Source organism: Cohnella mopanensis (genome assembly GCF_022352055.1).
GTDB classification, from domain to species: domain Bacteria; phylum Bacillota; class Bacilli; order Paenibacillales; family Paenibacillaceae; genus Cohnella; species Cohnella mopanensis.
In genome coordinates, this window is the sequence record NZ_JAKRWM010000014.1 from 1 (window position 1) to 57671 (window position 57671).

The following is a 57671-nucleotide window of genomic DNA, read 5'->3' on the forward strand; positions in this document are numbered from 1 at the left end:
CGCCGAATACGGCGACGCGCACGATCAGCTTCACCGTAAATGACGGCTCGGATGACAGTAACACGGCCACCAAGATCGTCACCGTAGCCGATACGAATCAGTCGCCTATTGTGACTACAAGCTGGGGAAATAGTACCTTTACGGCAAGCAGTAATGCGACCTCTACGCCTGTCGTCATTGATTCGGGAATTACGGTATCCGATCTGGACAATACCACCTTAGCTAGCGCGACGGTTGCTATTACCGGCAACTTTCATTCAGGCGAAGATGTGCTGGCCTTCAGCAACACCAGCGCAGTGACATATGGCAATATCACGGCAAGCTACAACAGCGCTACCGGCGTGATGACGCTGACTTCTTCAGGTGCTACCGCAACCTTGGCGCGGTGGCAGTCGGCATTAAGTGCAGTAACTTATACCGATACGGCGATTACGCCGAATTCGGTGACGCGCACGATCAGCTTCACCGTAAATGACGGCTCGGATTACAGTAACACGGCCACCAAGAACGTCACAGTTACGGTGCTGAATCAGTCGCCTATTGTGACTACAAGCGGCGGTTCGAGCGCATTTGTGTCAGGCAATAATTCGACCTCTACGCCTGTCGCCGTTGATTCCGGAATTACGGTATCCGATCTGGACAATACCACCTTAGCCAGCGCGACGGTTGCTATTACCGGGAACTTTCATTCAGGCGAAGATGTGCTGGCCTTCAGCAACACCAGCGCAGTGACATATGGCAATATCACGGCAAGCTACAACAGCGCTACCGGCGTGATGACGCTGACTTCTTCAGGTGCTACCGCAACCTTGGCGCGGTGGCAGTCGGCATTAAGTGCAGTAACTTATACCGATACGGCGATTACGCCGAATTCGGTGACGCGCACGATCAGCTTCACCGTAAATGACGGCTCGGATTACAGTAACACGGCCACCAAGAACGTCACAGTTACGGTGCTGAATCAGTCGCCTATTGTGACTACAAGCGGCGGTTCGAGCGCATTTGTGTCAGGCAATAATTCGACCTCTACGCCTGTCGCCGTTGATTCCGGAATTACGGTATCCGATCTGGACAATACCACCTTAGCCAGCGCGACGGTTGCTATTACCGGGAACTTTCATTCAGGCGAAGATGTGCTGGCCTTCAGCAACACCAGCGCAGTGACATATGGCAATATCACGGCAAGCTACAACAGCGCTACCGGCGTGATGACGCTGACTTCTTCAGGTGCTACCGCAACCTTGGCGCGGTGGCAGTCGGCATTGCGTGCCGTAACTTATACCGATACGGCGATTACGCCGAATTCGGTGACGCGCACGATCAGCTTCACCGTGAGTGACGGCTCGGCTAATAGCAACACGGCCACCAAGAACGTCACCGTAGCCGCGACGAATCACTCGCCTATTGTGACAACAAGCGGCGGGAATAGTGCCTTTACGGCAAGCAATAATGTAACCTCTACGCCTATCGCCGTTGATTCCGGGATTACGGTATCCGATCTGGATAGTTCCACCTTAGCCAGCGCGACGGTTGCTATTACCGGCAACTTTCAAGCGGGCGAAGATGTGCTGGGCTTCATCAACGACGGTGCGACAAATGGAAATATCACAGCAAGCTACAACAGCGCTACCGGCGCGATGACGCTGACTTCTTTAGGCGCTAGCGCAACCTTGGTACAGTGGCAGTCGGCATTAAGTGCCGTAACTTATACCGACTCGGCGATTACGCCGAATACGGCGACGCGCACGATCAGCATCACCGTAAATGACGGCTCGGCTAATAGCAACACGGCCACCAAGAACGTCAATGTAACGGCGGTAGTAAGACTGAGCGCTAACCCTCAGACGATCACTGTTCAAAGAGGAAATACCGCTTCGACGGCAATAACAGCCGATTATTCGAATCAATCTCAACTGGATGTAACGCCATTCACAGCTTGGACTGTTCAATCTCCTGCTGTCGCAACTGTTGCTGGCGGCATAATAACCGGTAATGCGACAGGTAGCACTGTGATAACCGCCACGTACGGCGGCCAATCTGTGAGTATCAACCTGACGGTAACTTCTCCGAGCTATACCGGAGGCGGAAGCTTTGACTCTCTTCCAAATTCAACGGGGAAGGATCCAATAGAGCCTGCGAAAGAGCCTCCAATCCAGAAAAACAATACGTTCAAAGATATCGTTAATCACAATCAATTGGTAACTGCTGTCAGTAACGCCTTGACAGCCAATAAATCCGCGATATTTAATGATACAAAATCTCATTGGGCGACCAACAATATAAGTCTTGCCGCTAAGCTAGGCATAATCAGCGGCTATCCGGACGGAAGCTTTCAACCAGACGCAGAGATTACCCGTGCCGAGTTCAGCGCAATGATCGTAAAAGCGTTTAACCTGGCATTGGGAGACGGCAACATTTCGTTTCCAGACATACAAAACAACTGGGCTCGAACGTCTATTGAGATTCTAGCTTCCAATGGCGTTATTAGCGGCTATCCGGATGGGACATTTAAGGCGGATCAAACCATTTCTCGCGCTGAAATGGTTAAGATTATCTCGAAAATCGTAAACCTTATAGAACTAAAATCTAGCGCACCAAAATCATTTGCCGATGTTGGCCCCCAATACTGGGCAAAGAACGTAATCGATGATGCCGCAACCGCCGGAATCATATCAGGCAGGGATGCCACCCATTTCTTTCCGAACGACAAAGTTATGCGCTCAGAAGCAGTAACCGTGATTATCAACTCGTTAAAAGCCGATCCGGCGATCAGCGCGATGCTGAAACAATAATAGAATAAGTAGAAGGATTTGGAATACATCGTTCCGTGGGTTAATCCCTGGCACGATGTATTTTTTTATGCCTCGAACTCAGGTCGTAATGTATAATGAACTGGTAATTTATCCGGCCTTGTATTGATTTGCTTCAATGTTGATCAGTTCTTTGAATGAATACAAATGTATGTCCGTGGAGGATAATCTTGATGATCAAAATAGCTAGTGACGGAGAAGCTTATTGGAGCGAGTCGATTGATTTGGGCGCGATGGGCAAGTTTGATACTGTCATCATCGATCTCGACGGATGCGAGGCGGCAGGAGCTAGCGACGACATGTCCCGGGCAGGGATGCTTGAGAAGGCGGCGGTTTATTATGGTGCCAGATTTAAAGATTTGGAAACAAATGCGGATAGGATCAGCGAGCAGTTTCTGATGTGGATTATTACGCACTTATGCGATATTGAATATCCTTTTTGGCAGTTTGACGATAATACGGTCGATATTGGCGAGTACCCGGATTATATCGTAAAGGAAGAAATAATAAAATTTGAAGACGAATCCGGGCGATTGAACCGCGACCCACACCTCTCGAGTCCGATTTATAAGCAACTCCGGGAATACGATCCGTATACGAATCGGGATAAACTAACGAGTTATGAGATTGTAGATAAATATTTACCGGTACTAGACTTTAAAAAGCTTATCGTAACCATTAATCCGGATAGCTTGGATACCTTTGAAGAAAACGTCCATTTTCAAGTGAGCAGCGAGGTTTGCGGCGGCATGCTGTTATGCGCCACGTACGGTACGATATACGACGACAATAAATTGGAAGTTACGAATAATTGTTAGTTAACGAAAATAATCTTGAATGTTAAAAAATGTCAGAGTAAGGTAATGAGGAGTATACCTATTTGGGGAGTGAACAAGGTGGGAAAATGGGGAAATTGGAAGGCAGGAACGGTCGGTTTCGTATGCGGCGCAATATTTTTCTCCGGGATAACCTTTGCTGCCACAAGTACGATCAAAGTTGATTTTCGAGATATTCACTATTATTTTGACGGAACGAACAAGCAGCCTCCGAAAGATCTGAAGGGTTTTATGTATAAGAATACGACGTATGTCCCTTTGCGATTCGCAGCCGAATCGTTGGGAAAAACGGTAAAATGGGTGGATTCCACAAGCTCTATCTATATTGGCGCGAAACCGGAGGAGACGGCTAATCCGTCTGGTTTGCAAGTGTTTCCGAAGGACAATGCATGGAATACGGATATATCCAAGTATCCCGTTCATGCGAATTCGAAAAACTTTATCGCCTCCATCGGTTCTGGTCTGGGGGTACACGCAGACTTCGGAAAAGTATGGGACAACTCGCCATTCGGAATTCCGTATACGGTTGTAAATGGCGACCAAGCGAAAGTGGAAGTGAAGTTTACGGATTACGGGGATGAAAGCGATCCGGGCCCTTATCCGATTCCGATGAACGCGCCAATCGAGGGAGGGTCCGATAGCTCCGGCGACCGACATGTCATTGTCGTCGATAAGGACAACTTAATGCTTTACGAGTTGTACAATGCGCGCCCATCGGGCGAAGGCTGGACAGCTTCTAGCGGAGCCAAGTGGAACCTGAAGTCCAACGCGCAGCGGCCGAGAAATTGGACCTCGGCGGATGCCGCGGGATTGCCTATTTTTCCGGGACTTGTCCGTTACGACGAAGCTTCCTCGGGAGAAATTAACCATGCGCTCCGATTTACCGTCAGTAAAACGCAGGCAGGCTTCGTTTTTCCCGCAAGCCACTATGCCTCTAGCAGCACGGACCCCAACCTTCCGCCGATGGGGCTGAGATTGCGGTTGCGCCAGGATTTTGACGTATCCGGCTATTCCCGAACGAACCAAGCTATTCTCAATGCCTTGAAAAAATACGGAATGATCGTCGCCGATAACGGCAGCAGCCTATATCTTAGCGGAGCGCCTGATCCGCGTTGGGACGATGACGACTTGCGCAATCTCGGCAAGATCAAAGGCGCCGATTTCGAAGTGGTGGATACGGGCAAAATCGAAAAATAATCGCACCAGCCTCGTCTGAAGCACGAAGGCCAAAAAAGTGCCTTGATCGAGCCGAAACAACCTGGCTTGAAGCATGAAGGCCGAAAAAGTACCTTGATCGAGCCGCAACTTGCGTGCCTTTTTGCGGTTCGTGGGGGGATAAACTTATCGCGTCCCGTTTAACGTTAATTCGTGGGCCAGATGACATGCGACGTAGTGATTCTCGCCGACCTCCCTCAGCTCCGGCGACGACATGCTGCACACCTCCTGTGCGTAAGGGCAGCGTGGGTGAAAATGGCAGCCAGCGGGAGGGGAGGCCGGGTTCGCGACTTCGCCTTGCAGCAACTGCCGTTTCGCGCGAAGCCGTGGATCCGTCACGGGTCTGGATGCAAGTAGCGCTTCCGTATAAGGATGGCGCGGATGCTCGAACAGGTCATCCGTTGGGCCGCTCTCGACCATTCGACCGACGTACATGACGCCGACGCGGTCGGAGATATGACGAATGACACCGAGATCGTGAGAAATGAACAGGTAGCTCAGATTCATCTCTTCCTGCAAATCTTGGAGTAGGTTGAGAATTTGCGCCTGTACGGATACGTCAAGCGCCGACACCGGCTCGTCGCACACGATAAACGTCGGGTCGGTCGCTAATGCTCGAGCTATACCTATGCGCTGACGCTGGCCTCCGCTAAACGCATGAGGGTATCGCTCTAGATGGCGTGCGTCCAGCCCTACCTTTTCGACGAGTTCAACGACTCGTTTTCGTAGAGCCGCTCCCTGATAGAGCCCATTGCAAATAAGCGGTTCGGCGACGATCTGAAAGACGGTCATACGCGGATTCAGCGATGCATACGGGTCCTGAAAAATAAGCTGCATGTCGCGTCGAATCGCCCTTAATTGCTTCGCATTCAATTCGGTTACTTCTACGCGAGTTCCATTGCGCTCCCGGAACTGAATGGACCCCTCCGTAGGTTCGATCGCCCGTAATAGGCACCGTCCGAACGTCGACTTTCCGCAGCCGGATTCGCCGACGAGCCCGAAAGTTTCGCCTTGACGAATGAGGAGATCGATACCGTCAACCGCCTTGACATGACCGACTATCCGTTTCAGTAACCCTTTGCGAATCGGAAAATATTTGCGAATAGCCTTCGTGTCCACTATGGTTTCCGCTTCATGTTGCATAAATGCTCCTCCTTTATTTAAGCATCGACCAGCAGACACCTTACCGAATGTCCTTTCCGCACTTCAACGAGCGGAATATCAGCTAAATTGCATACACCGTCCTGCGCTTTAGGACAGCGGGAGTAAAACCCGCACCCCTGCGGCAAATTCATCGGAACCGGCACTCTGCCCTCAATGGCATCGAGTCGCGTTTTTCTCTCCCGCCTCGAAACCGAGGGGATAGAGGCTAGTAATGCCTTCGTGTACGGATGAATAGCACCGTGAAATAACGTATCGACATCGGTATACTCTACGACCTTCCCCAAATACATAACCGCCACTTCATCGGAAATCTCCGCGATGACGCCTAGATCGTGTGTAATGAACACGACCGATGTCCCGGTCGATTGTTTAAGCCCGTCGATCAGATCCAGTACTTGCGCCTGTACGGTCACGTCAAGCGCTGTCGTTGGCTCATCCGCAATGAGTATCGCCGGTTGGCAGGATACGGCCATGGCGATCATCGCCCGTTGCCGCATACCTCCTGAAAGCTGGTGCGGATACTCATTCATTCGCTGCTCCGGATTGGACATTCCGACCTCAACGAGCGTGTCCACCGCAAGCCGGTATGCTTCCTTACGGTCCTCCGTTCGATGCAGCAAGATAGCCTCCATAATCTGGTCGCCTACCGTATGAATAGGCGAGAATGCCTTCATCGGCTCCTGAAAAATCATCGCGATTTCTCCGCCGCGGATCTCTCGAATTTCTTTCTTTTTATCCGGTAGCTTGACGATATCGACGACTTCTCCTTGTTTATCTCCCTTTGAGCGACGTAGCCATATTTCTCCCTGAATTCGCCCCGGCTTCGGCACAATACGCAGCAGCGCCTGCGATGTCACGCTTTTGCCGCAGCCGGATTCGCCGACGATTCCGAGCGTACGCCCTTTTTTTAACCTTAAGTCTACGCCATCTACCGCCTTGAGCACGCCTTCATCCAGGTGAAAATGAGTTGTCAGTCCTTTCACTTCCAATACGACGGTATCTTCTGCGACCGTATTCATGACGCTCCCCCTCACTTGTACGGATCTGCCGCATCGCGGAGCCCGTCACCGACAAAATTGAACATCAGAACGCTGACAACGATGAACGCCGCCGGCCAGAGTAACCAAGGTTCATGTGCCACCGTCTGCAAGTTTTGCGCATCCTGCAGCAGAACGCCCCAGCTCACTGCCGGCGCTTGCATTCCTAGACCGAGAAAGCTTAGCGCTGTTTCCCCCAGAATGGTCGACGGGATAGCCATTGTCGCAATGACGATAATGTAACTGGAGAACGACGGGAGCATGTGCTTGCGGATAATGCGCAGGTTGCTTGCTCCGCCAAGGCGAGCAGCGAGAGTGAAATCTTCCTCGCGCAGAGAGAGCATTTTACCGCGCACGACACGAGCCAGATCCGTCCAGTTAATCGCCGAGAAAATAATGATCATGCCGAAGTAGAGCTGCACCGATGTCCAGTCTTGCGGCAGAGCGGCAGCGAGCGCCATCCATAACGGTATCGTAGGAATACAAATAAGCAAATCAATGAGTCGCTGGATAACCACATCCACGAATCCGCCGAAATAACCGGATAGTCCTCCCAGCAGCAATCCGAGCGCCAGCGTCAACAGAACCCCGACGATTCCGAACGACAGAGAAATACGCGCACCGTACAATATCCGCGTTAGCAGGTCGCGCCCGAGCGAGTCGGTACCCATCAGGAAAAAAGGTGCGTCCGGATTCCCGGTTCCGATCAGATGCGTCGTTGTCGGGAACAGTCCGAGAAAGGAATAGGGATCCCCCTTTACGAACAGGTGAAGCGGATATTTCTTGGACTTATCGGTTGTGAACTGGCGACGGAAAGTCTCCTTGTTCATCTCCATCTTCATGCCGTATACGAAGGGTCTCAGGCTAAACCCAGATTCCTTGTCGTAGAAGTGAATCCCTTGCGGCGGCGCGTTCTTGTAATCGGCAAAGCGCGAGGTCGGTAAGGTAGGGCTCAGAAAATCGCAAAAAATCGCCGACAAATACAGCAGCAGCAGTACGGGAACCGCAATCATCGCGAGTTTGTGCTTGCGGAATTTCCACCACATAAGCCGCCATTGGGAGGCGAATTCAAACCCCTGCCTAAGGTCCTGCGTGTGCTCCGGCGACGAAACCGTCTTGGAGCGATCTAAGCGCAGCCATGTGCGACTTTTTTTCACAATAACCTTCCTAATCATGATCGGGTTCCTCCGAATCGAATGCGCGGGTCGACGACGGCAAGTAAAATGTCCGAGAGTAGTGTTCCGAATACGGTCAATACGCTCAATATTAGCAAGAAGCTTCCCGCCAAATACATATCTTGAACCATTAGCGCTTTGAGTAGAATCGGCCCTGTAGTAGGTAAGTTAAGAACGATCGAGATAATGGCCTCGCCGGAAATGAGCGCCGGAATGGTCCACCCGATCGTGCTGACGAGAGGATGAATAGCGAGTCGCACCGGATATTTGAACAGCAACCTTCGCTCGCTCACCCCTTTGGCGCGAGCCGTTATGACGTACTGCTTAGATAGCTCGTCGAGCATCATCCCCCGCGTAATGCGAATAAGCGCCGCCGTCCCGGAGAGTCCAACGATGATGACCGGAACGATCATATGCGGCAGCAAATCGAGCAGCTTGCCCCAGCTCCATGGGGCCCCTTCGTATTCCGGCGAGAATAACCCCGTCACCGATAAGCCCGTCAGATTAAATACGAAGTAGACAAGCAGCAGCGCAATAAGGAATCCCGGAATCGCAAGCCCGATAAAGCCGACAAACGAGAACGCGTAATCCAGCCATGAATATTGGTGGGTGGCGGAGTAAATGCCGATCGGGATAGCGATAATCCAAATTAAGATAAGGGAGATGACCGAAATAAGCAGCGTGAGTAGCAACCGATCGCCGATCACTTCAGACACGGGCAGATTCCACTGAATCGACATGCCTAAGTCGCCATGGAGGATGATATTTTTAATCCAAACCCAATACTGGCCGTACAACGGCAAATCCAGCCCGTACTGAGCCTTCAGTTGAATGATCGTACTCGCATCCACATCCGAACCGGACAGTCGGAGCTGCTCTACATACGTCGTAAGAAAATCGCCTGGCGGCAACTGAATGATCACAAAAACAATAACGCTAATGACAAATAGCAGCGGAATCATTTGCAGCAGCCGGTAACTAATATAGGTCAGCATTGAAGATCCCCCTTCTTCCGCAATAGAGACGCAAAACAAGAGCCCAGGCGGGGCTTGTATCCGTCCTGGGCTCCCTTAACGCTAACGTTTTCCGTTATTTACGGAAAAACCACTGTTCTCCGGCAAAGTTTTGCGCAATCCCCCACCCTTTGTCGGAGAAGTTGCCGATTTTGGCGTTCACCGCAACCGGAGCGGCGATATTCTCGCTGTGGATGAAGTACCAGACCTTGTCGGCGAAGTTTTTCTTAATTTCCTCGCGTTTTTGTTTTGCTTGCTCGATTGGAAGCTCACGTAAGCTGAAGATGGACTGGAACAAATCCTTAACGTCCTGCGGAGGCTCCTCGCCTTGAGCGCCGGCGCTGTTCCACCATTGATCCCATAGCGGCGCCCATATGTTCTGCCCCCACTCCGACCGCGCCCATTGCACTGGCCCCGGCGTGAACATAATCGTCGCTTTCAGCTGATTCGCTTTATTGCGGGTCGTCCACAGCGTGTTATCGATTTGCTTGAGCGACACGTCCAGGCCTAATTGCTTCCACTGCTCCACGACGAGTTGACCGAGTGTCGCAAAGTCTGCCATCTGCGTCGACACTTCAAGCGGAATGGTGAACGTTTTGCCGTCCGGTCCTTTACGCAGGCCGTCTTCGCCTTTCTTCAGTCCGATCTCGTCAAGCAGTTTGTTGGCCTTGTCGAGGTCGCGCTCCGCTCCCTGGAACGCTGCCGGATTCGCGAATCCGTAGAACACGGTGTCGTCGATTTCTTGTTTGTCGAGAGCAAGATTGAGCGCTTGGCGGAATCGCGCGTCGCCGACGACTTGACGCCATACCGGGTCATCGAATGTCTGGTTCAGTTCAATATCGTTTGCGGTCCGGTGCAGGTTATTAACGTACACCTTATAGCCGCCTTCTTGCTCATGCTCCTTCAGTAAGGAGACATCCGGAATGGATACGTACTCGTACGAGTGATCGATCTCTCCCGCCATGATTTTCAATTTTACGACTTCCAGGTTTTGTACGAAATTGCTCTCGAGCTTGTCGATGTACGGGAGCTGATTGCCTTTAGCATCGACTTTAAAGTAATAAGGATTGCGTTCGTATAAGGCTTTGTCGCCCGATTTCACTTGAATGTAAGGCGTCAGCACCGGGAAACCGACCGCCTTCGGATAGGAGAACTCGGTGTTCAGCAAGTCTTTGGAGATGAATAGCTTCGCCCATTCTCCGGTGCCGAAGTTCGCGGCTTTAATTTCCGGTTCGAGTTGTTCGAGCGGCGTATACTTCGTATGGTATTTTTGTAGAAAATGTTTCGGCTTGATCAGTTCCGTATATCCCCGCCATCCTTGTACGGCAAGCTGCATCAGGAATCCGCCGTAAGGCTTATCGAAAATGATTTTGAACGTATAGTCATCGACAACCTGGAACGTGAACGGTTTACCGTCCGGCCCCGCCGACGATTTCAGCCATAAAGGGAACACGGGGGTTAGCTCTGGGTTGAATAGTACATCCTCCACGGTGAATTTTACGTCCTCGACCGTCAGCGGAACGCCGTCCGACCATTTTTGGCCTTCGCGCAACGTGAACGTAAATTCCTTCTGGTCGTCGCTTACTTTGAAGTCCTTCACGACATTAGGAGTCACCTCTTCGCCGAGCAAGCCGGGCGTGTTGACGAGAGGTTCGTTGTTAATGATGAATACGTCATTGTCGATCACGACGTCTGTACGCGCAGTGCGCAACGTACCGCCGTACGTTCCGATTTCAAGGTTCAAATAGTCGGCGGGCAGCTCATTTGTCAGCTTCGGCTCAAGCGGGAGTCGGTCAAGGACAGGAGGTAAGTTTTTACCGCTAAAGAAAGGCGATTCACCGTACTTCGAGCTAGATGAGGAAGAGGGAGACGATGATGGAGTGGAAGAGTTGTTGACGTCGGCGGTAGCGGGGGCTGCGGCGTCTTTCGAATCGGACGATTGGCAGCCTGCCAGCGTTAGGCTGGAAATAAGTAGTATAGATAATAAAGCTTGCGTTATTTTTTTCATAGGTATCGTGCTCCTTTAAGTTAAGATTTTGCGATTCTCGGTTAATTGGCTTTTAAGCCATAAGTCAAACTTCAGGAACGGATCTCCCGCGTCCTTCAGTCCCTTGTACAGTCGGGCGCGCAGCTCGGAAAGAGCCTCGGTATGCGCGGAATCTCCTATAACATTGCGTAATTCGCCCGGATCGTTATGAAGGTCGTACAGTTCGTCGATATCGGTCATGTTCCAGACGTATTTGTAGCGCTCCGTGCGGATCGCCCGCTGGATGTACAAGCCGAATTGCTGACCGTTGTAAGTCGAGATAATGTCTTTGCGCCAATCATCCGGCGTCTGTCCCTGAAGAAGCGGCTGTAACGAACGACCTTGGAAGAAGCTCTGCACCGGCAAGCCTGCCAGCTCCAACAGCGTTGGCGGAAGGTCGAGCAAATTGTATACGAACTCCTCGCTACGCTGCCCGGCGGCGATAGCGGCGGGATACTTCACGATAAGGGGGACTCGAATAACATCGTCATACAGGATGTAATGTTTATCCATCATGCGATGGCCCCCGCACATGTCGCCATGGTCGGTGGAATAGACGACGATCGTGTCGTCCTCCAGCCCGAGCGATTTCAGCTTCTCAAGCACAAGACCGATGGCAGCGTCCATCTGGCTTATTATCGCGTAGTATCGGCGGACTACCGGCTCCCAGTCGTCCCACGTGTAATCCTCGACCCGCCAGTTCAACAATTGCTGTTTTTGGATGTACGGCTTATTCTCGAAAGTATCGGGAAAGCTTCTCCATTGCGGGATATTCTCCCCGTCATACAGATCGAGAAAACTTTGATGCGGTTGGCATGGCAAATGCGGCTCGGGGAAATCCAGTCTCAGGTGCCACGGCTCATCGCTCTTGCTATATTTCTCGATAAGCTCGATAGCCTGATCGGCAAGCCAATGCGTGCGCGTATCTTCAAGCGCTACCGGATCGACTCCGCCGAAAAACCATTTTACGAGGTCCGTTGGCGGCTGCTCGTCCGGTAATTTCGATTTGCGATATTCACGATAATCCCGTTCGCTTCTATAATCGCCGAAACCGAATGCGTCCGGCTGATGATTCTGATGCACGTGCCATTTGCCGACATAGCCGGTTTGGTATCCATTGTTCTGCAGTTCCTTCGTCCACGTGTACCCGTTCGGGTCAATCTCGCCGTTCGGTACGAGGTCCGCATTCCAGAATGCGTTGAACGTCTCCGGACGGACGCCCGCAAGCAAAGCTTGTCTTGCCGGACAGCAGAGCGGAATCGGAGTATATGCGTTCGTGAATGCGATTCCTTCCTCCGCTAGCCTGTCGAGATTCGGAGTCTTGACCGGATAATCGCGACTGTAGCCGATGCTGTCGTAACGGTGTTGATCAGATAAAATGAATAATATGTTCGGTTTGCGCGACATGCACTCACTCTCCTCTACTGGTATACATCTTCATAGGTCCGCCGCGCAGCGGAAGCCGATGTTGCCCGTCGAGCTGTCCGGCGTATTCGAGCTTCGCGCGGCCACGCGGTATCGGTTGCAATACGAGCGGTGACAGAGATACGATCCTCCTCGCATGGATTTGGCGCCGGCAGCGCCGCGATCGAAGGAGTCGGCGCACCACTCCCAGACATTGCCGACCATGTTATATAGCCCGTAGCCGTTCGGCTCATATGTATCCACGGGAGCCGTTCCCTCATACCCGTCGCTCGCGTGATTTTTGACCGGGAACTTGCCCTGCCAGATGTTGCAACGATGCACCCCGTCAGGCGTTAGCAAATCCCCCCATGGATATCGCTTCTGGACGAGTCCGCCGCGCGCGGCATATTCCCATTCGGCTTCCGTTAGAAGTCGTTTGCCTGCCCATTGGCAATAGGCCTGAGCATCGTTCCACGATACATGTACGACCGGATGGTTAAGTCGGTCATCGATCGACGAGTAGGGGCCTTCCGGATGGCGCCAGCTTGCCCCATTAACCTGCCACCACCACGGCGTTTGTTGGACGACCTGCATGACGTGAGCACCCGTATGCTCAGGGACGAGTAGATGAAACACGAACGACCAGCCGTACCGTTCAGCATCCGTTCTATACTCCGTATCGCGCACGAATGTCCTGAATTGCTCGTTGGATACGGCACACTGATCAATAGCGAAAGGCGCAACGGCCACTTCGCGCACGGGACCTTCTCCATCCTGCGGAAACCCTTCCGGGTCGTTGGTTCCCATTAGGAACTTTCCTCCGGTCAGCCGTACCATGCCTGTACGATCCTGAACCGACGGTAAGGTAGATATCCTCTTCGCGCCGCTAGTCCCTGTCAACGCGATTCCCCTCGAAGCGGAGCAGCAATTGCCCGTGCGTGTCATGCCAACCAGCTCCTTTCCGACTCTCAGACGCAAAAAAAGACCATTCTTCCTTCTCGTAAGAAGGACAATGATCTCCAGTGGTCTGGTTGACTATTATTCCTAGAGGATAACTATGAATTATTTAGTAAATATTACACTCGCTGCATTGAAGTGTCAATAGTTTATCCGTTACGTCTACAATTGTCCCGTCAAGCGCACCAGCCTCGTCTGAAGAACGAAGGCCAAAAAAGTGCCTTGATCGAGCCGCACCGGCCTTCTTTCCCCTTACAACAGAGAAACCTAATAGTATCTCCAGTATGTAAATTCAGAATACATCGCACTGTGGGGCAATACCCTATGGCGATGTATTTTTTATGCATAGAAGTCGACAAGAAGCCGAAGTCAAACTTTGCGTGCTCTTGTATCAGCTGGGCGATTGCACGCATAAGTTAACTAACTAAATACGGTTGGGGGCAATGAAATGCACTGGTTTTCTATCGTCATCATCGGTATTGCTGCAAATATAGATAATTTAGGAATCGGCGTAACATTTGGAGCGCGCTCGACTAGAGTACCTTTCCTATCCAATATTTTAATTGCTTTATTTTCCATGGCAGCGACGTATCTGGCAATGTCCGCAGGATTATATCTATCTCGCTTCATTTCACCGTTTTGGGGCAATCTAGCCGGAGGTTTTGTTATCATTTCCCTTGGCATTTGGGGAATTCTCACTACCTTATCACCAGGCAAAAAAGCGGAAAGAGAAGCCGAAAGCAGTGACAATAATGATGCCCCTGATTACCTAGCCGATAAAACGGATAAAAATAATGACCGCATCATATCGTGGGTCGAGTCGATTTCACTGGGCTTTGCATTGGCGATTAATTGCATAGCAAGTAGCATAGGCGCTGGTGCCAGCGGGGTGTCTCCATTATTTTCGGCAATTTCGGTCGGTCTCTTTTCTCTTCTATCTATTGATATGGGCATTCGACTGGGGAGTAGGGTTGCGAAATCGTGGCTTGGGAAGTATTCCAATTTACTAGGGTGTATCTTGTTAATTATCATCGGTTGTTATGAAATTTTCGTTTGACCAAACCCCGTTCACGAGTTAGGAGGGACAGCGCCAAACGCGGATTTGAGGGCGGTGACAGCTTGCCGGAAGGCGGACTGTTGCGGTCCTTTTTAAGTTTATTTATTAACGAACATAGTTCTTTACGAACACTGTTCGTTATGATATAACTTAGATACGCCTTGAATGGATCGCGAGTACATTCGGGGATGAATGGAACTACTAAATAAAGGAGGGGTGGACCAATGACAATACAATCTCATAGCGCTCAAGCTGAATTTTCGATAAAGAAGATTTTGCCGATATTGTTGGCCGTGGCTACCGGAATGTTCTTGGTTATTCTAGATAGCACCGTCATGAATGTGGCCGTTCCGAAGCTGGTCCGTACGTTCGACACTAATCTTGGCATCATTCAATGGGTTATTACTGCGTATACGCTGGCCTTGTCAGCCGTTATTCCGTTGGCGGGATGGTTCTCGGACCGATTCTCGGCCAAGAGGGTGTTCCTCGCGAGTATCGTTCTGTTCGTGCTCGCATCTTTGCTCTGTACGTTGGCTCAGACGCCGGAACAGTTGATTGCTTTCCGGATCCTTCAGGGACTGGGCGGCGGCATGGTCGCTCCGATCGGGATCGCCACGACATTCAGAGTCTCACCGCCTGACAAGCGCGGCTCCGTCATGGGAATTCTCGGCATACCGATGCTGCTGGCTCCGATCCTCGGGCCTGTGCTGTCGGGCTGGCTGATCGAATACATCAATTGGCACTGGATTTTTCTCATTAACCTTCCGGTCGGGATCTTTGCCTTCTGGATGGCAAAGAAGTACCTTCCGGCTTCCAAGCCGGTACATGAGTTGAAGTTGGATGTTCCGGGAATGTTCCTAGCCCCAATCGCCTTCGCCTCGCTTGTATTCAGTGTTCACCAAGCGGGAGACAAAGGCTGGTCCAACGAGTGGACGCTTGCCACGTTAGGGATTGGGGTCGTGGCTTTGCTCCTATTCATATGGAATGAACTCAAACAGAAGCAGCCGCTGCTCGAATTGCGGACTTTCCGCTCACCGGCGTTCACGCACGGCATTATCCTAGCGTGGATGAACCAGATAGCTTTATTCGGAAGCCTACTGCTGTTCCCGTTGTATCTGCAGCAGGTTAAGGGGCTCTCTCCGTTAGAGGCTGGACTGTACGTCATTCCCCAAGCGATTTTGTCGACCATCGGTATCAACATCGGCGGCAAGCTGTTTGACAAATACGGCGTTCGCCCGGTCGCCTTTGTGGGGATAACGTCCCTAGCTTGCGCGTTGTTCGCTTTGACGCAGATCACGGCGGACACCAGTCCGTTCTACATCATGTGTAGCTTTGCTTTTGTCGGACTTGGCCAAGGCTTGACGATGATGCAAATCAACACCCATGTGCTTAAGTCGGCTCCCAAGGAGCTTGTCAGTCGCGTGACCCCGATCACTGCTTCGGCGCAGCAGATCATGTCATCCTTCGGAATTACGATTACGACCGCGTACCTCTCCCGCCAGATGAGAGACTTGCCTATTCAGCACAGTGTGGAACAGCTGGGGCGCGCATTCGGCCACACCTTCTGGATTACGCTATCCTTTTCGCTCGTCGCCTTGGTTCTTAGCCTGTTCCTCAGAAAGCCTCTTGTTCTACAGAAGAAAGCACCCTGAAGATAAACGGTATGTGTAGTATGAATATCCCTTCATTATCCTAAACAATTTCCAAAGTTTTTCACTATATTGCTAAGGAGTTGGCCGTAATGAAAACAGTATCTAATGATCGCAAACGCATCGCTATTATTGGGGCGGGTCCAGGAGGATTGACGCTTGCCTTGATTTTGCAACGCCACGGTATTCAACCCGTCGTTTATGAGCGGGAACCGCATGACATGAGCAGCGAAAGAGGGGGCTCACTGGATATTCACGAGGAGTCGGGACAGAAAGCCCTTAAGGAAGCGGGAGTGTACGAGAAGTTCCAGGAAATTGTCCGGTATGAAGGCGAGGATTTCCGAGTCATGGATAAATCCGGGAAGATTTATATCGACGAAATTACGGAACAGGATGCCAAAGGCGAGCGGCCTGAAATCGATCGCGGCGTACTATGCGATTTGCTGCTGGGCGCCCTTGACACCGACTGTATCAAATACGGATATAAACTGGATCGGGCGGTTTCTATGGACAATGGGATGACCGAGCTCCATTTCGAGAATGGGTCTACGGATACGGTACATCTTCTGATCGGAGCCGACGGCGCCTTCTCTCGTGTGCGTCCCCTGTTATCGGATGTTAAGGCCGAATACTCCGGTCTCACTATGGTAGAACTCAATGTTTTGAATGCGGCTGAAGATCACCCTGATCTGGCGGAATTTAACCGGCTCGGCAAAATGTTTGCCTTAGGCGACCACAAAGGCATTCTCGGCCAATTCAACGGGGACGGGCGCATTAAGGTTTATGCCAGCTTTGAAGCAGAGCGGGATTGGTTGGAAACCTGCGGCATCCCGTTCGATCAGCCGGCAGAGGCCAAGCGCCGATTGCTGGAGATGTTCAACGACTGGGACGATACGCTGAAAAATTATTTCCGCTATGCGGAAGACGCCGTTCTGCCCAGACGGATCTATATGCTACCGGTCGGCTTTAAGTGGAAACGCAACGCCGGGGTCACGCTTATCGGGGACGCGGCCCATGTCATGTCTCCATTCGCGGGCGAAGGCGTAAACCTGGCGATGCTGGATGCTCTGGAGCTGGCACTGTCCATCGTCCAGCATAACAACTTAGCCCAAGCCATTGAGGCGTATGAAGAAAAAATGTATGAGTATTCGTCCGAAAAGGCTCGGGAGTCGTATGACAACCTTAAGTTGATCTTCTCCGACGATGCCGCGGCTAAGCTCAGCAATTTGATGAACCAGTACCATGAACAGTATAGCCAGCAATAACGCTCCGGGCGGCGGGTTTACTATTTTCTTCAGGCGTGCTATAAGGGAAGTATGATGAATCCCAAACGAACCATTGTAAGTCGCCGGGACCGACCGGCCAAGGTACCTCTTAGCCATGAGCTCATCGTGACGACAGCCTTTGAACTGCTGAAGGCCGAAGGCATGCCGGGCATGAGCATGCGCAAAGTCGCCAAAGCGCTAGACACCGGACCTTCTTCGCTGTATGTCTACGTCAAAAACCTTCAAGAGTTGAACTCGTACGTGTTGGATCACGGTCTTGGTCAGCTTGTTTTGCCCGACTCCGGGGAAGGAACATGGAAGGAAAAACTGTTCGGCTGTCTGGATGCGTATCTCATGCTTCTGTTCGAACAATCGGGCCTCGCCGAGCTTTCGCTCACCACGATCCCGACGGGAGCCAACTCGTTTCGGTTGACCGAATACATCCTCTCCGCGCTGCATGAGGGCGGGGTTCGGTCTACGTCCGCGGCATGGGGAGTAGACTTGTTCCTTTTCTACGTCTCCTCCATTGCATTCGAACGTGCTTCTTGGAAGAAGCACGGGACGGAGCAGATGTCGGCCATCAAGGAGTCGTTCCAGTCTGCCGATCCGGTTAACTATCCTCTGATAGCTAGTCTGAAGGAGGAAATGTTCTCCGGAGACACCGCATCGAGGGAACGTTTCCGGTGGGGGCTCGAAGTGATATTACGGGGAATCCTGCAGACGCAAGACCACAAAGAAGTGTGAGACAAATGGAGTGCAGAGCATGGTGAAGTAGTTGCCGATGCTCTGTTTTTTTATGCCTAGATGTTAAATGGGTTTATTTTTAAAGCTAAATATCCAGTTAAGTACGTCTAATCAATATAAGAGTAATTGCTAAGCGGGTGATGAGGATTATAGATCTGGTGAGCAGGGCGCAACAAGGCGATGAAATCGCGTACTTAGAACTTTACCGGCAGTATGAGGAAGATATATACCGTACGGCTTACGTTTATGTAGGCAATCAGGAGGACGCGCTGGACATTGTCCAAGAAACAGCTTATCGGTCCTATAAATTCATCGCTAAGGTGAGGGAGCCCCAGTACTTTAAAACCTGGCTCATCAAAATAGCCATCAGCTGTTCCATCGACCTGCTCCGCAAACGCAAAAGAGAGGTTGAATGGAAGTCCGAATACTACGATTCAATAACGGCGATCGACGAAGGCGATCTTCCTCTTGCCCTATCGTTGAAGGATTTAATCGAATTGCTCGATATTGAAGAGAAGCATGTGGTCATTTTGAGATTTTACTATGATTATACGATCAGTGAACTATCCGAGATCATGAACATTCCGCTTGGAACAGGGAAGACGTTGTTGTATCGCGCATTAAGGAAACTCCGGAAACGGGTGGAGGAGGAAGACGTTTATGAGTTCAAATAATCTTAAACAGCAACTCCGGGATATCCCTATTCCTTCGGGTTTGCGTGAAAGAAGTAAGTTGGGCATTGAACGGGCTATTATGGAGCAAAAAGAAGGCTATCGTAGCAAGAGCAAACGGATTAGGAGAACAGTGGGTGTTATTGTTGCGGGGCTTGCCTTATTATTTCTGTCGGCGGACCTCATGAACCATAATTATGTATGGGCCGCGATACAGAAAACGCTGCAATTCGTCCCTGGCATAGGCATTGTCAAAGAAGATAATTCGCCATCGGAACGTTATATTCTGAAACAACCTATTTCTTTGAGCGTCGGAGAAGGGTCCATTATGATTACGGGTATTTTGTCGGATGAAGAGATGACTTATATCACGATGACGGGCACAGAGTCGCCTAGATTCATTGAAAAGGTTACTTTAGTAAACGCGCAAGGAATCGAATATACCTTAAGCAGTGCCAATTCCTCGTGGAGTTTGACGGAGTGGACATCCGGGTTCTGGTATAAAGGAAAGCTGGATGCTAGCGGAAACATTAAGCTGGTCATCGATTTGAAACCTAGAATCGAAGTGCCCCTGACTCTCGCGAGAGCAGAAACCTATTCCAGCTACCCTGAGATGGGCGAGACGGATACGGTCAACGGAGTATCCATTACCGCAATTCCCGATCGAGTCGGAGCAAAGGCAAGAATCTCGTTGGTTGCTCGCCATTCCGAGGATTTTAACATTATTGATTACGGAATACTTGGCGTGTATAACCACGAGAATCGTAAATTAAATGTATTAGACGACAAGGGCAAGAAATTGGAGATCGAACATATTCAGGGCAGTCCCGTCGGCGAGTTTTATTTTAAATTGTCGTCGGATAACGCACCGAATGGCTATACATTAACATTGCCTGAGATAGGAGTAATCTACAAAAACGAGGTTTCGATTAAGATCCCGACTGAAGCCAAAGACCATATCGACCAAACCTTCGAGATCGCCGGATTCCCCGTAACGATCACAAAGACCGAAAGAGTAAAGGAAAACGGGCTTAGAGTATATTTGGATTTCCATTATAACGATCAAGCCGTTGCATCCTTATATAACTTCGACATTGAAGGAATTAGCAGCGTCGCTAAACTAAAGGCAACGACCGGGGTCATTGACTACATTGAATTTGATGTCGAACCAGGCAGCAAGCAAGTGAAATTAAAGTTGGTAAGACCGGGCGTAATTGTTAGAGGGCCGTGGCAATTTGAATGGTCGGAGGAAGATTTCAAGGTGGAAGAATGAGTTTCTTGCAGGGAAACTTTCGATGCGACTCACAAGAAGATCGGGACATCACCCTGTTGCGGTGACTATCCGATCTTCTTTGTTGGAATAAAATTAGTTGCAATAGCACCCTATTCGACATATACTCAAATTAGTTGCAATAGCATTCTATCTAGGGGTGAAGTAAACTGAACGAACAGTGGACTCACGAGGGTAAGGAATCAACGGAATCGCACGGCCAATACATCTCGGCCATCTATCGCCACATGCAGGTATTGATCTCAGCCGAGCTGGCACCCTATCGGATCGGAAGCGGACAGTATATTTTTCTAATGGTGATTGCGTTCCAGGAGGCGATCACGCAGAAGGCGCTGAGCGAGAAGCTGCTCATTGACAAGACGACTACCGCCAAGGCAATCGCCAAGCTGGAAGCCGAAAGTTACGTACGGAGGGAAGCTGATCCTGCCGACAATCGCTATCAGCTGATCTATTTGACGGAATCGGGACGCGAAGTGGTACCGAAGGTGCAGCAAGCATTGGATCGGGTCAAGAACAAGACTCGTAAGGGCATTACCGATGAGGAATATGACCTGATGATGGTGTCGCTAAAAAAAGTGCTTCGCAATCTGAGCGAGTAGGAGGCTGTAAGGATGATGATCGTGCATCCGTTTATCGTAGTGGATAACTGCAAAGAGGAAATCAAGTACTATCAAAGCGTTCTTGGCGGCGAGATTGAAATTCTGCGCAAGCAAGGGGAAGAGGTTCTTAACGCGGACCTGAATCTGGAGGGTGTCACCATTAAATTTGCCGATACTCAAGTGGCGAAGCCGGAAATGAAAGGGGACTACGTGAGAGTCTTCTTGAAAATCGAGACGGAGGAAGCGTTCCGAAGGGTTTATGGAGACTTCGCAGCCGGCGGGAAAATCAATACGGCAGTGTATGAAGCTCCGTTTAATGGATTGCTGGCCATCGTCACCGACCGGAATGGCGTGTGCTGGGTACTATCTTACTATCGGGCTTGATTGCGCAAAGCAGATTGAGAGATAATTGAGCACGCTGGTTGACATGCCCAAAACCAATATACTACACTATGTAGTAAGATGAGGTGCGAGGGTATGAAGATTAAAAGACTGAATGTAAGCGCAGAGGGACTTAATCGCTTTTTTGGGCCGCTCGAAGCGAAGATCATGGATCTTCTCTGGTCTTCCGAAGGATTGAGCATCAAGGAAGTACAGTCGATCCTGAATCAAGAAAATTCGATTTCGGTTAACGCGGTGATGACGGTGATGAACCGACTGCTGGACAAAGGCCATCTTACGAAAGTACAGACCGGAACCGGCAGAACCCAAGCGGCAAAGTTCAGTACCGTGCAGACCAAGGAACAGTTTCTTTCCGAGCAGACGAAGGCTGTATCACAGGGACTGATAGAGGAATTCGGAAGTTTGGTCGTGAACCACATGATCGATGCGCTTGACGATGTCGATCAGGAGACGATCGCGAAGCTCGAACGCAAATTAAGCGAAATCAGAAGAGGAACCAAACCATGAATCCTCCGATTAAGCTGAGATGGATCTTTGCGGGGATGGTCCTGTTCATCGCTGCGTTCAGCGTGCAAATGGGGATGTTCGCCGCTCATCAATTGGGAGACGACATCTTGCGGGGAGCTACCGTAACTTACGTCGTATTGGACTTAATCATCGGATACACGCTCTTCAGGGCGATCTGGCGAATGATTGCTCAAGCTTATTTATCCCGGAAATGGTTAAAGCTGTTTCTCTCCATTAAGCATCACAAGCTAACGAAACGCCTTAACTATAAGTACCGCAGCTTAGAGACGGAGATCATCGTCGTCAGGGACGAAGCGTTCATCGCGCTGGCGATTGGGATGCGGAAGCCGAAAATCGTGGTCTCGACCGCGGCTCTCGATCTTTACAGCGACGACGAAGTAAAGGCGATTTTGTTGCATGAATGGCATCATTGTCTTAATCGCGATAATGCTAAAATGTTTCTGACTACCCTGTTGTCGGAAGCTTTCGAGTATTTGCCGATTATGAAGCCGATATTTCGCTACTACCAAACATGGACAGAACTGCTCGCCGACCGCTTTGCGATCCGTCGGATGGGGACGGAGCTTCCTTTAGCCAGCGTATTGCTGAAGTTGTCGAAAATGGGGAAAATGCGGAAACATGCGGCAGCCGTTCATTTTGCGTCGGCGACGTTGCATTATCGAATCATGCAGGTTCTGGAGCCGGACAAGACCGTGAAGGTAAAGGTAGCCGTGGTTAGACCTTTACTCGCATCTTTCTCGCTGCTGTTGCTCTTAATGCTGGGCGGGGATTCATAATCCCCTTTTTTTAAGCAATCATACTACAGTGTGTAGTACATTTAAGGCGTCGATTTTGACGATATTTACATTGGAGGGTAAACGGATGAAAGTTGTTTTATTTACGATTGGGGATTTCCATGTACATTCTTACGGAGTCGTCGTAGCTTTGGCGGTGCTGCTAGCGTTAGGGGTAGCCCGTTATCTGGCGGCCGGCACATCTTATCAGGAGCATGTGGTAAACATTGTGCCCTATGTGTTCGTCGGAGCGATATTGTGTGCACGGATCTGGCATGTTTTCTTTTTTCAATGGGAGTATTACTCCAAACACCTTACGGAAATCGTATATATCTGGAACGGTGGAATTGCGATTCAAGGTGCGTTGATAGGCGGCTTCGTTGCGTTGATCGTGTATACAAAGAAGCATCGCTTGTCATTTTGGAAGTTGACCGATCTATTGGCTCCGGCAATCGTACTGGGCCAGTCGATCGGCAGAATCGCCTGTTTTTTGAATGGAGACGCGTACGGTTCGCCGACCGGATCGGGCTTCGGCATCGTTTACCCGGAAGGAACGATGGCTTACGACGTCTACGGCTCGCAACCGCTGTGGCCGGCCGAAATATGGGAGGGGCAGTGGGATCTGATCGTATTCGTCTTGCTGATCCTGCTCAGAAGCAGGAAATGGACAGCCGGAGTATTATTCCTGAGCTATAACATCCTGTATTCGTTCGGGAGATTTAACTTGGAATGGCTACGTGGAGATTCCCCGCGCTACGCGTTCAGTTGGACAGCAGGTCAATGGACCAGCTTTAGCGTTATTGCAGTAAGCTTGGGTATGATGATTTACCTTGTCATGCGTGATCGTACTAAGTTGCAAATTTCAGCATAGTAGCTTATAAGTTGAAGAGGGGTCGATAATCGTGTACGTTCCCATTCAATTTATCGATAATAGACAAGTCCATCCTCGGTTGAACTATAGCGAGAGGCTGCCTTGCGATTCTTTAAAACCTTATATCGCTTGTTATTGGAATTTGAATTCGAGCTCCCCCTTGCAGGAAGAAGCGCTTCACAGGGTTCTGCCGGACGGATGCGTGGATATTCTATTTGACCTAATGACGGGCGAGGTTTTTTTCGTAGGCATAATGAGCGAAGCGGACGTCGTTCCGATGATCGGCGACGTTCACCTGTTCGGCATTCGGTTTTTACCCCATAGCATTCCTTTTCTGTTAAAGGGAGAGGCTGGTCTACTCGCTAACGGCATGATGGGATTGGAGGAAGCGTGGGGAAGTAAAGCGGCGGCATTCGCACATCGAATGTGGTCAGTCGAATTGTCGTTAGAACAAAGAATAGATCTTATTGAAAAAGATCTCATTACCCGATTCAAACGATATGATATGGACCCGAAGTGGAGCGGGATGTTGGACTGCATTGCGGTTAACAATGGGAAAATGACGATAGCGGAGCTTGCGGAGTACTATACGATCTCGGAGCGACATATCGCGAGAACATTCAAGTCTTTAATGGGCATTACGGCCAAAGAATATACGAGCATCATTCGGTTCCAAAGCGTGCTGCAGCACCTGAAACAGACGAAGAACGCTGTGAATTGGTCGGATCTCTCCGTCCATAGCGGTTACTACGACCAGTCGCATTTCATTAATGAATTCAAAAGACGCTACGGAATAACGCCGGGGAACTTTATATCGGGCGCGTGTCCTATTTTTCCAATACAATCCGATTAGTTACTTTATAATGAGAACAAACATGAAGGAGGCGTGACAAATGCAAAGCATAACGGCAAATTTAAAAGTGAACAACGTCAAAGATACGTTAGTGTTCTACAAGGATGTACTAGGATTCGAAGTGATCGTCACCGTGCCTGAATACGATCAGCCTGTATTGGACTGGGGCATGGTTAAGAATGGTGGGGCAGAGTTAATGTTTCAAGAGACAGCGAGCCTTGAAGGAGAATATCCGGTGTTACGGAATCATAGCGGCGTCGGCTGTTTATCCCTGTTCATCAAAGTAAATGATCTGGAAGGCCTGTTCGACAAGATTAAAGATAAGGTTGAAGTGCTCAAGCCGATCCATAAGACATTCTACGACGTGAACGAATTTGCTATTTTGGATAACAACGGCTTCGTGCTAACGTTTGCCGAATAGCCCGATTATAAAGGCCAGAATTCCTCGTCCGAGGATTCTGGCCTTTGTCATTATATCGTTGCAATTACGGTTCGAATATCCCCATTTGAACTTTGGATAAGATGCAAATAATCGAATTGGACCAAACAGCCTTCGCCAATAGGCGATTGCGCAACGATGCCGACTTTTAACTCGGCAGTGCAGTCCATTCCAAAATACCTCACGAGCTCCCACTGTTCTCCATCCAATGAATAATGAAATGCAAAACAATTCCCAGCCCTTGCTATTCTCAAATAAGGTTTAAGCGAATCTACTTTGCCTGAAATGCAATCATCGGAAGTGTTATTTGTAACCACGCTCAGAATAGATCTTTTATTGCCGAAAAACTCATAACAGAGTTTCGCCCAATGTTGATCGTCCGACATGACCATCAAACATCCCGAATCATATTGGTGCTTCATATCCACGCCGACTCTAGTCGTAAGAGTGAAATCTCCTGGGACTATCGTATATAAGAAAGGCGCCGAAGATTTAATGGTTTCTCCTGAAGGATCAATGAAAAAGTCCGCATTGGCCGGAGCGGAGATCGCTAAAGATTGATTTGCATCAAATCCCCAGTTATTCGGTTCGTTTAACCAGTTTAGTTCTGAACTTAATAGTTTCTCATGACAGTTGTCGAATAAATTCATTTTAACCGCTCCCAGAACATAGTATAAAAATCGGACATAAGGCCTTTTTCCACAATTTTACTCTACCATGATAGGATCGGATTGAATAGTTCAAGTTGACAGCGCATTCTACCCAACATATAATACATATAAATCCAATTGGATAACTATGATTTTAATCGAAGGAGATTACGATATGGCTGCCGTTCAAACGTTCAAAGCGACCGCGCATTTACAAGACGGAGTTAAAGTGAAAACGAATGTTAGAAATTTCGAGCTGACGATCGACGAACCTAAGAGTCTCGGGGGAACCGATACCGGCATGAATCCGGTCGAAGCTCTGCTTGCCTCCTTGGGTGCATGCCAATCTATCGTTGCTAGAGTCTATGCGTCTAAGTTCGGCGTGAAACTCGATGATTTTCTCGTGGAAGTCGAAGGCGATATTGATCTCGATGGATTTTTCGACAGAGCCGCAGTCCGTCCGGGTTACTCCGACATCCGATATACATTCCGAATCAAAACCGGGTCCCCGAAAGAAAAGGTGGATGAGTTCGTTCGCTTCTTGGAGAGCAAATGCCCGGTTGGAGATACGATAGCTAACGCGGTTAATCTCAAGCTTCATAGCATCATTATTGAAAATTAATAGAATCCGAATAATTATGAATACAGAGCATGGCGAGCTAGAAGCCTCTGCTCTGTATTTTTTATGCCCTTATTATGAATTCCGATTGCGATACAGCAAATAGATGAAGAAAGGGGCTCCCACGCCGGCGGTAAACACTCCGACCGGGATATCGTGAGGCAAGAAAGCCGTTCGCGCGACCGTGTCCGAGAGGACGACGATTAATCCGCCGATCAAGGCCGAGATCGGCAGTACGCCGCCGAATGAAGGGCCGACCAGCTTGCGGGCCATATGGGGCGCGATGAGTCCGACGAACGAAATGGCCCCGCCAACGGCTACGGAGGCTCCGGCCAAAGCGACGCTGATCATGAGCAAAGTGAACCGTTGCCGCTGAACGGCGCTTCCCGCCCCTGCCGCGATGTCGTCTCCGAGTTGAAGCACGTTGACGTTCCTGGCGAACACGAAGGCGAGCGGAATAAAGACGGCTACCCACGGAACGATCATCCATACGATGGTCCAATCGGTCCCATACACTGTGCCTGTCAGCCACACATAAGCTTGCGACGACGTAAAGATCTGACCTTTCACGAGCATCACTTTGGTAATCGAACCGAGCAGGAAGTTGATGCCGATCCCGACGAGCACAAGCCGGATCGCCGTAACGCCTTTCTTCCAAGCAAGCAAATAAATGACGATAGACGATACTCCTGCGCCTAACATGGCGGCTACCGGTAGCCAGACGATGCTGATCGTCCCTGCCAAATAGCTGATAAACGCCACCGCGGCAAGGGAAGCACCGCTCGTAATGCCGATGATGTCGGGGGAAGCGAGCGGGTTGCGGATAATTCCTTGCAGAATCGATCCAGCTACGGCTAGCGCGGCACCGACGAGGAATGCGGCAATGATTCTGGGCAAGCGAAGCGTCTGGATGACAAGCCTTTGTTCATCGGTGCCGCCTCCGAACATCGCTCTTACGACGTCTAGCGGATGGATACGCATATCCCCGAGCGAGGTACTTAGCAGAAAGACGACAACGCAAGCTATAGTAAGCCCGATCGTTAGCGCGAATGCTTTCTTATGAAGCAAAAAGGAGACGGGGAGCTTCTCCAGCCGGATGTGCGTGTAGTTTTTCACTTTTTGACGATCCCCTTTCTGGCGATCGCTATGAATGCCGGAATGCCGATGATCGCGGTCATAATACCGACCGGGAGTTCCTCCGGCCGGATGACGAAGCGGGCCGCGATATCGGCCGCGAGTACGAGGATCGCGCCGATGACCGCGCTGTAAGGAATGATCCAACGGTAGTCGTTGCCGGAGAACAGACGGGCGATGGTAGGTACGATCAATCCGATAAAGCCGACCGGTCCGGCGATCGCGACGGAGCCGCCCGCGAGCGCGATAATGATCAGGCCGGCGGCTAACTTCACGAATATCGTTCGTTGCCCGAGCCCTTGCGCCGCATCTTCGCCCATCGTTAGTACGTTCATATGCCTGGCAATCCAGAGCGCGGCAATCCAGCCGACCGCCATGATCGGCAATACGGCTTTCAGCATTTCGATGGATCTACCCGCGACCGATCCGGTTAACCAGAACATGACCTCGCTCAAGCCTTCCTCGTTGAGCACGAGCATCCCCTGCGTGAAGGAAGAGAATAGGGCGCTCAGCGCGGCTCCCGCCAATATGATCTTCAGAGGCGTCAAGCCGTCGCGCCCGAGCGATCCCATTAAGTACACCGCGACTGCGGCAATCGCCGCGCCCGCGAAAGACACGCCGGTTAGAACCGGCAGCGAGCTGACGGAAAATACCGTCGAGCACAACACGATCATGAACGACGCGCCGAAGTTGATTCCGAGTATGTTCGGATCGGCGAGCGGATTTCTCGTCAGCCCTTGGATCAGCGATCCGGCCATGGCTAGGCTGGCCCCGATGGCGGCCGCGGTGAATGCCCTCGGGACGCGGGAGGTTTGTACGATAATTTGTTCGTTCGAAGTGCCGTCATACTGGGTGAATGAATGGTACACGTCGGACCAACTGATCGGTGTGGCTCCGTATGCCATGCTGGCATATACGAAAGCTAGCAATATGATGAATCCGAACGCAAGGCCGGTGCCCTTAGACAGGCTTCCGGCAAACAGCCTTTCCATGATCGCCGCTCCAGTCCTATGACGCATAGAAAGAATGAGCCGGAGAGCCCATTCTTTCACGCGTTGCAATTGTTATACGTTGATTACAGATCGAAGTAGAAGAACAGATCGTCTAGCATCATTTTCGCGGCAGTCGCTCCACCCGACATGTTCCAAGTGATGTCGTTGACTTGGTAGTACTTGCCGTTCTTGACGCCTTTGAGATTACTCCAGAGCGGATTCTTCTGCCACTCTTCCTGAGTTTTGAATTCGTCTCCTCCGTTGTTGCTGGAAGTAATATTGAAGATGATGTCGCCGTCTATCTGCGGAATCTGCTCCTGGGAAGCCAGGTCAATGAACACCTTGTCTTTGGATTGCTGCGATTTCGGCCGGCTTAGGCCGAGCTCTTGCAGGACGGAACCCGCGAATCCGGAAACGTAGATCCGGGCGGAATTGTCATCGTAGAATCGGACGATCGAAACTTCCGTATTGGCGGCGCGGCTACCGATTTTGGACTTGAAGTCCGCTACTTTTTTATTCCAATCGTTCATGAACGCGGTAGATTTGTCTTCTTTATTGAGTGCCAAAGCGGCCATATTCATATTCGCTTTCCAATCGAACAATTGATCTGCGAGCAGGGTAGGAGCGATTTTGGACAATTGGCCGTAAATTTTCTCGTGGCGCGGTTTCGCGCCGATAATCAGATCCGGCTTCAAAGCGACGATCGCTTCCATGTTCGGTTGAAGCTCGCTGCCGAGATTTTTGACGCCGCCCATGTCAGAGCGGAGGTAGTGGTACCAAGGAGCTTGAACCCACGATTCGACCGCGCCTACCGGTTTAACGCCCAACGTCAATGAAATGTCGACCATGCCGTTAAACAGGACGACTACGCGTTTGGGAGCGGACGTGAGCGTCGTTGTGCCCATGGCGTGAGTAATCGTGCGTTTCGTATCGATGCTTACGGTTTTAGTGCCGGCATTCCAGTTGACCCATAAGCCGAGAGCATCGCCAAGGAAGCGGAGCGGAACGAAAGTGCTGCCGTTTTTGGCGATCACTTTCGCGTTGAGAGTTACGGTTTTGCCGTCTACGGTTGCTTGGTTGCTGTCCAGCGTCAGTTCTGCCGTCGTTTGGCCTCTGGTGATTTTAATCGTTTTCGCTTTTTGATTGAAGTTAGCGGTGGCGCCGATCTTGGACGCTATCGCATTGTAGGGAATCATCGTGACGCCGTTGATCACTTGCGGCTGGACGGTTAAGCTAAGCGGCTGTCCGTCGAGCACGACTTTGATCGGCGTGTCGGCTGCCGTCGCGGCGAACGGGACGGAAACGACGGCTAGAAGGAAGGATAGGCATAAGGCTATCGTGCGGAGTGTTGATTTTATCATGGAAGCAAAAATCCACCTTTCAATCACTTTTATTATGATAACGATTATCATTATCACCTACATTAAATCGAATTTCTCGTTGGTGTCAACAATAATTTTCCAGATATGTCTGAGAGTCGTCATATGCCCGCTTTATCGGCCAATTGACGTAACGCCTGATATAGCTCGTAATCGAGCTGCAATATCGCCTTGGAGTCGATGGTTTCCGCGCTTTGCAGTTCGTTTAATTTCACGATTTTCTCTTGCAAGAAATCGACCATGTCCGGATAGGAAGCTTCTACGTCTGCCTTCATAGCTTCCCAATCTTGCGCGATCTGAGAGATGACGTCCTTCATCTTATCCGCGTCGTCATCCTCCGCATGCTGCTTCAAGTCTTTCACATGCGATCGAATCTGTTCGATGGGCTTTTTCAAAGCTGAGGTTTCCGGTTTTTTCTCGGTCTCTTGATCCGCAACTTTGTCCAGGATGGAATCCGTGACGGCTTTGCCTATGGATTCGTTGTTCTTCTTGGCTTCCTGAACTTTCTCGGCTTTGGTTTGTTTTTTGGCAGGCTCGCTTGCTTTCTCCGAGGCGGGTGCCTTGATTTCCTCGGTCTGCCGAGTCGGTTCCGCTTGCGTTGGACTGGCTTTCGCTTCCGTTAGCGAAGGATCCGCCTGAGCGGGCTGCTCGCTGGCCGATTCGGTCGGCTCGATCGTGGGTTCCTGTGCCTCTATGTATCGGCTTGTTGACGGAGATGAGCTACAGCCCGTCAGCCCTAATAGCGCCGCGAGTACGATAACGTAACCATATTTCAACTTGATTTCCCCCTATTGTCCTTCGTAATTGCCAACCCATTCCAGACTTCTCAGTTATCTTAGTGGAAAAGGTAATATTTTTCAATACAAATGATAATAATAATCATTCTTATTGACAGATAGACAATTTCTGATAAAATCTAATGGTAAATAAAGGGGATATACCGTTGGAAGAAAATGAGGATAAAGCGATGGCATTGGCGTTTAGCCCGGAAGAAATCGAAGTATTAATTAAAGATTACCGCTTGGCGATAGAACCATCGTCGGACGGGAAGTTCTCGATGCCGGCGACGGATATGCTGAACAAGATCAAATGTTCGGCTTATTTGGAAGGCGTAGCGGGCATATTCGAATCTTCGTCTCCATTAGCGACCGCGTCGCTTTTTGCCAAAAGATACAGTTACTTGATTATTGCCTCCAGCTTGTATGCGATGAGCGCGCTTAATAAGGGCATGGATTATGCCATAGACAATTGTCATATCGAGTCCAATTATCAAGGTCAGGCTTGGCTTCCGAAAGCGCGCTTGACCAACAGGCATGTCTCCCAGCCTGCAGAGGGAAGACGGGCGGAATGGCGGGATGGGATCATTCGCAACGTCTTCGCCGACAACCTCGCCAAGGCTTGGGACTCCCTTTCCAAGTCAGTTCCTATATCTAAGGCTGTTCTATGGGAAAATACGGCTATTTATGTGTATTGGCTGTACGAAAATAAGTTCGGAGTGGGAGCTAGCGCCGATCAAAGGTCCCGTATTCAAGAAGATTTCGAGTATCTGATTAACGAAGCGCCGGCGCATCTTTTCGGAGAATCGAAAAATCCGTTAACCCGATTCAATAGCTGCAAAGTGACGACCCTTGCTTCGGATGAGCCCATTCGGATTCGAAAAACATGTTGTTTTTATTATTTGGCTTCAGACGAACCGGAAGATTATTGCCCGACTTGTCCTAAAATCAAGCATGAAGCGGTCGTTACTAACGGGTAGACTCATACGCCCAATTTCTACTGTAATTTGAATTAGCACCTTGTTTCCTCGAGAAACGGGTGCTTTTTTTCGTTACACAAATATACAAATATGAATAGTATTGACATTTGCTGGCACAATCCATATGATAAATTACATTGATATTGAAAATCATTATCAATTAGAAGTTGAACGAACGACACTACTCATCGGGAGGAGTTGCCTTGAATCTACACAAGGTGCAGAACGCGCATAACAAACTCATTCTACAAAAAGCGGGGGAAATAGGGATAACAGGCAGGCCGTTAATTCCAGGCTGCGAGGATTTTCTGGAGCTGTCGTACGAAGGCAAGAGCATCATTATCAATAAGACTAGATCGCATAAGATGCCGTTAATGGCGGGCTTATTAGCGAAAAACAAAGAAGCATCGAATCTGTTGCTAAGAAGACGCGGATTACCGGTGCCGGATGATATCGTTGTGTCCCAAATGAGCGAAGAAGCCGCCCGGTTTCTGCAAGCCTATCGAATGGTGACGGTAAAGCCGCTGGACACGAGTCGCAGCATCGGAGTTACCGTCGGCATCGACAAGGAGGCCGATTTGGAGCGGGCGATTCGGACGGCGCTTCTTCATAGCGATCAAGCGATGATCCAGAAGCATGTCGTAGGCCGCGACTACCGCGTATTGGTGATAGCGGGGCAAATGATAGGCGTCCTGGAGTATGAGCCTGCGTTCCTGGTAGGCGACGGCCGTTCCACGATCGAACAGCTTATCCATCGGCTGAATGCCGACCAACTTAGACGCAATGATGCTGGAGATGCAGGCTCCTTCCAAGAAATAAGCATCGATTGTAAGCCTATGCTGTCGCATTTGGAACAACAAGGCCTTACCGTTCAAGCGATATTAGAAAAGGGCTCCCGGTTAGAGCTATTCGGAAGCGCTAATGTACTGGCGGATGGAATTAGCGAGATCGTGACCGACCGAACCGAAGAGATATGTCCGGCCAACGCGGCTGTCGCGGTCGAGGCTGCTAAGGCGTTACAAGTAGACGTCGCCGGGATTGACATTCGATGCAAAGATATACGTCTTCCACTGAACGAGGGGAACGGGGGGATTCTTGAGGTCAACGCTTTACCGGATATGATCGATCCGCACCTTTTTCTTCATGGGGCGTCTACGGATGTGTTCCATGTTTATTTGCGCTATCTATTCGATGAATAAAAGGAGCGTTTAATGATGATTTCCCTCAATGCCGAGAATGCGTATTTGCAGTTGCAGAAGGACAGAGAATCCAATGCCAAATCTTATCCGCGCCGCTTCCCGCTCGTCATTCATAAAGCCAAAGGATTAATCATTACCGATACGGAAGGATTGTCTTATTACGATTGCCTGTCGGGTGCGGGCACGTTGGCGCTGGGCCATAATCATGACACGGTCATCGCCGCGATCGGGGACGTGCTGGAGAAACAAATTCCTCTACATACGCTAGACTTAGCAACGCCCTTGAAACTAGCGTTCATGCAGGAAATTTTCTCGATATTGCCGGAACAATTGAGAGACACCGCCAAAATTCAGTTTTGCGGTCCGACGGGTGCGGATGGCGTGGAAGCGGCGATCAAGCTGGTCAAGAACGCCACCAACGGAAAATCGATATTGGCTTTCCAAGGCGGCTATCATGGCTCGACGCAAGCAACGATGTCGATGAGCGGCAACTTGAGCAAGAAGCAGCACTTGCAAAGCTTGCTCCCGGACGTCCACTTCCTTCCTTTCCCCTATGAGTATCGTTGCCCGTTCGGTGTTGGGAAAGGAATGACCGCTCAGATCAGCACGCAGTATATCGAGAATTTGTTGGACGATTGCGAGAGCGGCATCGCGGCTCCTTGCGGCTTGATTGTTGAAACCGTTCAAGGAGAGGGCGGGGCGATTCCGGCCGATCTCGAATGGTTGAGGCAATTACGGCGCATTACCGCCGAAAGAGGCATTCCGCTTATTATTGACGAGGTTCAAACCGGGATCGGCAGAACCGGCAAAATGTTTTCCTTCGAGCATGCCGGAATCGTTCCGGACGTTATCGTCTGCTCGAAAGCGGTTGGCGGGAGCTTGCCGATGTCGGTCGTCATCTATAAAGAAGAATTGGACCAATGGCAGCCGGGCGCGCATACGGGCACGTTCCGCGGCAATCAATTAGGCATGGCAACGGGGCTCGCGACGTTGAAATATATTAAGGCAAACCATGTGCTCGACAATGTCAAAGAACGCAGCGAGCAATTTTTCGATACGCTGCGTCGCTTGCAGGACAAACACGTAGAGATCGGCGACGTTCGAGGCAGAGGTTTGATGATCGGAGTCGAGATGGTAGATCCAAACGGTCGCAAAGACCGGCTCGGACATTATCCTCCTAGCGGCGAACTGGCTTCGAACATTCAGGAGAGATGCTTTAAGAACGGCCTTATTATCGAGGTGGGAGGCCGCCGATCGGCCGTACTGCGTTTCTTGCCGCCGCTTACGATTACGGCGCAGGAAACGGCGGAAGTGTTGTCAATTTTCGAGAAATCCGTCGTTGAAGCCCTCGAAGCCACGCGATTGCGATGATCATCCTATCCGGCTTAAGGAAGCATTCCGTTTTATTGGCCATCTTGATCGGGGCCTTCTCATTGGTTTTGACGAATAGCGCTTTTAATATTTTGCTGCCGAATTTCGTGCAAATGTACGGGATATCGACCGCGTTTGGCGGATGGATCATCATTCTGTATATTTTGGCGATGACGATCACGATGCCTCTGACTTCGCTTGTCGTAGATCGTCTTGGCCGCAAGAGAACTTATATTATTGGCATCGTAATCTACGGTCTGTTCTCTATCGTGGGCGGTTTGTTCTGCCACTATGTCCAGATCGTACTGTTGGTACGGGTCATGCACGGCGTCGCCGCCGGGTTAATGATCCCGTTGTCCTTGGTGTTGTTGTTCGACTATTACGGCAAAGAAGTACGGGGAAGAGTGGTCGGCGCATGGGGAATGCTGCTCACGATCGCTCCGGCGATCGGTCCGACTTTAGGGGGCGCGGTTATACAGTTCGGCGAGGTACGGTACCTTTTCTGGCTGAATGTTCCGTTTGCGCTGTTTTCGTTCGTGCTATGCTGCACGCAAATCAAACGTTATCCGCCCGTCTATCGGAAAATGATTCACCTGCAAAGCATCATTCTGATGGTACTAGGGATTGCGTCGCTGAGCCTGGGTATTCAATTGGTTTCCAATCATACGATTCCAAAGTGGATTCCCTGCCTCTTGCTGGTATTAGGCGTAGTTGCGATCATTCGGTTCGTTCGGCAAGAGAACGCCAAGAAAGAACCTTTCATTCGTTACAGTCTGTTGCGCCGCAATCCCGTGTACACCGTGTCGTTGCTCATTTCGGCTGTACAGGACTCCGTTATGTTCGGCGTCATTTTCGTGATGCCGTTGATCTTCCAAGAGGTGTTTCATCTATCGCCCTCCGTCGCGGGCGCCATGTTCATCCCGACGGCTCTATTCACGAGTCTGTTCGTGTGGATTGGCGGCAGTCTGATGGATTCAGGCAAGTCATTAAAGTTCATCTCTTACGGCATCGGATTCATTGCGGTCTCGGTAGCGTCTTTTGCTTTTCTTCCTAAGGAAGCTTCGTTCCTCGTTATTATCGTCCTTATGGCATTGAGAGGAATAGGCAACGGATTATCCGATATGACGGTGACCGCGATCGGACTTAACGCTTTGCCCGAAGATGACCTGCACGAGGGGTCCGCGCTATCGAATACGCTCCAGCGTCTGGCTTCTTCTTTCGCCGTTATGCTGCTGGCCGTGTATTACGAAGTGCGTTGGCAAATGATCGCGCAATCGGGACAACTGGCTGAAACCGCGAAGTGGACGGCATTGAAGGAAGAGTGCATTGCGCTCGGCTGCCTCATGCTGCTCACTCTACCGCTTGTGTTAGTTATCAATAAGAAGAAGGTGAATGTCGTTGCTCAGCACGGGACCAAACCGGCGGCTTAATCGTCAGGAGCAAGCCAATAAGCACACCTGCAAAACCTTGTTGAACTGTTATCTCCGGGAGTTGGGGGAGGATCAGGCGAGCCTCTTTTCCATCAATCTTCCAGAGAATACCTATAAGATTTGTTTTCCGGCTAGCGCCGTTACCGTTTCCGGGAAATTGACCTACTATTCGGCTATTGGCGAGCATGAGTACGGTCACTTCACCGTGATTCGGGGACAGGAACAACAAGAGCTCCATTATGTCGATCTGGTGCAATGGATCGTGGCGGAAGCGCAACAGCAGTATGGGTTTCCGACGAAGGAGGGGGCGGAGGCTTTTGCGAATAAAGTGGCAAATAGCTATCGGAACCTAGCCTTATTCGCGGAACGTTCGGAAGAGGCTCACGTACGGGATTATTTGTCGTCCGAACAAAGCTTGCTATACGGCCATCCGTTCCATCCGTTTCCCAAGAACACGTTGGGTTTTTCCGAAGAGGACGTGAGAAAGTACTGCCCCGAACTAGGCACTTCATTCCAGCTATGCTATGTGGCCGTGAGGAAAGACGTTTTCCAGGTGGAATGGGTGTCGGATCAAAGGCAAATAAACCAACATGAAAGCGTGATGGACCATGTGCGGAACGTGCTCCAAGAGAAAAGGGACGGCTACGAAATTTTACCCCTCCATCCTTGGCAGTATGAACATGTCCAGACGGTTAGCGGAGTAAAGGATTACATCCAAGCGGGGAAGATCATTCTCCTCGGAAGTTGCGGCCCGCTCGCCTACCCGACTTCGTCCGTACGAACGGTGTATATTCCGGCGATGAGTTGCAATATTAAGCTCTCGTTAAATATTCAAATCACCAATATGACGAGAAACAATAACAGGGAACAAATGCGCAGAACGTTGGACGCGGCTAGCTATTTAATGCAGATGGACTGTTTTGAGCAAGAGCCGGGTACTGAAATTTCCTACGAGGAAGGCGTGTGCGCATGCCGGTTCGAAGAGGATGAGCTCACGAAATTGTTCGCGATTGCCTACCGTCCCATACGGTTCGATGAAACGTCGACTTACGTACTGTCCAGTCTGGTGGAAGCTCCCGTGTCCGGACAACCGTCTCGCTTATACTCGATGATCGATCGTCGCGATGTCGATCAATGGTTCCGACAATACTTGGCCCTCTCTCTACTGCCAATCGTTCGCATTGCGGAGGAGAAGGGCATCCATTTCGAAGCTCATTTACAGAACGCACTATTAACCCTCAAGAACGGCATGCCTCATACGTTTATCATTCGGGATTTGGAAGGGGTTAGCGTGAATAGGGATAAGGCCGGCGAGGATGCGGATCGAAGCGGTCCTCTTTTCTATGCCAAAGAAGAAGCATGGGCGCGCACGACCTACTATTTCGTAGTGAACCATTTGGGTTCGTTGATTCATGCCATAGCCAGAGACGTTCAGAAGGAAGAACAGCATTTCTGGGCAATCGTACGGGACGTTCTCGCAAAAGAGGCGGAAGAGAGCGGGAATGAATACGTGCTTAATTTGCTGACGGCCAACGTTTTTTATGCAAAGAAAAATATGATGAGCTGCCTTGCGGGCAACAGCGAGACGCCGTCTTACGTTGCGGTGAACAATAGGATGAAGAAGATAGGGAGTGAACGGAATGCAACGAACGAGCTACTTGTCTGAAGAGAAGCTGACCGCTTTCGAAGAAGTAACGGAGAGAATCATGCGCCAGACGATGGAGGCCCTTCTATTCGAGGGGATCGTTGACGTCGCGAAAAAGGATAAAAGGTGGTCGTTCACCGGGAAAACCGCGGAAGGAGTAGGCGTTGAGTATACATGCGAAGCCGAGGAAAAATGGTCTTTCGGCAGGGTGAAGATTGCCCGGAACTCCATTCGGAGAGAAGGAAAGCCGGTTGCGAACCTCTATCTCTTCCTCGAAGAAATCATTCAGAACGCTTTGGAAGGAGCGTATACGGCTTCCTTCATTCATGAGTTGTTGGAAACGTTGGCTAAGGATCACCAGTCCAGAGAGCTCCAACCGGATCGGATTCCTGAGCAAGATCGGCACTACGAAGCCTTGGAAAGCCATATGACCGACGGGCATCCGTATCACCCCAGCTACAAATCGAGAATCGGGTTTTCGTTGGCGGACAACTATGCCTATGGCCCTGAATTCAACCAAGAGGTAGCCTTACATTGGGTTGCGGTCCATGAGCGGTTGGTAGACGTTGCGCTCTCTAGCGGGACTTCGCTTAATGATGTTTATAAGCATCATCTATCGGATGAAGATCGGCGCAAATTCGAACAAATCGTAGAAGAGAAAGGCTGTAGCGATAAGCGGTATGTTTACTTGCCCGTGCATCCTTGGCAAGCGGAGCATCATCTTCCGTCCGTCTTCGTTCAGCAATTGAGGGATCGGGACCTTGTGCTTCTGGGCACGTCGAGTGGTTCTTATAGGGCACAACAGTCGATCCGAACGGTGGCCCATCGCGACAATTTCGATGCAACTTATATTAAATTAGCGCTTAGTATTACGAATACTTCAACAAGTCGTATTCTGGCGCATCACACGACGCAAAACGCGCCGCTCATCAGCGACTGGCTGAACAAAATCGTTCAGAACGATCCCCTGTTGCGGAAGAAACGGGTACATATTTTAAGAGAAGTGATGGGAATTTCCTTCCGGTATGATAGGCTGCCGTCGATTCAGTATCGATCGGCTTACGGAGCACTTGGCGCCATATACAGGGAGAACGTGTCGACCTACTTGGAAGAAGGGGAAGAGGCGTGGCCGTTAAATGCGCTGCTGCTTACGCAGAAGAACGGAGAGTCGTTCATTCAAGCGGCGATAGATCGGTATGGGGTGGAGAAGTGGAGCGATGCGCTCATTCGCACGGTGACGCTTCCGATTATCCATCTGCTGTATGCGCATGAGATCGCGCTCGAGTCTCATGGGCAAAACATCATTCTAGTCGTCGAGAAGGAGTTGCCGACAAGAATTATCCTGAAAGATTTGCACGACGGCGTTCGTTACGTGCCCGATAAGCTATTGCGCCCGGATTGGGCGCCGAAGCTGAACCCTGAGCCGGAGACGCACCGGAAATTCAACCGTTATTCGTTCATTCAGACGGAATCGGTGTCGGAGGTCAGAGATTATACTTACGACGCGTTCTTCTTCATCTGCATGACGGATCTTTGTTGGACGCTTGAGAAGTTCGGTTTGAGCGAAGCGGATTTCTGGCGTAAATGCGCGGCAACGATCATGAGCTACCAGAAGGAATACCCGGAGTATGTGGATAGATTTGAAATGTTTGATTTATTCGCTGAAGACGCCTTAATCGAAGAGATGACGAAGCGGCGGATATATGGCGATAGCGAATTGTACTTCCGTTCGGCGAACAACCCGCTGTTGCGGGCAAGGGAAGGGTTGGTATGAGGAAAAACAAACTAAAGGAAAAAATTAGCCGCGGAGAGCCTGTTTACGGACTATTTGTCTCCATCCCTCATCCGATCGTAATCGAGCTGATCGGTCATGCGGAGTACGACTTTGTCATTATTGATTACGAACATGCATCGACGAATATGGAAACGATCGAAGACATGGTTCGCGCCGCGGAATTATTGGACATTACGCCGCTTGTGCGAATATCCAAGGTGGATCGGATTGAAATCTTGAAAGTACTGGATTGTGGAGCCCAAGGAATTGTCATCCCTCATGTGGAGTGTAAGGAACAAGTCGAAGAAGCCGTTCGTTACGCCTATTACCATCCGATCGGCGCGAGGAGTCTGAACAGCGGTCGGCCGGGCGCCTTCGCGAAATATTCGCTGACCGACTATATCTCGGAAGCCAATGAAGAGCTGCTGATCGTTCCGATGATCGAAAGCGTAGAGGGCGTTAAGGAATGCGAATCCATTCTATCGGTACCGCAGGTCGGATTTGTACTGGAGGGGGCGGCGGATCTGTCGCAGTCGCTCTCCTTGCCTTGGGATACCGAGCACCCAAAGGTGCAAAGGAATTTGGACATTTTGTACGAAGCGTCGAGGCGATGCCGAGTGCCCTACGCCGCCGTGTCGCGAAGTCTGGACGGTCATCGGAAGTGGGCGGACAGGAGCGTGCGTATTTTCGTGCTGGGAGATGATCGCAATACCGCATTCCGCGCTTATAGGCAGAAGAGGGACGACTATCGAAAGGCGATAGGGGGGAGAGAATGAGTCGTCAAATAGAGAGATGGATTCACGAGTGGCAGGATCGGAGCGATGAGCCGGTATGCGCTTATGTGTATGACTTGGAGGGCATTCGGAATCATGTCCGGAAGATGCTGGAGAGCATGCCGGAGCAAACCCGACTGTTCTATGCGATTAAAGCCAATCCCGACAAGAGAATCATCGAGGCCTTATTGCCGTTGGTGAAAGGATTCGAAGTGGCATCGATAGGCGAGCTGCTGCTCGTAAGAGAGGTTTCCGAGAGCGTACCGATTGTATTCGGGGGACCAGGGAAGAAAGACATTGAGCTGGAGACGGCTCTTGAGAAGAACGTCGCTTATATTCATGTGGAAAGTCTGTTAGAGCTTCGGAAAATAGTGATGCTGGCGAAAGAGCGGAAACGGCATATCCATGTGTTGCTGCGCATTAATCTCAGGACGAACACGTTGCCGCAGACGAAAATCGCGATGGGCGGCCGCCCAAGCCCATTCGGGCTCGATGAAAGTTTCATTGAAGAAGCGATTGCGTTGTTAAGAGAGGAAGGCAATCATTATGTTCATTTCGCCGGGTTTCACTTTCATTCCCTATCCAACAATCTGCAAGCCGAGCTGCATGCGGAGATGGTCGAGCTATACCTGCGGAAGGTGGAAGAGTGGAAACGTTCGTATGAATTAGACGTTCAGGTCATTAATGCAGGCGGAGGGTTCGGGGTTTCCTATGATGACACGCCGGGATTTAATTGGCAACGGTTCACTGGATTGTTGGCGGAGAGCGAAGCCGTGCGGGCATTGGGAGGCACGCGGCTTTTCTTTGAACCGGGGAGATTCATCGTCGCCGATCACGGTTATTACGCAGCCGAAGTCATCGATATTAAGCAATCGCACGACCAATGGTTCGCCGTCATCAGAGGAGGCACGCATCATAATCGATTACCGGCATCTTGGGGACATAATCATCCGTTCCGCGTCGTGCCGACGGACAGATGGCCGTATTCTTTTGCCCGACCGGAGATAAGCCATGCCAGCGTCACGATTGTCGGGGAGTTATGCACGCCCAAAGACCGGCTTCATACGGATGCCCAATTAGAGAGCTTGCGCGTGGGGGATGTGCTTCTATTCGAGAAATCGGGTGCTTATTGTTGGACGATATCGCATCATGATTTTCTGGGTCATCCGCATCCGAAATTTCACTATATCACGGAAGGGGATTAGGATGGACAAATCCATAACGCAAGCACGGAGCCGCACCGCTGAACGGCAAATTATGAAAGACTTAGTGGATGCTTTGATTGCGGAGCAATTTTTCCAGACCGATGATCTTACGACAAGGAAGCTGTCGGCATTGCCGGAGCTTGCGCATCGTCTTTATCCCGAATTCGACGGGGAATGGGTTTACGTTGGCGAGATCTGTTTTCTCATGGAAGAGAGCTATAGACAAGGCCATCAATGGGTGGCTGATTCACCTATATATAGGAAGAATAATAAGGATTGGGTAGAAGTCCGTTCTCCGAGGGAGCTTTGCCAAGTCGTGTTACGCGGCGCATTATCCGAAGAAGCATATGCGCACCCGGGCGTGGCGGAATTTTTGGAAGGGTTGGACATCGCTATCGAGCAATTAGATCTGAGTCTGGAGCGGGCATCGGCCTATCGTACATTCACGCCGAAATCGGCTTATGAGTGGTATGTGAAAGGCGAGATGATCGCGTCCTTGCGCGACCGTCCCTTTCATCCGTTATCCAAGGCCAAGATCGGCTTTACGACGCAGGATTATGAGCAATATATGGCTGAATTTGGGGTGAAAACCCCTTTGCATTGGGTGGCGATTCGCAATGACTCCGTCATGAAAGGGTGCGCGGAGGAGGAATGGGAAGCTCTCGATGTGCTGAACGATCAGCAACGGACGACCATCGAGAAGGAACTGGCGCGGAAGGGAATCACGAGAAGAGAATATACGGTTATTCCGGCTCACCCTTGGCAGCTGAAGAATATCATTTTGCCCGATTTCCATAAGGAAATAGCGGACAAATCTATTATCATTTTGGACTCGCAGGTCGGCGACTTCCTCGCGACTTCTTCGATGCGTTCATTAGCGTCGCCCTATGCATCGGTGAAGATGTTGAAGCTACCCATCAGCGTGAAATCTCTTGGCGCGGCCAGATACTTGCCCGTCGTCAAATTGTTAAACGGGCTTGCCGGAGAGAAGATGTTCCGCCAAGCCGTCGCTTGCGATGAGACGCTTGCCGGAAGAGTGTACTTATGCGAAGAGAAGCATTGGTGGGGATATATGCCTCCATCGATGGGTCTATTCGATGATCACCCGCGCCACTTGGCCGCCCAGCTGAGAATTTATCCGAAAGAGATAATGGAAGAAGGTTATAAAATCATCCCAATGTCCTCATTAGGGGGGGCGCTGAACGGCAGCCATTTTCTAACGGAAATCTTGGGTGGGATATCGTCCAATGATGAGGTGGTTGCCTTTTACTCGGACTTAGCCGCCATGTTCTATGACATTACGATGAGACTATTTAAAGTGGGCATCGTACCCGAAATCCACGGTCAGAACTGTTGCCTAGTCCTGAAGGACAACAAAGTCAGCGGCCTGCTGTTCAGAGATCATGATTCCGTCCGCCTACACCAACCGTATTTAGACAAACATGGCATTCAGGACCCCAAATATCATATCCGTCCCGGTTACTCAAACAGCTTGTACAACGAGACGTTGGAAAAATTGATTTTCTACGTCCAGTCGTTGGGTACGCAGGTTAATCTAGCTTCTATCATGGAGGCCTTGTCGGAGGCTTATTCTATTCCGGTGAGTGATTTGTGGGAGATTACAGAGTCGAAATTAAGGGAGGCTCTACGTAGCATCGATATTCCTGAAACCGATAGAGACGTATTGCGCCAGGCATTGTTCGAAAGCGAAACCTGGCCGGTGAAGCTGATTATCCGTCCGCTGCTGGAAGCCGATGGCGTTCCGGGGGCGATGCCTTCTGGGAAAGGGATGGGAGTTAATCCTTTTTATATTGATTTACTAGTTAACTATAATAATTGACTGAATATTTTTCCAAATGATACAGTATTAATAAGAATGAGTTGTCGAATGGGAGATATTTATGTCAAATGGCGAACGGTTGCGGTTTCATAGCTTCACAAAGAAGTGGGTGTTTCTGGCTGTGTTCGCCGCGGTTCTCTTATTAACGAGTTGTTCAGGCGATAATGAGAATGACGTCAAGCGTTATGTGAAGAAGAATTATGGTTTCGAGGTCAATTTTCTAGAGGAGCCGGTTTCTAACGAATGGGATGGTCATTACTCTTTCAAGGTACAGCGTGCGGATATTCCGGATTTTTCGTTCCACGTCTTCACTGAAGGATATTTTCGTCCGAAAATAAGCGGCGATTCCTACGAAACGTCCTATAGCTACTACAAGTTAAATAAAGAGTATTCCCAGTCCGATACTTTTCACGCTTTGAAGGAGATGGGGATCGAGTCGTTTCTGATGACAGGGTATTTATCTGCGGAAAAGCCTTATGCGTCTACTATCATCGTATTTAACCCCGTCAACGGACTGGAACCATCGGAAGACAATCTGACCCTCCTGTTTAATGGATACCAGAAGATCCGGACACTGGGTGAAGAGCTACGCAAACAGGGCTATCAACTGACGGAAATGTATATTTCCGGATTCTGGCCGAAACGTCCCGTGAACGAATTCGAATTGGAACAGTTTGCGAGAAGCTGGTACGATGTTAGATTAAATATAGTGGACGACATTGCCGATCAGACTGCTTTCCGGCAAGTGCTTAATAAAGGCTGGATTCGGAAAGCGATGATGGAAAGCCACTATTTCCGCAAGGATTTGGGTCGGGTAATAGCACTTGAGGATTCCTTGCGAGCAATTGGCGTGAGTATTTATAAGCAGTACAGTCCTTACTATCTTGTCTGCATGGACAAGGTGGAGGTAGCTTCGATTGATGAGATGGATTTGGAAGAATGCGGCGATTACAGCTTGGATCTGCAGTTTGACGTCAAACTGCTTGACGGGGTCGATGATTCGGAAGTGCTAAATGCACAAAAGGCCATAGAATTCATCCGCTCTACAGGACTCAATATAAAAACGCTGTATGTGAAAACAAATGACGTTATAGAGCCGAACGCGGGTTTCGAAAATTACATCCTGACAAACAATTTCGCAAGCCTCATCGGTTTGGAGGAGGTTCGGCGTTGGATGGAAAGCCGGGCGGATGAGATAAGGAGCGAGTTGGCCGACAACCAAGAAAGTCCATCATAAACTGCACAACATACGGAATCCCATCGAGGTAAGGTTGGTATTGTACTGATCAGCTTGCGTGAAGCCTTATGCGGGTAGCTGGAGCGATTGGATTTCTTAGCTGAAAATCCGATTGCCACCGGGGATGAGTAAGAAGCTAGCAAGGCATAACAGTATGTAAATTTTTAATACATCGCCATGTGGCCGTACGCCTCGGCGATGTTTTTTTATGCCTAGAAGTCAACACGGAGTCAACAATCGATTCATGAAAATATTTACAGAGTGATTCGGGCCAAACACGCGCTCGTATGCTTCACAATGCGCTGTACAGACAAATAATGGGCCGGCAATGCCCCACCTAAGCGGTACGGATCCCGGATCCACTAACTTGAAGTCAACAATTTTAGCTGTTAATGAGGGTGGTCAACGTAAGGTCAACAGTTGAATTAAGTGTATTTCGCTGAAATCATTTGAGGAGGTATTGCAAAATGCGAAGCACTGATTAAGGCCATCATGTCAGACACAACTGAGATTGACATCCTGGAAATACTTAGAATATAATTAGGATGCTAACGATATCGAAATGACCTAAGAATGGAGCCATACTGCATGTCTCAATCGATCCTTTACTTGAAAAGAACTTATATTATTATGCGCAAAGAGCTTGACGTGCGGTTAAGTACATTTAATCTGACGACTTCGCAATTCGAGATCCTGGGCTATTTGGCTCAATCCGGAGGGTTGGAGCAGCAGAAGCTCCAGCATCATAGCGGAATTACATCCGCGACGTTGACCGGAATATTAGATAAGCTGGAGGCTCGGTCATACATCTCCCGTAAGCCTAGCCATACGGACGGAAGGGCTAACGTTGTGACGCTCACGCAGCAGGGCAACGAGGTGTTCGGTAAGCTGGTAGATCTTATTCTGGAATTCGAGAACGAGATGCTTAAAGGGTTCACGCAAGCCGAGAGAGATTTGCTGGGACAGTGGCTGCAACGAGTAGCGAAGAATCTAGGGGATAAGGAATATTATTAATAGGGCTCCTAGCCTTCACTAATAGCTAGCATCCTAACGATCGGAGAGGAGGTGAGTGCAATGGTGCGTATTAAAGGGCGAAGATGAAAAACGTTTGTTTTATAGCTAGGATCCTAACTAATTTTTGGGGGGTTAATATGCGAATCGTAGTTACGGGAGGAACAAGCGGAATCGGTTACGGGACGGCGCGCTTGGCCGCGGAACGCGGTTGGAAGGTGACGATCGTCGGTCGAAATCGAACTCAAGGCGCCAAGATTGCCGCCGAACTAGGGGTAGACTACCTCCATGCAGATCTGTCCAAGATGTCGGATGTACGTCGATTAGCGGAACAACTAGAAGGACCGATTAATGCGTTAGCGCTGTGTGCGGGAGGAATATCTACCGACAAGGAGGTCCGGCTGACCAATGAGGGCTTGGAGACGACATTCGCAACAAACTATTTGAGTAAATTCGCGTTATCGGAGATGCTTCTTCAGCAGAACAAAATCGTACCCGACGGATGCATCGTGATGGTAGGCGGCAATGGCGTCCACAACAATGCATCAACCGTTTGGGCTGAACCTCAAGCCGGTTTAAAAGCCGCGATGAAGGCAGCGTTAGCGGTCGATCTCTATGCTTCCGAGCTCGCCAAGCGATATCCGCGGTTGCGCGTGCATACTTGCTATCCGGGTATGGTTCGAACGAATCTTTTCCAAGAGGCGCCATTGTTGTTCCGATTGTTGTCTCGAATATTCGGCCAGCCGATAGCCAAAGGTAGCGCTTATCTAGGCCGGCTGATCTTGGAGAAACATTCGGGGGTGCATTGGAAACAGGATCGCCCCATGCGTTTCCGCGTTTCTTTACCCGAAGGCCAAGAAGCCGAAGCGCTATGGGCATATAGTCGACAATATATCTGACCACATAACAAGGGGGGTTAAGCATGCGCTATAAAGCAGGTTGGCTGGTGCCAAATCATATTTTGGCGTTAACGCATTTTGAACCGGTGGTAACAATGGAGGATTTCCGGGATATTGCTACGGATGCGCACATGGCATTGCAAGAGGCGACGCAGCCCTTTCACCTTCTGATTGATAATCGGTTTATCGTCGAAAAGACGGTCGTCAATCTAGATTCGATGTTGAAAGCTCTGCCGATCCTCGAACATACGCACTTGCGATGGATTGTTGTTGTGCTGCCCGAAGCCGTTAAAGAGACTGCGGCAGTTAGACAAGTTCAGCGGCATGGGTCGATTCAATTAAAATTCGTAGACAGTCTGACTTCCTCATTCCAGCATCTCGCCCGTGAGGACGACCGTATAGACGGGGTGGCTGGCATGGAATTGAGTTGGAGCGATTGGATCTCATACGACGAAAACCCAATCGCGACGGGTGAAGAGGGTAATGTGTAAGGCCGCGTCGGACGCGGTTTTGGGGGCTGTTACAGGTTGCCGGGAGGCGGGCTGTTGCGAGCCCTTTTTGAGCTTCTCTGCAAACAACTTGCAAACAAGACGATGGAAAGTTGGGCACATTGACAGCATGCTGTCAAATTGTTATGATGCATTCATGAATACAATAGACAAACCAGAGGACCCCTTAAGCAGATTTTCACTGAGTATTTTCCACATTAACGGGTTACTAATGCGTTCCGGGGACATTATCACGCGTTCAATTGATCAAAGCAGTGCCAGGTGGCAGGTCCTTGGTCGCATTGGATATAAACCCCAAACAGTGGCGAGGATCGCTCGTGATATGGGACATGCACGTCAGAGCGTGCAACGTGTTGCAGACTTATTAGTAAATGAAGGCCTGGCTATCTATAAGGACCATCAGACCGATCGACGCACAAAGCTGGTTGAAATTACTCCGAGAGGTGCAGAAGTGCTGGGTGCTATCTACGAGCAATATGCCGAATGGAACCAGCATCTAATTACCAAACTCGACCCAGAGCAATTGGATAAGATAGCAGGTGCTCTTGAGAATGTCGGGCGAATTCTGGAGAAGGAGGTAAACTTCTTTAGCAGTGGGAATTGGCAAAGCATTAATACTGGAGAAAAAGATGATAATGAGAATAAGTGATTGTTGATGATTAAAAGGAGTCGTAAATTTAAATCAATTATTGGAGGTATAGCAGCATGCAGCATTTATTTATTTGGGTCGAAATTCCCGCGGGTAACATGGAACGAGCCAAAACGTTTTACGAGCAGATTTTTAAGATTGAAATGCCAAATATGCAGATGGGGGATAGTCATTATGCGTTTTTCCCTGTTCAGGAGCAGTTAAATGGGGGCGCTCTGGTTCAGGGCCCGAATCACAAGCCAGCAGTAGATGGCGTCACTGTATATCTGGACGGAAGCCCCGATCTAGCGACAATTCTGTCACGAGTTAACGAGGCAGGTGGAAAGGTGATCATGGAAAAAACGTATAATGGCAATGCTGGCTATGTGGGGATGTTTATAGATTCTGAGGGAAATCGCATCGGACTACAGCATTTGTGAAAACTATATACAATCAATTGCATACCGCGGAAATACTGAACCGTATCGAGAATTTAAGTCCAAATTCAGAACCACAATGGGGAACAATGAATGTTGCTCAAATGTTAGCTCACTGCTCATCGTTTCAAGACATCGCAATGGGAAATTCCTTTCCCCCTAGAGATTGGATAGGAAAGTTAATCGGAAGGTTTGTGAAACCTATTGTTTATAATGACAAGCCGGCACCACACAATATGTCAACACTTCCGACCATACGTATTGCAGATGACAGAGATTTTGAGACAGAAAAAGAGAGACTGAAACAAAAGATTTTAACTTTCCAAAGTAACGGTCCGGAGAAATGTTCAGACCATCCACATCCTTTTTTCGGAAAACTCACTCCTGAGCAATGGGGTAAAGGAATTTATAAGCATCTAGACCATCATTTAAGGCAATTTGGTGTTTAGTATTTTTCGCAATGATTAATAATTGTTCAACGGAGCAAACAACCTGCCAACAATCATTCAACAGCGTTCAAGCAGTCCCCGCCCGTCCATCCATCCCTCCGGGTGCTCAATCTGCAATTGGGGGCTCAGCACAAGCACTCCATACATGTGGAGTGCTGAGTGTCGATGGCGAGAACGCAGTGATAGATCCCCATTTACCTGATTTGATAAACTCAAGCGCAATGCCGCTTGAGTATTTTTAATTTTTATGCCGGGTAACTTTCTTGGCCCATTATACCATCAGGTTACTAGATCCGTAAGAATGACTGAAGCTCACTTCTGCTTATCATCATAATACTCGACAAGGAAATGTTGAAATTCGCGCGCAGCTTCAGATAGATATCGCGTTTCATTCCATGATACGAAAAAGGCGTGTTTGTTATCCGTGCCTTCGATAGGCAGCAAGGTATATTGCGTTACTTCATTCCATTTGCATCCCGGGACGAATGCAATCCCTAGACCTGCCTGTACCAGACTGCGCAAAGCGGCGGGCTCATCCACCTCACAGATGATGGTCCGCTGAATTCCCGCTCTGCGACTGATCTCGTCATTGACTTGGCGAAACGGATGTCCGATCTTGTATTCGATGAATGGGTCGTCTGCTACCTGCTCCAATGTAATGCTGCTATGATTCTCCAACCGGTGCCCGTGTGGCACAGCCAGGAAGACCTCTGTCTGGAGAACGGGAAATTCACGAATGCCCGGCTTGTGAAGAGATATCGGTCCAAACCCGAGATCTGTAATGCCCTGCTCCAAAAGCTCCCCAATGCTATGCGTCTCGGCAGGTGCAATCTGATTAATGCGGAAGCTTACATCCGGGAATTTCTCGCGAAAAGCCGCTACAGAAGGCGAGAGACAGATTAATGTGTTCGTAGCGATGCTGACAATCCCCCGATCTAGCCCCGCCAATTCTATCACTTCTTTCTTTCCTTCTTCCAGTAAGGATAAAGCGGATTCGACTTTGGATAGAAAGGCTTTGCCGAATGTGTTAAGACGAATTTGCCTGGCTGTTCGATCAAACAGCGGGACGCCCAGGTCCTCCTCCAGTCTGGAAATCGTCCTGCTGAGAGCAGGCTGTGCAATATGAAGCTGTTCAGCCGCCCTGGTCACATGCTCCAATCTGGCAACTGTGCGGAAATATTTTAATTGAAGAAGCTCCAATGGAATCGCCCCTTTTCCATATATGTAATGTAATGAATAGCTGGAGAAATATACATATCCTATATTATCCTTTACCTATAATCGATTGTAAAATAAAGGGTAACCAAAGGATAGGGGGACATTCCACGTAAACCGATAAATTGATCTATATACTTGCACTCACCAAGGCATTATCTTCCATAACCACGATCATATTCAAAATTGTACTGCCGAAAATGGCGAAGAGTTCCGGTTTTCTTACTCGCAATCTATTCGCTTATTTATGCGTTCGGTTCCGCGTGTACGGTAAATAGGCCGATCACTTCAAGTTAAAAGGCGTGATCACATATGGGCTGGGAATATAAATTGAAATTAAAAATGGAGGCTGATCTTATGGGGGGTATAGAAGGAAAGGATTACCCAGAATTATTCGATGAGGAAATAAGGCCGTTTTCTATCGAGATTCCGCAAGGTGAGCTCGACGACCTTCGGGACCGGCTAGCCCGAACCCGTTGGCCGGACGAATTGGCAGAAGAAGGATGGAGTTACGGTGTGCCGCTCGATTATCTCAGGAAGCTGGCGGACTATTGGCGCATCTCGTACGATTGGCGCAAACAGGAAGCTTGGTTAAACGGCTTTCCGCAGTATACTATATCGATCGATGGGGCGAACATTCATTTCCTGCACGTCCGTTCTCCGGAGCGGGAGGCGCTGCCGCTTATTCTCACCCACGGCTGGCCGGGCTCGATCATCGAGTTCCTCGACATGATTGGACCGCTTGTTGACCCGAGGTCTCATGGCGGCGATCCGGCCGACGCCTTTCATTTGGTCATCCCGTCGATCCCCGGCTTCGGTTTTTCAGGTCCTACTCAGGAGTCGGGGTGGAACGTAAAAAGGGTCGCCCGCGCTTGGGCGGAGCTAATGAGACGGCTGGGTTATAAACGATATGGTGCTCAGGGTGGCGATTGGGGGGCATTCATTTCCAGGGCATTGGCCGAAGTGGACCACGAGCATATGTGTGGCGTGCATTTGAACTATTTGCATACAATTCCAGCCGATGATTTCGATCCGAACGAACTGTCCCAGGAAGAGCGAGACAGGCTTGAGCGGTCTCAGCGCTACCGGTCTGCTCCTGCAGGGTACATGAGACTGCAGGCGACCCGGCCGCAGACGTTGTCCTATGCGCTCACCGACTCTCCGGTCGGGCAGCTGGCATGGATCGTTGAAAAATTCTGGGAATGGACCGATCCGGCTTGTCGGGTGGATGACGATCGAATTCTAACCAATGTGATGCTGTATTGGTTAACGGGCACCGCGGGATCGTCAGCCCGTCTATACTACGAGAATTTCAAATCGAAAGGTGTTTTGAACCCGTGTCCTGTCCCTATGGGCATGGCGGTGCTTCCTTACGAATTGGCTTTGCCCGTGCGTTCGCTTGCGGAGCGCGAACACTCCGTCGTGCACTGGACCGAATTTAACCATGGGGGTCATTTTGCCGCTATGGAGGTCCCTAATCTGATGGTTCAAGACTTGAAGATCTTCTTCAGACAATTTCGAAGGTAGTCGGAGTAAACGATTTGACGAGCATCGCGTGCATGGGCATGGGAAAATTTTCGCTCCTCTCAAAATGGATGCAAAAAAGCCGCCAAAGCTGCGGCGGCGATGATCGGTTAGCCGATCTCAAGTGGGTCATTTCTATGGAATTTGGGGGCTCTTGCCGGCATAAAAGAGCAAGTAATCCCTCACATGCTTGCTCCAATAAGTGTCGTCGTGACCGCCTGGGTTTAGGTGAAATTCCGAGCTCACGTTTCGGCTTCGAAGTTTGGTGTCGAGCGCAGCTGCGCCTTGGTAAAACTTATAATGGTCTTGATCTCCCGAATCCAGATAGATTGACATACTAGACAAATCTGCTGTATCTGCCAGCAAATAAGGGTCGCTTTGCTTGCGAATCTCTTCCGTCGGATAGATCCAGTCTTTCAAGCCGCTCGTGTCTGCCCAATAGTCCATCCATACAGCCGGGCTATGCCCGCCTACTTTTCCGAAAAGCTCAGGATGCGAAAACGCATTGTGCAGTGCAACCCATCCGCCCATGGATAGGCCGCCGATATACCGGCCATTCTTGGTGGCCAGTGTGCTGAAATTACCATCTACGTATTGAATGAGGTCCTTAACAATATAGTCGCTATAGTTTCCGTAATTGGAATTGAAGCCATAGCTGTTATCGATCTCGGGCGATACGATAATCAGGGGAGTGATCTTCCCTTCCCGAATTAATTCGTCCGCAGCTTTATCGATGCCAAGCGCAGGAATCCAAGAATCTTCATCCCCTCCATATCCGTGATACAGGTAAAGCACAGGGTATTTCTTCGTCGCTGCGTAATCCGGAGGCAAATAAATATTGAATCTCATATCCTTGCTAAGCGAATCGCTATAAAAAGTTACCTTCTGCACGTTCGGAGCCGAGGACACAACCTCCGAACGAATGGAGGCGCTGATGGCAACCGCTGTACTCCCCGACGCGCTCGTCGCCTCGGGCTGATTATCTTTGGCGCAACCCGTCGCTATTGCACAAGCAAGGAAACCGAATGCAAATAATATACCGCTTAATTTCAATTGCAACTCCTGCCTCTCTATTATTACTCGATAATCTAAGCATACAATAAATACAAAAAGTGGAAAATCCCCTTTCTGATTCATTCTAAACCCTTTGCTCCACAGCAGCTGCAACCTACATTATTATTCGAGCGTCTGACTGCAGGTGAAACATAAAATCAACGGGATTCCAGAAGCATTATTGGCAATATTTAACCACAAGAGACTCACAAACCAATTTTAATATGTTAACCTATGCTCATATTCGTTCATCATGGAGGCGCCTATGAAGATGCTGATCGTAGAGGATGATATTGCGATATCATATACGATTGCGAGGGTTATGCGGGATGAAGGGCATGAGGTTACGGAGTGTCATAACGGAGAAGAGGGCTTGCATCACGCATTGTACGGCGAGTTCGATTTAATTATTCTGGATATTATGCTGCCCAAGTTGGATGGATTTACGCTCATCCAAGAATTGAGGAAGCAAAGAGTGGATACCCCGATTCTTTGTCTGACGGCAAAAGATGGATTGAACGACCGGGTAAAGGGGTTAACGATCGGAGCGGACGATTATGTGGTGAAGCCATTCGAGATTCCAGAACTGATCGTCAGGGTAAAAGTACTGCTGCGCCGCTATGGCAAGGTTAATCAAAAAGAGCAGATTAGCTACGGCCCAATTGCTATTCAAGTCAGAAGCCGTGCGATAACGGTTAGAGGAGAAGAGCTGAATCTAACGGAGAAGGAATATGAGCTGCTTGAGTACCTGCTCATGAATAAAGAGCAGATCGTGACGAAGGATCAAATCTATAACCGGATTTGGGGGCTCGATTCGGAAGCGGGAATCGACATCGTCGAGCTTTATGTCCATTACCTTCGAAAGAAGCTATCTCTCTGGGATGCAAATCATTTTATCCAAACCGTAAGAGGCTTGGGCTACAGACTTAGAATAAACGAATAGTTGTTCAAAGGAAAATCAAAGGTTCATCCGCTATATTCTCCTAAAACACATATAAAGGGGATATAAGCTATGAGCCTTTTACCACAGGTAACTAAGAAAAAACGTCTGGCTCTTCTATTGGCTGTGGGATTTCTCGTATTGCTGATTGCAGGTGGTTTGGTATGGCGGACCCAACACCAGCCAGAGAGTTTCGACGCATTAGTTCAGAAGTTGGCGGTGGATACGCTTAAGGAAGACCCAGAGACACAGCTCTTTTTTGGTGTCGAAAATGAGAAGGGAATCCAATGGGATCCCACTAAGCTTACGGACCTGTCGGATGCCGATTACGAACAATTAAACGAAGAGAGCAACGATCTTCTTGAAAAATTGAATGACTACGATGCTGCCAAGCTTTCCCCGGAAGACAAACTCACTTATGATATCCTCAAATGGGACCTAAGCGTAGCTCAACCATTAATTAAATATTGGAACCTGAATACGAATGATTATCTTTCCCTAACCATTTTCCCGCCGTACTTTGCGAATAACTATCCGATTCGTAACCAAGCAGATGCAGAGAATTATATAGTTGCGCTGAACGGGTTTTCGGACAAAGTTGCGCATATTATAGGCAGAATTCAAGACAGACGGGAGAAAGGCATCGTTCCTGCTTCTGAATTTCTGAAGGAAATGCTTACGAGTTATGAGAATTTGCGAAGCACGCAACCGGAAGAAACGATTCTGTATAGTTTATTTGCAGAGAAATTAGCCGCGTTAAAACTCGATCCGTCCGAAGAAGGGAAGCTGGAACAAGAGCTAGCACAAACCTTAGCCGATCATGTACTGGCTTCATACGGCAAACTTGCCGATGTCATCAAAAACGATCTTATGAAGCAAGCCCCCGTGGGTCAAGGGATTTGGATTCAGCCAGGCGGCAACGAATATTATAACGCAAGGCTTAAACTTGCCATAAGTACGGACCTCAGTCCCCAGGAAGTCCACGAAATCGCCAAACGCAAGGTAGAGGAAATCGTAAAGGAGCTGAGAAGTGGAGCTCTGGGGCAAGCACAGACTGCGGCTGCAACCAAACTCCTAACCGGTGATAAATTGCTACAAGCGTTAAACAGCAGTTTGTCGGATGCAACGCCTTACTTATCCGATTGGTTTGAAGAGGAGTTCATCCCGGACCATCCCGTGGATGTGCGGGCATATTCGGCTCTGTTCGCATCGGCAGGCGGGATGTATATTCCCTTATCTATAGATGGCGATAGGGACGGGAGATTTGTCATTCCACTCGAAAACCCGACATCCGAAGAAATGGTTAAAATGCTAGCGTTGCATGAGGGTATTCCGGGGCACCATTTTCAATTCTCAATCCAATATGATTCGCCGACCATTCCATTAATCCGCAAAATAACGATGTCATCTGGGTACGTAGAGGGATGGGCGGTCTATATGGAAAGCTTATGTGCGGAGAAGGGTTTGCTAGATCGGAACACGGTCCTAAATCGGTTGCTTGCCAACTCCCTAGGCACCGTGATAGATACGGGTATCCATGGGCTGAAATGGACAAGAGAACAAGCTAATGAGTATCTGGTAAGCGTCATCGGCACGACGAGCGATGCCTTGATCGACAGTGTCATTGCATATCCAGGGCTTAACGCGAGCTATGCGATTGGATCCGAACAATTCAAATCTCTTCGAGAGAAGGCGGAAAGCGAACTCGGAGAACGCTTCGATATCAAGGCGTTTCATTCCGTTCTTCTGCGAAACGGTAATATGCCGTTCCCGGTCTTGGAGCAGCAAGTGAATCAATACATCAAATCTGCTAAATAAAAGGGAGAGCAAACCCCAGTATGATCAAACGCACGTTAGTACGGATGACAATATGGAACAGCGCGATCGTATTTAGCGTGTTCGTCATACTGGGGGGAGTGTTATATGGGCTGGCCCGGTATAAGATTTACTCCGACATCGATCGTCAACTGGTGTTCAATATAGATCACATGCAGCTAGTCACTCTGATTACCGGGGAGCAAGTCATTAACATCGATTCGAAAGAACCGGAACGGTTCCTCTTGAATTATTATTGGGATTCTAACAATACCTTGATTGGACGCGTTTATTATAAAGAGCCCTATATCTCAATGAGTTGGAGACTTCTTGAAAAACAAAATCATACGGGACCCGAGTCGATACAATTCGGTAATAATACCTATCGGTTCGTAAGCAGACCTTATCAGGGCAACTTGCCAGAAATAGAGAAGCTGTCGAATGTGCCCTTGAAATCCGTTCAGATGTTTACGGAAATTACGACCGAGGTGCACTATTTGAATCGGTTGTTATGGAGTATGGGTATCGGAATAGGGATCGGTGCATTATTGTCCATTATCTTGGGTTACGCATTGGCTAGACGGGCACTCATTCCGATTCAGAAGGCTTGGGACAAGCAACAACAATTCGTTGCAGATGCCTCTCACGAGTTGAGGAGTCCGCTTTCCGTCGTCCGAGGGCAGACGCAATTATTGTTGCGCCATCCCGATCATACGATCGAAGAAGAAAGTGTTCCAATTTCAGCCATTCTGAAAGAAACCAAAAGAATGAGCAACATGGTAGACGGGTTGCTTCTTCTGGCAAGAGGTGATTCCCATGAGGAAGTCATCTCATGCAATCCTGTGCGAGTTGACGGGATTATTAAGGAGATTGCCAAAAATATTGAGCCGATAATGGAATACAAGCAGCTGCGGTTACAGCTCCGAGTTGAAGGCGAGGATTTCCTTATTAATGGAGATGAGGATCGACTCATGCAGTTGTTCATGATTTTAATGGACAATGCCATTAAATTTACGCAGGAGCATGGACGAATCGATCTAGAGTGCATTAGGCAAGGGAAATCGGTTCTTTTAATCGTCAAGGATAATGGAGCGGGGATTCCGGAACTCGAATTACCACTCATATTTAATCGTTTCTACAAGGGGGATTCCGCTAGAAATAGAGGGGATCATGGAGCTGGCTTAGGGCTATCGATCGCACGCTGGATCATCGACCAACATCAGGGTTCTATCCGCATTAGCAGCGAGGTAGGGCGTGGTACGACGGTTTCGATTCGTTTTCCGGTGATTGGATTTCGTATAGCGACAACCCCATCGCCACCGGGAATGAGGAACATCCGAGCAAGGCATAACAGTATCTGAACGAGCAAAGTCAACAAAGATTGAAAATGTGCGAATCATTCAACAAGCTCGGCGCGCACGGAAAGAGGTGACGAACGAATTCGCCACCTCTTATCCCTTATTTATACTGCTCTTTCACCTCAACTAAAACGCCAAGCGCATTTGATGTGTCGAAGTATTCATACGCCTCATAGCCTTTTTCTTGTTTAAACAGGGATTCAAAGCCTGCATTCTTCATCGTTTCTTCGTCATTTTCTAAAGGTCCGTCCGACAACAAACAAATGGAGCATATCGACGTGCCATGTTCCTTTAACCAAGCTGCCCAGGGGTCATTATTTCCGAGAGGCTGGATAATTTCAAACCAGAAGTTATCGCTGAACACACTCTCTACCTTCATTGGGGTATCCGTGATGTCGGCACCTTTATACTTTGTATAAGGTGATCTCACCTCTTTATGCTCCGCATGAAGCCCTGCAGGCTCTTTCCCTGTGCCTAGCAAAGTTTTATAGGCGGATACTGTTTTTTCAAGATTGTCTGTTACGACAATAACTTTAATGATTTTCGTAGATGATAATGTCATTTTTATCTCCCTTTATATGATCAATTTTTCTTTATTCGATTATCGATTGGTGAAACCGCCGTCGGCAATAATTTCAGCACCTGTCACATAAGAAGATTCGTCGGACGCTAAGAACAAGGCAACCGCCGCAATCTCGCTAGGCTTTCCGATATGCCCGATGGGGAGCTGAGAAACGATATGGCTTCGTAGTTCTTCATCGCCGTGTATGAAATTCGTAAACGCCTTTGTCTCCGTTGGACCAGGACTTATAGCATTTGCTCTAATCCCCTTCTCTGCAAGCTCTCCTGTGAACGAACGCGCCATAGACCTGACCGCTGCTTTCGCCGCATTATAGATAATGGCGTTCTTCCCGCCTTGAAAACCTGCGATGGACGATATTAGAACAATTGAAGATTTATCGGACATATAAGGAAGTAACTTCTGCACCGTGAAAAATGCCGAAAAAACATTAAGGTTCATGGTCAAATGAAACTGCTCAGGCGTGACTTCTGAAATCGGGCTTTGCGGTCCGTTACCGACAATCGGTAGAACGGCCTTCAATTTGCGGCCTGTTTTTTTAACGGATTCCGCTATTTTTTCTAAATCATTCACGTTGGTGGCATCAACCTTGAGAATGTCAACGACCTGACTGTTTCCCTCGTATACTTTCTTTGCGTTTTCGATATTGTGATCAGCCACAATTAAATCGGCGCCTTCGCTTATGAAACGTTCTGCGATCGCTCTGCCGATTCCATTCGCTGCACCCGTGACAACGACCAATTCTTTATCCAATAATTTTCTCATTCAAAATCCTCGCCATCATATTTGAAATCAAGCTGTCTTCTCATTTCATCCATAATTTTCATCACGGATAATGTGTCTTCCCAAGGCATAACTGAAGATTCAACCTTGCCTTCTATAAGACACCTTTGCACCTCGGCAGCTTCGAAATGCATGCCGAATAGCCCGTCGCGGCCAGCTTCGTAATGTTCATGCGTTTTTGATAGATACTCCAATGTCGAACCGTCATTATAGTAAACAGTGAAGTCCGACGGCCTGTAAAATTGCCGTTGAATTTCGATTCTCCCTTTGGTTCCGCAGATTGCGGCGGTGACAGGAGATGACGCGAGCGAGCCAAAAGCTAGCAACGCAAGTGCGCCTTTGCCATTGCCATATTCGAAAATGGCAGCATCGTTGGAGTCTACGCCTGTTGGCGTCGCGGAGCCGGCAGCGATTATTCTCGTTGGGTTTCCGAGCAGAAACTGCACGAAGGAAATCGGATATACGCCCAAGTCTAGAAGAGCTCCGCCTGCAAGCTCGGGTGCATACAAGCGATGTTTAGGATCAAATGGAAAGCAAACCCCATGGTCGGCGATGATCTGAACAATGTCCCCTATTTCGCCCCGATCAATCAATTCTTTGACTTTGATGATATGCGGCAGAAATCGTGTCCAATACGCCTCCATAACGAATAGATTTTTCTCTTTTGCCAAATCTATAATTTCCTTC

The 57671-nt window shown here is 49.4% G+C and carries 54 protein-coding genes (1 of these 54 running past the window's edge); 37 read left to right on the plus strand and 17 right to left on the minus strand.

The window, feature by feature from the left end; translation table 11 throughout:
• The 3 genes from L3D05_RS19325 to L3D05_RS19335 form a co-directional block, all read left to right on the plus strand.
• On the plus strand, window positions 1–2792 hold a 2792-nt coding region (locus tag L3D05_RS19325), incomplete at its 5' end, for an S-layer homology domain-containing protein (RefSeq protein WP_239617964.1).
• A gap of 191 nt (window positions 2793–2983) precedes the next feature.
• Window positions 2984–3628 carry a hypothetical protein gene (locus L3D05_RS19330; RefSeq protein WP_239618196.1) on the plus strand — a complete coding sequence of 215 codons (645 nt, stop codon included), beginning with the start codon at window positions 2984–2986 and terminating at the stop codon, window positions 3626–3628.
• 78 nt (window positions 3629–3706) lie between these two features.
• Complete coding sequence (locus L3D05_RS19335) at window positions 3707–4843, plus strand: stalk domain-containing protein (protein ID WP_239617965.1); 1137 nt, start codon at window positions 3707–3709, stop codon at window positions 4841–4843.
• Window positions 4844–4987: 144 nt separating this feature from the next.
• Here the strand turns inward: L3D05_RS19335 and L3D05_RS19340 are convergent, their stop codons facing one another.
• From L3D05_RS19340 to L3D05_RS19370, 7 genes are all read right to left on the minus strand, one after another.
• Window positions 4988–6004, minus strand: a complete 1017-nt coding sequence (locus L3D05_RS19340; RefSeq protein ID WP_239617966.1) for an ABC transporter ATP-binding protein — start codon at window positions 6002–6004, stop codon at window positions 4988–4990.
• Between the two features lie 17 nt (window positions 6005–6021).
• On the minus strand, window positions 6022–7044 hold the full coding sequence (locus tag L3D05_RS19345) for an ABC transporter ATP-binding protein (RefSeq protein ID WP_239617967.1): 1023 nt from the start codon (window positions 7042–7044) through the stop codon (window positions 6022–6024).
• A gap of 11 nt (window positions 7045–7055) precedes the next feature.
• On the minus strand, window positions 7056–8219 hold the full coding sequence (locus L3D05_RS19350; protein WP_239617968.1) for an ABC transporter permease: 1164 nt from the start codon (window positions 8217–8219) through the stop codon (window positions 7056–7058).
• Between the two features lie 14 nt (window positions 8220–8233).
• Window positions 8234–9232, minus strand: coding sequence for an ABC transporter permease (locus L3D05_RS19355; protein ID WP_239617969.1), 999 nt, complete (start codon window positions 9230–9232; stop codon window positions 8234–8236).
• A 94-nt stretch (window positions 9233–9326) separates the two neighbouring features.
• A complete protein-coding gene (locus L3D05_RS19360; protein ID WP_239617970.1) occupies window positions 9327–11258 on the minus strand; it encodes an ABC transporter substrate-binding protein in 1932 nt (643 codons plus the stop codon).
• Window positions 11259–11273: 15 nt separating this feature from the next.
• Entirely contained in the window at window positions 11274–12683 is a 1410-nt protein-coding gene (locus tag L3D05_RS19365; RefSeq protein ID WP_239617971.1) for a sulfatase family protein, read from the minus strand.
• Window positions 12684–12713: 30 nt separating this feature from the next.
• Complete coding sequence (locus L3D05_RS19370) at window positions 12714–13625, minus strand: formylglycine-generating enzyme family protein (protein ID WP_239617972.1); 912 nt, start codon at window positions 13623–13625, stop codon at window positions 12714–12716.
• Between the two features lie 460 nt (window positions 13626–14085).
• Between L3D05_RS19370 and L3D05_RS19375 the strand changes: the two genes are divergently transcribed.
• The 13 genes from L3D05_RS19375 to L3D05_RS19435 all read left to right on the plus strand — a co-directional run bounded on the left by L3D05_RS19375 (window position 14086) and on the right by L3D05_RS19435 (window position 24761).
• Window positions 14086–14694: a manganese efflux pump gene (locus L3D05_RS19375; protein WP_239617973.1), complete on the plus strand. Its 609-nt coding sequence runs from the start codon at window positions 14086–14088 to the stop codon at window positions 14692–14694.
• Window positions 14695–14918: 224 nt separating this feature from the next.
• Window positions 14919–16346, plus strand: a complete 1428-nt coding sequence (locus L3D05_RS19380) for an MDR family MFS transporter (RefSeq protein WP_239617974.1) — start codon at window positions 14919–14921, stop codon at window positions 16344–16346.
• Between the two features lie 89 nt (window positions 16347–16435).
• Window positions 16436–17608: an FAD-dependent oxidoreductase gene (locus L3D05_RS19385; RefSeq protein ID WP_239617975.1), complete on the plus strand. Its 1173-nt coding sequence runs from the start codon at window positions 16436–16438 to the stop codon at window positions 17606–17608.
• Between the two features lie 51 nt (window positions 17609–17659).
• Window positions 17660–18352, plus strand: coding sequence for a TetR/AcrR family transcriptional regulator (locus L3D05_RS19390; protein WP_239617976.1), 693 nt, complete (start codon window positions 17660–17662; stop codon window positions 18350–18352).
• Between the two features lie 158 nt (window positions 18353–18510).
• On the plus strand, window positions 18511–19026 hold the full coding sequence (locus tag L3D05_RS19395) for a sigma-70 family RNA polymerase sigma factor (RefSeq protein WP_239617977.1): 516 nt from the start codon (window positions 18511–18513) through the stop codon (window positions 19024–19026).
• Window positions 19013–20296 (plus strand): hypothetical protein, encoded by a 1284-nt coding sequence (locus L3D05_RS19400; protein ID WP_239617978.1) that lies wholly within the window; start codon window positions 19013–19015, stop codon window positions 20294–20296. Before L3D05_RS19395 ends, L3D05_RS19400 begins: the two co-directional genes overlap by 14 nt.
• Window positions 20297–20541: 245 nt before the next feature.
• Complete coding sequence (locus tag L3D05_RS19405; RefSeq protein WP_239617979.1) at window positions 20542–20913, plus strand: MarR family winged helix-turn-helix transcriptional regulator; 372 nt, start codon at window positions 20542–20544, stop codon at window positions 20911–20913.
• 12 nt (window positions 20914–20925) lie between these two features.
• Window positions 20926–21297 carry a VOC family protein gene (locus tag L3D05_RS19410; RefSeq protein WP_239617980.1) on the plus strand — a complete coding sequence of 124 codons (372 nt, stop codon included), beginning with the start codon at window positions 20926–20928 and terminating at the stop codon, window positions 21295–21297.
• Window positions 21298–21390: 93 nt separating this feature from the next.
• Complete coding sequence (locus L3D05_RS19415) at window positions 21391–21822, plus strand: BlaI/MecI/CopY family transcriptional regulator (protein ID WP_239617981.1); 432 nt, start codon at window positions 21391–21393, stop codon at window positions 21820–21822.
• Window positions 21819–22619 (plus strand): M56 family metallopeptidase, encoded by an 801-nt coding sequence (locus tag L3D05_RS19420; protein WP_239617982.1) that lies wholly within the window; start codon window positions 21819–21821, stop codon window positions 22617–22619. Before L3D05_RS19415 ends, L3D05_RS19420 begins: the two co-directional genes overlap by 4 nt.
• 85 nt (window positions 22620–22704) lie before the next feature.
• Window positions 22705–23487, plus strand: a complete 783-nt coding sequence (lgt, locus tag L3D05_RS19425; RefSeq protein WP_239617983.1) for a prolipoprotein diacylglyceryl transferase — start codon at window positions 22705–22707, stop codon at window positions 23485–23487.
• 31 nt (window positions 23488–23518) lie between these two features.
• Complete coding sequence (locus L3D05_RS26790; protein WP_239617984.1) at window positions 23519–24340, plus strand: DUF6597 domain-containing transcriptional factor; 822 nt, start codon at window positions 23519–23521, stop codon at window positions 24338–24340.
• 40 nt (window positions 24341–24380) lie between these two features.
• Entirely contained in the window at window positions 24381–24761 is a 381-nt protein-coding gene (locus L3D05_RS19435) for a VOC family protein (RefSeq protein WP_239617985.1), read from the plus strand.
• A 50-nt stretch (window positions 24762–24811) separates the two neighbouring features.
• Here L3D05_RS19435 and L3D05_RS19440 read toward each other — a convergent pair whose 3' ends face one another.
• Complete coding sequence (locus tag L3D05_RS19440) at window positions 24812–25429, minus strand: DUF1349 domain-containing protein (protein ID WP_239617986.1); 618 nt, start codon at window positions 25427–25429, stop codon at window positions 24812–24814.
• A 175-nt stretch (window positions 25430–25604) separates the two neighbouring features.
• Here L3D05_RS19440 and L3D05_RS19445 point away from each other — a divergent pair, with 175 nt between their 5' ends.
• Complete coding sequence (locus L3D05_RS19445; RefSeq protein ID WP_239617987.1) at window positions 25605–26051, plus strand: OsmC family protein; 447 nt, start codon at window positions 25605–25607, stop codon at window positions 26049–26051.
• Window positions 26052–26123: 72 nt separating this feature from the next.
• Here L3D05_RS19445 and L3D05_RS19450 read toward each other — a convergent pair whose 3' ends face one another.
• The 4 genes from L3D05_RS19450 to L3D05_RS19465 all read right to left on the minus strand — a co-directional run bounded on the left by L3D05_RS19450 (window position 26124) and on the right by L3D05_RS19465 (window position 30329).
• The gene (locus L3D05_RS19450; RefSeq protein WP_239617988.1) at window positions 26124–27164 is read right to left on the minus strand and encodes a FecCD family ABC transporter permease; all 1041 of its coding nucleotides are present in this window, start codon (window positions 27162–27164) and stop codon (window positions 26124–26126) included.
• On the minus strand, window positions 27161–28174 hold the full coding sequence (locus L3D05_RS19455; RefSeq protein WP_239617989.1) for a FecCD family ABC transporter permease: 1014 nt from the start codon (window positions 28172–28174) through the stop codon (window positions 27161–27163). Before L3D05_RS19455 ends, L3D05_RS19450 begins: the two co-directional genes overlap by 4 nt.
• Before the next feature lie 83 nt (window positions 28175–28257).
• A complete protein-coding gene (locus tag L3D05_RS19460) occupies window positions 28258–29535 on the minus strand; it encodes a stalk domain-containing protein (RefSeq protein WP_239617990.1) in 1278 nt (425 codons plus the stop codon).
• Between the two features lie 119 nt (window positions 29536–29654).
• A complete protein-coding gene (locus L3D05_RS19465) occupies window positions 29655–30329 on the minus strand; it encodes a putative periplasmic lipoprotein (protein WP_239617991.1) in 675 nt (224 codons plus the stop codon).
• A gap of 167 nt (window positions 30330–30496) precedes the next feature.
• On the opposite strand from L3D05_RS19465, the gene L3D05_RS19470 reads away from it, so the two are divergent.
• From L3D05_RS19470 to L3D05_RS19545, 16 genes are all read left to right on the plus strand, one after another.
• Window positions 30497–31309, plus strand: a complete 813-nt coding sequence (locus tag L3D05_RS19470; protein ID WP_239617992.1) for an IucA/IucC family C-terminal-domain containing protein — start codon at window positions 30497–30499, stop codon at window positions 31307–31309.
• Between the two features lie 203 nt (window positions 31310–31512).
• Complete coding sequence (locus tag L3D05_RS19475) at window positions 31513–32508, plus strand: hypothetical protein (protein ID WP_239617993.1); 996 nt, start codon at window positions 31513–31515, stop codon at window positions 32506–32508.
• Between the two features lie 12 nt (window positions 32509–32520).
• Complete coding sequence (locus tag L3D05_RS19480; protein ID WP_239617994.1) at window positions 32521–33879, plus strand: diaminobutyrate--2-oxoglutarate transaminase; 1359 nt, start codon at window positions 32521–32523, stop codon at window positions 33877–33879.
• A gap of 35 nt (window positions 33880–33914) precedes the next feature.
• The gene (locus tag L3D05_RS19485) at window positions 33915–35309 is read left to right on the plus strand and encodes an MFS transporter (protein ID WP_239617995.1); all 1395 of its coding nucleotides are present in this window, start codon (window positions 33915–33917) and stop codon (window positions 35307–35309) included.
• Window positions 35272–36975 (plus strand): IucA/IucC family protein, encoded by a 1704-nt coding sequence (locus L3D05_RS19490; RefSeq protein ID WP_239617996.1) that lies wholly within the window; start codon window positions 35272–35274, stop codon window positions 36973–36975. The genes L3D05_RS19485 and L3D05_RS19490 overlap by 38 nt, the downstream gene beginning before the upstream one ends.
• The gene (locus tag L3D05_RS19495; protein ID WP_239617997.1) at window positions 36950–38728 is read left to right on the plus strand and encodes an IucA/IucC family protein; all 1779 of its coding nucleotides are present in this window, start codon (window positions 36950–36952) and stop codon (window positions 38726–38728) included. Before L3D05_RS19490 ends, L3D05_RS19495 begins: the two co-directional genes overlap by 26 nt.
• Window positions 38725–39504, plus strand: a complete 780-nt coding sequence (locus L3D05_RS19500; RefSeq protein ID WP_239617998.1) for an HpcH/HpaI aldolase family protein — start codon at window positions 38725–38727, stop codon at window positions 39502–39504. Before L3D05_RS19495 ends, L3D05_RS19500 begins: the two co-directional genes overlap by 4 nt.
• Entirely contained in the window at window positions 39501–40706 is a 1206-nt protein-coding gene (locus L3D05_RS19505; RefSeq protein ID WP_239617999.1) for a type III PLP-dependent enzyme, read from the plus strand. Before L3D05_RS19500 ends, L3D05_RS19505 begins: the two co-directional genes overlap by 4 nt.
• Before the next feature lies 1 nt (window position 40707).
• Complete coding sequence (locus L3D05_RS19510; protein ID WP_239618000.1) at window positions 40708–42546, plus strand: IucA/IucC family protein; 1839 nt, start codon at window positions 40708–40710, stop codon at window positions 42544–42546.
• 61 nt (window positions 42547–42607) lie between these two features.
• Window positions 42608–43783 (plus strand): hypothetical protein, encoded by a 1176-nt coding sequence (locus tag L3D05_RS19515; protein ID WP_239618001.1) that lies wholly within the window; start codon window positions 42608–42610, stop codon window positions 43781–43783.
• Between the two features lie 588 nt (window positions 43784–44371).
• A complete protein-coding gene (locus L3D05_RS19520; protein ID WP_158594236.1) occupies window positions 44372–44797 on the plus strand; it encodes a MarR family winged helix-turn-helix transcriptional regulator in 426 nt (141 codons plus the stop codon).
• A gap of 137 nt (window positions 44798–44934) precedes the next feature.
• Window positions 44935–45693 (plus strand): SDR family NAD(P)-dependent oxidoreductase, encoded by a 759-nt coding sequence (locus L3D05_RS19525; protein ID WP_239618002.1) that lies wholly within the window; start codon window positions 44935–44937, stop codon window positions 45691–45693.
• 23 nt (window positions 45694–45716) lie between these two features.
• Window positions 45717–46184 carry a hypothetical protein gene (locus L3D05_RS19530; protein ID WP_239618003.1) on the plus strand — a complete coding sequence of 156 codons (468 nt, stop codon included), beginning with the start codon at window positions 45717–45719 and terminating at the stop codon, window positions 46182–46184.
• A gap of 154 nt (window positions 46185–46338) precedes the next feature.
• Entirely contained in the window at window positions 46339–46851 is a 513-nt protein-coding gene (locus L3D05_RS19535; protein WP_239618004.1) for a MarR family winged helix-turn-helix transcriptional regulator, read from the plus strand.
• 56 nt (window positions 46852–46907) lie between these two features.
• Complete coding sequence (locus L3D05_RS19540) at window positions 46908–47270, plus strand: VOC family protein (protein ID WP_239618005.1); 363 nt, start codon at window positions 46908–46910, stop codon at window positions 47268–47270.
• Window positions 47267–47716, plus strand: a complete 450-nt coding sequence (locus L3D05_RS19545) for a DUF1569 domain-containing protein (protein WP_239618006.1) — start codon at window positions 47267–47269, stop codon at window positions 47714–47716. Before L3D05_RS19540 ends, L3D05_RS19545 begins: the two co-directional genes overlap by 4 nt.
• 312 nt (window positions 47717–48028) lie before the next feature.
• On the opposite strand, the gene L3D05_RS19550 is transcribed toward L3D05_RS19545, so the two are convergent.
• Complete coding sequence (locus L3D05_RS19550) at window positions 48029–48916, minus strand: LysR family transcriptional regulator (RefSeq protein ID WP_239618007.1); 888 nt, start codon at window positions 48914–48916, stop codon at window positions 48029–48031.
• Window positions 48917–49288: 372 nt separating this feature from the next.
• On the opposite strand from L3D05_RS19550, the gene L3D05_RS19555 reads away from it, so the two are divergent.
• Window positions 49289–50458, plus strand: coding sequence for an epoxide hydrolase family protein (locus L3D05_RS19555; RefSeq protein WP_239618008.1), 1170 nt, complete (start codon window positions 49289–49291; stop codon window positions 50456–50458).
• 132 nt (window positions 50459–50590) lie between these two features.
• On the opposite strand, the gene L3D05_RS19560 is transcribed toward L3D05_RS19555, so the two are convergent.
• Window positions 50591–51514, minus strand: a complete 924-nt coding sequence (locus L3D05_RS19560) for an alpha/beta hydrolase (RefSeq protein WP_239618009.1) — start codon at window positions 51512–51514, stop codon at window positions 50591–50593.
• 259 nt (window positions 51515–51773) lie between these two features.
• On the opposite strand from L3D05_RS19560, the gene L3D05_RS19565 reads away from it, so the two are divergent.
• From L3D05_RS19565 to L3D05_RS19575, 3 genes are all read left to right on the plus strand, one after another.
• Window positions 51774–52451 carry a response regulator transcription factor gene (locus tag L3D05_RS19565; RefSeq protein WP_239618010.1) on the plus strand — a complete coding sequence of 226 codons (678 nt, stop codon included), beginning with the start codon at window positions 51774–51776 and terminating at the stop codon, window positions 52449–52451.
• A 69-nt stretch (window positions 52452–52520) separates the two neighbouring features.
• On the plus strand, window positions 52521–54266 hold the full coding sequence (locus tag L3D05_RS19570; protein ID WP_239618011.1) for a DUF885 domain-containing protein: 1746 nt from the start codon (window positions 52521–52523) through the stop codon (window positions 54264–54266).
• A 20-nt stretch (window positions 54267–54286) separates the two neighbouring features.
• The gene (locus L3D05_RS19575; protein ID WP_239618012.1) at window positions 54287–55624 is read left to right on the plus strand and encodes a sensor histidine kinase; all 1338 of its coding nucleotides are present in this window, start codon (window positions 54287–54289) and stop codon (window positions 55622–55624) included.
• Between the two features lie 97 nt (window positions 55625–55721).
• Here L3D05_RS19575 and L3D05_RS19580 read toward each other — a convergent pair whose 3' ends face one another.
• The 3 genes in view from L3D05_RS19580 to L3D05_RS19590 are tightly spaced (at most 39 nt apart) and all read right to left on the minus strand, a layout consistent with a single transcriptional unit that may run on beyond the window.
• A complete protein-coding gene (locus tag L3D05_RS19580; RefSeq protein WP_239618013.1) occupies window positions 55722–56183 on the minus strand; it encodes a VOC family protein in 462 nt (153 codons plus the stop codon).
• Between the two features lie 39 nt (window positions 56184–56222).
• Window positions 56223–56966 carry an SDR family NAD(P)-dependent oxidoreductase gene (locus L3D05_RS19585; RefSeq protein WP_239618014.1) on the minus strand — a complete coding sequence of 248 codons (744 nt, stop codon included), beginning with the start codon at window positions 56964–56966 and terminating at the stop codon, window positions 56223–56225.
• Window positions 56963–57671: the 3' portion of a Gfo/Idh/MocA family protein gene (locus L3D05_RS19590; RefSeq protein ID WP_239618015.1), read on the minus strand. Its footprint extends 380 nt past the window's final position; 709 of the gene's 1089 nt are visible here — the last part of the coding sequence; its start codon lies beyond the right edge, outside the window; it ends in the stop codon at window positions 56963–56965. Before L3D05_RS19590 ends, L3D05_RS19585 begins: the two co-directional genes overlap by 4 nt.

Bases quoted from the DNA above. Each gene is read 5' to 3' on its own strand.
- L3D05_RS19330 (WP_239618196.1), top strand. From the start codon at position 2,984: ATGATCAAAATAGCTAGTGACGGAGAAGCTTATTGGAGCGAGTCGATT.
- L3D05_RS19340 (WP_239617966.1), bottom strand. From the start codon at position 6,004: ATGCAACATGAAGCGGAAACCATAGTGGACACGAAGGCTATTCGCAAA.
- L3D05_RS19345 (WP_239617967.1), bottom strand. From the start codon at position 7,044: ATGAATACGGTCGCAGAAGATACCGTCGTATTGGAAGTGAAAGGACTG.
- L3D05_RS19355 (WP_239617969.1), bottom strand. From the start codon at position 9,232: ATGCTGACCTATATTAGTTACCGGCTGCTGCAAATGATTCCGCTGCTA.
- L3D05_RS19360 (WP_239617970.1), bottom strand. From the start codon at position 11,258: ATGAAAAAAATAACGCAAGCTTTATTATCTATACTACTTATTTCCAGC.
- L3D05_RS19365 (WP_239617971.1), bottom strand. From the start codon at position 12,683: ATGTCGCGCAAACCGAACATATTATTCATTTTATCTGATCAACACCGT.
- L3D05_RS19370 (WP_239617972.1), bottom strand. From the start codon at position 13,625: ATGACACGCACGGGCAATTGCTGCTCCGCTTCGAGGGGAATCGCGTTG.
- L3D05_RS19375 (WP_239617973.1), top strand. From the start codon at position 14,086: ATGCACTGGTTTTCTATCGTCATCATCGGTATTGCTGCAAATATAGAT.
- L3D05_RS19380 (WP_239617974.1), top strand. From the start codon at position 14,919: ATGACAATACAATCTCATAGCGCTCAAGCTGAATTTTCGATAAAGAAG.
- L3D05_RS19385 (WP_239617975.1), top strand. From the start codon at position 16,436: ATGAAAACAGTATCTAATGATCGCAAACGCATCGCTATTATTGGGGCG.
- L3D05_RS19390 (WP_239617976.1), top strand. From the start codon at position 17,660: ATGATGAATCCCAAACGAACCATTGTAAGTCGCCGGGACCGACCGGCC.
- L3D05_RS19400 (WP_239617978.1), top strand. From the start codon at position 19,013: ATGAGTTCAAATAATCTTAAACAGCAACTCCGGGATATCCCTATTCCT.
- L3D05_RS19405 (WP_239617979.1), top strand. From the start codon at position 20,542: ATGCAGGTATTGATCTCAGCCGAGCTGGCACCCTATCGGATCGGAAGC.
- L3D05_RS19410 (WP_239617980.1), top strand. From the start codon at position 20,926: ATGATGATCGTGCATCCGTTTATCGTAGTGGATAACTGCAAAGAGGAA.
- L3D05_RS19415 (WP_239617981.1), top strand. From the start codon at position 21,391: ATGAAGATTAAAAGACTGAATGTAAGCGCAGAGGGACTTAATCGCTTT.
- L3D05_RS19420 (WP_239617982.1), top strand. From the start codon at position 21,819: ATGAATCCTCCGATTAAGCTGAGATGGATCTTTGCGGGGATGGTCCTG.
- lgt (WP_239617983.1), top strand. From the start codon at position 22,705: ATGAAAGTTGTTTTATTTACGATTGGGGATTTCCATGTACATTCTTAC.
- L3D05_RS19435 (WP_239617985.1), top strand. From the start codon at position 24,381: ATGCAAAGCATAACGGCAAATTTAAAAGTGAACAACGTCAAAGATACG.
- L3D05_RS19440 (WP_239617986.1), bottom strand. From the start codon at position 25,429: ATGAATTTATTCGACAACTGTCATGAGAAACTATTAAGTTCAGAACTA.
- L3D05_RS19445 (WP_239617987.1), top strand. From the start codon at position 25,605: ATGGCTGCCGTTCAAACGTTCAAAGCGACCGCGCATTTACAAGACGGA.
- L3D05_RS19455 (WP_239617989.1), bottom strand. From the start codon at position 28,174: ATGGAAAGGCTGTTTGCCGGAAGCCTGTCTAAGGGCACCGGCCTTGCG.
- L3D05_RS19460 (WP_239617990.1), bottom strand. From the start codon at position 29,535: ATGATAAAATCAACACTCCGCACGATAGCCTTATGCCTATCCTTCCTT.
- L3D05_RS19480 (WP_239617994.1), top strand. From the start codon at position 32,521: ATGATGATTTCCCTCAATGCCGAGAATGCGTATTTGCAGTTGCAGAAG.
- L3D05_RS19490 (WP_239617996.1), top strand. From the start codon at position 35,272: ATGTCGTTGCTCAGCACGGGACCAAACCGGCGGCTTAATCGTCAGGAG.
- L3D05_RS19495 (WP_239617997.1), top strand. From the start codon at position 36,950: ATGCAACGAACGAGCTACTTGTCTGAAGAGAAGCTGACCGCTTTCGAA.
- L3D05_RS19500 (WP_239617998.1), top strand. From the start codon at position 38,725: ATGAGGAAAAACAAACTAAAGGAAAAAATTAGCCGCGGAGAGCCTGTT.
- L3D05_RS19505 (WP_239617999.1), top strand. From the start codon at position 39,501: ATGAGTCGTCAAATAGAGAGATGGATTCACGAGTGGCAGGATCGGAGC.
- L3D05_RS19510 (WP_239618000.1), top strand. From the start codon at position 40,708: ATGGACAAATCCATAACGCAAGCACGGAGCCGCACCGCTGAACGGCAA.
- L3D05_RS19515 (WP_239618001.1), top strand. From the start codon at position 42,608: ATGTCAAATGGCGAACGGTTGCGGTTTCATAGCTTCACAAAGAAGTGG.
- L3D05_RS19520 (WP_158594236.1), top strand. From the start codon at position 44,372: ATGTCTCAATCGATCCTTTACTTGAAAAGAACTTATATTATTATGCGC.
- L3D05_RS19525 (WP_239618002.1), top strand. From the start codon at position 44,935: ATGCGAATCGTAGTTACGGGAGGAACAAGCGGAATCGGTTACGGGACG.
- L3D05_RS19530 (WP_239618003.1), top strand. From the start codon at position 45,717: ATGCGCTATAAAGCAGGTTGGCTGGTGCCAAATCATATTTTGGCGTTA.
- L3D05_RS19535 (WP_239618004.1), top strand. From the start codon at position 46,339: ATGAATACAATAGACAAACCAGAGGACCCCTTAAGCAGATTTTCACTG.
- L3D05_RS19540 (WP_239618005.1), top strand. From the start codon at position 46,908: ATGCAGCATTTATTTATTTGGGTCGAAATTCCCGCGGGTAACATGGAA.
- L3D05_RS19555 (WP_239618008.1), top strand. From the start codon at position 49,289: ATGGGGGGTATAGAAGGAAAGGATTACCCAGAATTATTCGATGAGGAA.
- L3D05_RS19565 (WP_239618010.1), top strand. From the start codon at position 51,774: ATGAAGATGCTGATCGTAGAGGATGATATTGCGATATCATATACGATT.
- L3D05_RS19570 (WP_239618011.1), top strand. From the start codon at position 52,521: ATGAGCCTTTTACCACAGGTAACTAAGAAAAAACGTCTGGCTCTTCTA.
- L3D05_RS19575 (WP_239618012.1), top strand. From the start codon at position 54,287: ATGATCAAACGCACGTTAGTACGGATGACAATATGGAACAGCGCGATC.
- L3D05_RS19580 (WP_239618013.1), bottom strand. From the start codon at position 56,183: ATGACATTATCATCTACGAAAATCATTAAAGTTATTGTCGTAACAGAC.
- L3D05_RS19585 (WP_239618014.1), bottom strand. From the start codon at position 56,966: ATGAGAAAATTATTGGATAAAGAATTGGTCGTTGTCACGGGTGCAGCG.